The 57,671-nt window shown below is 62.1% G+C and carries 51 protein-coding genes and 2 pseudogenes (1 of these 53 running past the window's edge); 40 read left to right on the top strand and 13 right to left on the bottom strand.

The window, feature by feature from the left end:
• Positions 1-911, bottom strand: the 5' portion of a protein-coding gene (locus tag AWB75_RS23195) for an MFS transporter (RefSeq protein ID WP_061126424.1). The gene continues 745 nt to the left of window position 1, outside the view; the window shows 911 of its 1,656 coding nt (coding positions 1-911); its start codon is at positions 909-911; its stop codon lies off the left edge, out of view.
• A 433-nt stretch (positions 912-1,344) separates the two neighbouring features.
• Here AWB75_RS23195 and AWB75_RS23190 point away from each other — a divergent pair, with 433 nt between their 5' ends.
• From AWB75_RS23190 to AWB75_RS23115, 16 genes are all read left to right on the top strand, one after another.
• Entirely contained in the window at positions 1,345-3,024 is a 1,680-nt protein-coding gene (locus tag AWB75_RS23190) for an FAD-dependent oxidoreductase (RefSeq protein ID WP_061126385.1), read from the top strand.
• Positions 3,021-3,938 carry a fumarylacetoacetate hydrolase family protein gene (locus tag AWB75_RS23185; RefSeq protein WP_061126384.1) on the top strand — a complete coding sequence of 306 codons (918 nt, stop codon included), beginning with the start codon at positions 3,021-3,023 and terminating at the stop codon, positions 3,936-3,938. Before AWB75_RS23190 ends, AWB75_RS23185 begins: the two co-directional genes overlap by 4 nt.
• A gap of 42 nt (positions 3,939-3,980) precedes the next feature.
• A complete protein-coding gene (locus tag AWB75_RS23180; protein ID WP_061126423.1) occupies positions 3,981-4,919 on the top strand; it encodes a cupin domain-containing protein in 939 nt (312 codons plus the stop codon).
• A 26-nt stretch (positions 4,920-4,945) separates the two neighbouring features.
• Positions 4,946-6,088, top strand: a complete 1,143-nt coding sequence (locus AWB75_RS23175; RefSeq protein ID WP_061126383.1) for an acyl-CoA dehydrogenase family protein — start codon at positions 4,946-4,948, stop codon at positions 6,086-6,088.
• Between the two features lie 36 nt (positions 6,089-6,124).
• Positions 6,125-7,624 (top strand): aldehyde dehydrogenase family protein, encoded by a 1,500-nt coding sequence (locus AWB75_RS23170; protein ID WP_061126382.1) that lies wholly within the window; start codon positions 6,125-6,127, stop codon positions 7,622-7,624.
• Between the two features lie 29 nt (positions 7,625-7,653).
• Positions 7,654-8,520, top strand: a complete 867-nt coding sequence (locus AWB75_RS23165) for an enoyl-CoA hydratase-related protein (protein ID WP_061126381.1) — start codon at positions 7,654-7,656, stop codon at positions 8,518-8,520.
• A complete protein-coding gene (locus AWB75_RS23160) occupies positions 8,517-9,680 on the top strand; it encodes a CaiB/BaiF CoA transferase family protein (RefSeq protein ID WP_061126380.1) in 1,164 nt (387 codons plus the stop codon). The genes AWB75_RS23165 and AWB75_RS23160 overlap by 4 nt, the downstream gene beginning before the upstream one ends.
• Positions 9,681-9,702: 22 nt before the next feature.
• Entirely contained in the window at positions 9,703-10,941 is a 1,239-nt protein-coding gene (locus AWB75_RS23155; protein WP_235012208.1) for an NAD(P)/FAD-dependent oxidoreductase, read from the top strand.
• A 22-nt stretch (positions 10,942-10,963) separates the two neighbouring features.
• Positions 10,964-11,275 carry a 2Fe-2S iron-sulfur cluster-binding protein gene (locus tag AWB75_RS23150; RefSeq protein ID WP_061126378.1) on the top strand — a complete coding sequence of 104 codons (312 nt, stop codon included), beginning with the start codon at positions 10,964-10,966 and terminating at the stop codon, positions 11,273-11,275.
• Between the two features lie 11 nt (positions 11,276-11,286).
• Positions 11,287-12,159, top strand: a complete 873-nt coding sequence (locus tag AWB75_RS23145) for an acyl-CoA thioesterase (RefSeq protein ID WP_061126377.1) — start codon at positions 11,287-11,289, stop codon at positions 12,157-12,159.
• Positions 12,160-12,189: 30 nt separating this feature from the next.
• Positions 12,190-13,857, top strand: a complete 1,668-nt coding sequence (locus tag AWB75_RS23140) for an ATP-dependent acyl-CoA ligase (RefSeq protein WP_235012207.1) — start codon at positions 12,190-12,192, stop codon at positions 13,855-13,857.
• Positions 13,858-14,022: 165 nt separating this feature from the next.
• Entirely contained in the window at positions 14,023-14,718 is a 696-nt protein-coding gene (locus tag AWB75_RS23135) for an SDR family NAD(P)-dependent oxidoreductase (RefSeq protein WP_041733573.1), read from the top strand.
• A gap of 87 nt (positions 14,719-14,805) precedes the next feature.
• The gene (locus tag AWB75_RS23130) at positions 14,806-15,981 is read left to right on the top strand and encodes a cytochrome P450 (RefSeq protein ID WP_235012206.1); all 1,176 of its coding nucleotides are present in this window, start codon (positions 14,806-14,808) and stop codon (positions 15,979-15,981) included.
• A 43-nt stretch (positions 15,982-16,024) separates the two neighbouring features.
• Positions 16,025-16,276, top strand: a complete 252-nt coding sequence (locus AWB75_RS23125) for a ferredoxin (RefSeq protein WP_061126374.1) — start codon at positions 16,025-16,027, stop codon at positions 16,274-16,276.
• On the top strand, positions 16,273-17,520 hold the full coding sequence (locus AWB75_RS23120; protein ID WP_061126373.1) for an NAD(P)/FAD-dependent oxidoreductase: 1,248 nt from the start codon (positions 16,273-16,275) through the stop codon (positions 17,518-17,520). Before AWB75_RS23125 ends, AWB75_RS23120 begins: the two co-directional genes overlap by 4 nt.
• Position 17,521: 1 nt before the next feature.
• Positions 17,522-18,694, top strand: coding sequence for a CaiB/BaiF CoA transferase family protein (locus tag AWB75_RS23115; protein ID WP_061126372.1), 1,173 nt, complete (start codon positions 17,522-17,524; stop codon positions 18,692-18,694).
• Positions 18,695-18,699: 5 nt separating this feature from the next.
• Here the strand turns inward: AWB75_RS23115 and AWB75_RS23110 are convergent, their stop codons facing one another.
• From AWB75_RS23110 to AWB75_RS23100, 3 genes are all read right to left on the bottom strand, one after another.
• Positions 18,700-19,659, bottom strand: coding sequence for a LysR substrate-binding domain-containing protein (locus tag AWB75_RS23110; protein WP_061126371.1), 960 nt, complete (start codon positions 19,657-19,659; stop codon positions 18,700-18,702).
• 1 nt (position 19,660) lies between these two features.
• On the bottom strand, positions 19,661-19,789 hold the full coding sequence (locus AWB75_RS39195) for a hypothetical protein (RefSeq protein ID WP_268807858.1): 129 nt from the start codon (positions 19,787-19,789) through the stop codon (positions 19,661-19,663).
• 96 nt (positions 19,790-19,885) lie between these two features.
• A complete protein-coding gene (locus tag AWB75_RS23100; protein WP_061126369.1) occupies positions 19,886-20,683 on the bottom strand; it encodes an SDR family NAD(P)-dependent oxidoreductase in 798 nt (265 codons plus the stop codon).
• Positions 20,684-20,790: 107 nt separating this feature from the next.
• On the opposite strand from AWB75_RS23100, the gene AWB75_RS23095 reads away from it, so the two are divergent.
• The 9 genes from AWB75_RS23095 to AWB75_RS23055 all read left to right on the top strand — a co-directional run bounded on the left by AWB75_RS23095 (position 20,791) and on the right by AWB75_RS23055 (position 29,986).
• On the top strand, positions 20,791-21,711 hold the full coding sequence (locus AWB75_RS23095) for an AraC family transcriptional regulator (RefSeq protein WP_087086765.1): 921 nt from the start codon (positions 20,791-20,793) through the stop codon (positions 21,709-21,711).
• Positions 21,712-21,896: 185 nt separating this feature from the next.
• Positions 21,897-22,904 (top strand): ketopantoate reductase family protein, encoded by a 1,008-nt coding sequence (locus tag AWB75_RS23090; protein ID WP_061126368.1) that lies wholly within the window; start codon positions 21,897-21,899, stop codon positions 22,902-22,904.
• Positions 22,901-24,046: a CaiB/BaiF CoA transferase family protein gene (locus tag AWB75_RS23085; RefSeq protein WP_061126367.1), complete on the top strand. Its 1,146-nt coding sequence runs from the start codon at positions 22,901-22,903 to the stop codon at positions 24,044-24,046. Before AWB75_RS23090 ends, AWB75_RS23085 begins: the two co-directional genes overlap by 4 nt.
• 40 nt (positions 24,047-24,086) lie before the next feature.
• The gene (locus tag AWB75_RS38660) at positions 24,087-24,563 is read left to right on the top strand and encodes a hotdog family protein (protein ID WP_061126421.1); all 477 of its coding nucleotides are present in this window, start codon (positions 24,087-24,089) and stop codon (positions 24,561-24,563) included.
• An 85-nt stretch (positions 24,564-24,648) separates the two neighbouring features.
• Positions 24,649-25,866, top strand: a complete 1,218-nt coding sequence (locus AWB75_RS23075; protein WP_061126366.1) for a porin — start codon at positions 24,649-24,651, stop codon at positions 25,864-25,866.
• A gap of 43 nt (positions 25,867-25,909) precedes the next feature.
• Positions 25,910-27,151 (top strand): cytochrome P450, encoded by a 1,242-nt coding sequence (locus tag AWB75_RS23070; protein ID WP_061126365.1) that lies wholly within the window; start codon positions 25,910-25,912, stop codon positions 27,149-27,151.
• A gap of 108 nt (positions 27,152-27,259) precedes the next feature.
• Entirely contained in the window at positions 27,260-28,018 is a 759-nt protein-coding gene (locus AWB75_RS23065) for a glucose 1-dehydrogenase (protein ID WP_061126364.1), read from the top strand.
• Positions 28,019-28,053: 35 nt separating this feature from the next.
• Positions 28,054-29,295 carry a cytochrome P450 gene (locus AWB75_RS23060; protein WP_061126363.1) on the top strand — a complete coding sequence of 414 codons (1,242 nt, stop codon included), beginning with the start codon at positions 28,054-28,056 and terminating at the stop codon, positions 29,293-29,295.
• Between the two features lie 19 nt (positions 29,296-29,314).
• Positions 29,315-29,986 (top strand): DUF4286 family protein, encoded by a 672-nt coding sequence (locus AWB75_RS23055; protein WP_061126362.1) that lies wholly within the window; start codon positions 29,315-29,317, stop codon positions 29,984-29,986.
• A 384-nt stretch (positions 29,987-30,370) separates the two neighbouring features.
• On the opposite strand, the gene AWB75_RS23050 is transcribed toward AWB75_RS23055, so the two are convergent.
• A complete protein-coding gene (locus tag AWB75_RS23050) occupies positions 30,371-31,666 on the bottom strand; it encodes an MFS transporter (protein WP_235012205.1) in 1,296 nt (431 codons plus the stop codon).
• A gap of 237 nt (positions 31,667-31,903) precedes the next feature.
• Between AWB75_RS23050 and AWB75_RS23045 the strand changes: the two genes are divergently transcribed.
• The 6 genes from AWB75_RS23045 (at position 31,904) to AWB75_RS23020 (ending at position 38,492) form a co-directional block, all read left to right on the top strand.
• Positions 31,904-32,749, top strand: coding sequence for a phytanoyl-CoA dioxygenase family protein (locus AWB75_RS23045; protein ID WP_061126361.1), 846 nt, complete (start codon positions 31,904-31,906; stop codon positions 32,747-32,749).
• 1 nt (position 32,750) lies between these two features.
• Positions 32,751-34,187, top strand: coding sequence for an aldehyde dehydrogenase family protein (locus AWB75_RS23040; protein ID WP_061126360.1), 1,437 nt, complete (start codon positions 32,751-32,753; stop codon positions 34,185-34,187).
• A gap of 85 nt (positions 34,188-34,272) precedes the next feature.
• Positions 34,273-35,217, top strand: a complete 945-nt coding sequence (locus AWB75_RS23035) for a LysR family transcriptional regulator (protein ID WP_061126359.1) — start codon at positions 34,273-34,275, stop codon at positions 35,215-35,217.
• Positions 35,214-36,161 (top strand): D-2-hydroxyacid dehydrogenase, encoded by a 948-nt coding sequence (locus AWB75_RS23030; protein WP_061126358.1) that lies wholly within the window; start codon positions 35,214-35,216, stop codon positions 36,159-36,161. The genes AWB75_RS23035 and AWB75_RS23030 overlap by 4 nt, the downstream gene beginning before the upstream one ends.
• Before the next feature lie 200 nt (positions 36,162-36,361).
• Positions 36,362-37,525 (top strand): CaiB/BaiF CoA transferase family protein, encoded by a 1,164-nt coding sequence (locus AWB75_RS23025; protein ID WP_061126357.1) that lies wholly within the window; start codon positions 36,362-36,364, stop codon positions 37,523-37,525.
• A gap of 34 nt (positions 37,526-37,559) precedes the next feature.
• Positions 37,560-38,492, top strand: coding sequence for an HpcH/HpaI aldolase/citrate lyase family protein (locus tag AWB75_RS23020; protein ID WP_061126356.1), 933 nt, complete (start codon positions 37,560-37,562; stop codon positions 38,490-38,492).
• Positions 38,493-38,612: 120 nt separating this feature from the next.
• Here AWB75_RS23020 and AWB75_RS23015 read toward each other — a convergent pair.
• Positions 38,613-39,197, bottom strand: a pseudogene (locus AWB75_RS23015) (IS6 family transposase).
• A 760-nt stretch (positions 39,198-39,957) separates the two neighbouring features.
• Between AWB75_RS23015 and AWB75_RS23005 the strand changes: the two are divergent.
• Positions 39,958-40,368 (top strand): annotated as a pseudogene (locus AWB75_RS23005) (AMP-binding protein); the annotation flags it as partial.
• Here AWB75_RS23005 and AWB75_RS23000 read toward each other — a convergent pair.
• On the bottom strand, positions 40,349-42,088 hold the full coding sequence (locus tag AWB75_RS23000; RefSeq protein ID WP_087086761.1) for an FAD-binding protein: 1,740 nt from the start codon (positions 42,086-42,088) through the stop codon (positions 40,349-40,351). The pseudogene AWB75_RS23005 and the gene AWB75_RS23000 sit on opposite strands and share 20 nt — an antisense overlap.
• Positions 42,089-42,250: 162 nt before the next feature.
• Positions 42,251-43,324, bottom strand: coding sequence for a LacI family DNA-binding transcriptional regulator (locus AWB75_RS22995; protein WP_061126353.1), 1,074 nt, complete (start codon positions 43,322-43,324; stop codon positions 42,251-42,253).
• A gap of 267 nt (positions 43,325-43,591) precedes the next feature.
• On the opposite strand from AWB75_RS22995, the gene AWB75_RS22990 reads away from it, so the two are divergent.
• From AWB75_RS22990 to AWB75_RS22970, 5 genes are all read left to right on the top strand, one after another.
• A complete protein-coding gene (locus AWB75_RS22990; protein ID WP_061126352.1) occupies positions 43,592-44,920 on the top strand; it encodes an MFS transporter in 1,329 nt (442 codons plus the stop codon).
• Positions 44,921-45,006: 86 nt separating this feature from the next.
• Complete coding sequence (locus tag AWB75_RS22985) at positions 45,007-46,209, top strand: CaiB/BaiF CoA transferase family protein (protein ID WP_061126351.1); 1,203 nt, start codon at positions 45,007-45,009, stop codon at positions 46,207-46,209.
• A 310-nt stretch (positions 46,210-46,519) separates the two neighbouring features.
• Entirely contained in the window at positions 46,520-47,275 is a 756-nt protein-coding gene (locus AWB75_RS22980; protein ID WP_235012204.1) for an enoyl-CoA hydratase-related protein, read from the top strand.
• Between the two features lie 167 nt (positions 47,276-47,442).
• Positions 47,443-48,339, top strand: coding sequence for a helix-turn-helix domain-containing protein (locus tag AWB75_RS22975; RefSeq protein ID WP_061126349.1), 897 nt, complete (start codon positions 47,443-47,445; stop codon positions 48,337-48,339).
• A 112-nt stretch (positions 48,340-48,451) separates the two neighbouring features.
• Positions 48,452-49,672: a glycoside hydrolase family 88 protein gene (locus tag AWB75_RS22970; protein ID WP_061126348.1), complete on the top strand. Its 1,221-nt coding sequence runs from the start codon at positions 48,452-48,454 to the stop codon at positions 49,670-49,672.
• A 397-nt stretch (positions 49,673-50,069) separates the two neighbouring features.
• On the opposite strand, the gene AWB75_RS22965 is transcribed toward AWB75_RS22970, so the two are convergent.
• Genes AWB75_RS22965 through AWB75_RS22945 form a run of 5 tightly spaced genes read right to left on the bottom strand, consistent with a single transcriptional unit; the run spans position 50,070 to position 54,163 of the window.
• A complete protein-coding gene (locus AWB75_RS22965) occupies positions 50,070-50,543 on the bottom strand; it encodes a MaoC family dehydratase (RefSeq protein WP_061126347.1) in 474 nt (157 codons plus the stop codon).
• The gene (locus tag AWB75_RS22960; protein WP_061126346.1) at positions 50,540-51,733 is read right to left on the bottom strand and encodes a CaiB/BaiF CoA transferase family protein; all 1,194 of its coding nucleotides are present in this window, start codon (positions 51,731-51,733) and stop codon (positions 50,540-50,542) included. The genes AWB75_RS22965 and AWB75_RS22960 overlap by 4 nt, the downstream gene beginning before the upstream one ends.
• Positions 51,734-51,760: 27 nt before the next feature.
• Positions 51,761-52,924 carry an acyl-CoA dehydrogenase family protein gene (locus tag AWB75_RS22955; RefSeq protein WP_061126345.1) on the bottom strand — a complete coding sequence of 388 codons (1,164 nt, stop codon included), beginning with the start codon at positions 52,922-52,924 and terminating at the stop codon, positions 51,761-51,763.
• The gene (locus AWB75_RS22950) at positions 52,921-53,733 is read right to left on the bottom strand and encodes an enoyl-CoA hydratase/isomerase family protein (RefSeq protein WP_061126344.1); all 813 of its coding nucleotides are present in this window, start codon (positions 53,731-53,733) and stop codon (positions 52,921-52,923) included. Before AWB75_RS22950 ends, AWB75_RS22955 begins: the two co-directional genes overlap by 4 nt.
• A gap of 4 nt (positions 53,734-53,737) precedes the next feature.
• The gene (locus tag AWB75_RS22945; RefSeq protein WP_235012203.1) at positions 53,738-54,163 is read right to left on the bottom strand and encodes a MaoC family dehydratase; all 426 of its coding nucleotides are present in this window, start codon (positions 54,161-54,163) and stop codon (positions 53,738-53,740) included.
• A 307-nt stretch (positions 54,164-54,470) separates the two neighbouring features.
• Here AWB75_RS22945 and AWB75_RS22940 point away from each other — a divergent pair, with 307 nt between their 5' ends.
• Genes AWB75_RS22940 through AWB75_RS22930 form a run of 3 tightly spaced genes read left to right on the top strand, consistent with a single transcriptional unit; the run spans position 54,471 to position 57,359 of the window.
• Positions 54,471-55,493: a TRAP transporter substrate-binding protein gene (locus AWB75_RS22940; protein ID WP_061126342.1), complete on the top strand. Its 1,023-nt coding sequence runs from the start codon at positions 54,471-54,473 to the stop codon at positions 55,491-55,493.
• 50 nt (positions 55,494-55,543) lie between these two features.
• Positions 55,544-56,077, top strand: coding sequence for a TRAP transporter small permease (locus tag AWB75_RS22935; protein WP_061126418.1), 534 nt, complete (start codon positions 55,544-55,546; stop codon positions 56,075-56,077).
• Positions 56,078-56,087: 10 nt separating this feature from the next.
• A complete protein-coding gene (locus tag AWB75_RS22930; protein WP_061126341.1) occupies positions 56,088-57,359 on the top strand; it encodes a TRAP transporter large permease in 1,272 nt (423 codons plus the stop codon).
• Positions 57,360-57,671: the final 312 nt, after the last annotated feature.

Below are 57,671 nucleotides of genomic sequence, written 5' to 3'. Positions count from 1 at the left end.
ACCGCGATGGCGGTCCACTGCACGAGGTTGCTCGTGATGTCGACACCGCCGACCGTCGCGATCACGGCCTTGCGGCCTGCCGAGAGCACCTGGTTCGTGCCCCACGTCGCCACGATCACGAGCGCGACGGACACGAGCAGATAGACGAAGTTGCGCGCGTACTCGCGGCGCGGCGCGCCCAGCGCCTGCAGCCGCAGCCAGCTCCACGGCGGCACCATCGAGCCGAGATCGCGCAGCGCGCTCGCGAACGGATGCGGGTCCTTCTTCGCGGGCACGGCGTCGAGCCGGCCGCGCATCGGCTCGCGAACCGTCAGCATCACGATGAGCGCGAACAGCATGCCCGGCACGCCGACGCCGATGAAAGAAGCCTGCCAGCCCGTCAGGCCGAGCGGCGCGTTGCCGTGCGCGAAGGCGCGTTCCCATGCCGACACGATCGAGCCGCCGATCGCAAGCGATGCGCCCGCGCCCACATATACGCCGACGGAATAGAGCGCGAGCACCGTGCCGCGCCGCGCGCGCTCGAAGTAGTCGCCGAGCAGCGAGACGGCGGCAGGCGTGGCGCTCGCCTCGCCGATGCCCACGCCGATGCGCGCCGTCCCGAGCTGCACGAAGTTGCGCGACAAGCCGGAGAGCGCCGTCATCAACGACCAGAACGAGAGGCCGAGCGCGAGCGTGCGCACGCGGCTCCAGCCGTCGGCGAGACGCGCGAGTGGAATGCCGAACACGCAATAGAACAGCGCGAAGGACGTGCCGTAGAGCAGGCCGAGCTGCGCGTCGGAGACGCCCAGATCCTTCTTCAGATATGGCGCGAGGATGGTCACGATCTGCCGGTCGACGTAACTGAAGGCGTAGATCAGCGTCAGGATGAACAGCACATACCAGCGATACCAGGGACGTTCATGGGTGGTCATGGTGAACCTTTGGGATGCGGCGCCGCCGCCTTGAAAGGCTCGGCACGGATGCGAATCGACGGCCGTGCGAGCGGGCTCGCCGGTCTGATTGAAGAGCGGTTTGCAAAGCGGCATCAACCGCTGCGGATCGTGGGCATGTCGTCGTGTCTCCTGATCTTGTCTTTTGTCGGCTGCCGGGGCGTCCCGGCTCATCGGCTGCTTCACAGGATAGCCATGCCTATCAGGCCGAAACCAATACGTTTTTCCGATCCATTGAGAGGAAGAAACTTGCGTGCGTATCAGAGGGAAATCCTCTGAATTCCTCTGCAAACAGTATTGGTCGAGGCGCGGGGGTGCTTGCTAGAGTGGCTTCACATCGAGGTGCCGCTGCCGGAAAGCGAGGCGGTGCGACGTAGGTTCTAACGATACGTGGAGCATGATGGAGCATTCAGCTATGGCGCAAATCGAAGCGAGCGGGCAGGCCCCGGTCGTCATTATCGGAGCGGGGCCGATCGGCCTTTCCCTTGCGGGCGATCTCGGCTGGCGAGGCATCCCTTGCGTGCTCGTCGAGCGCGGCGACGGCACGGTATTCCAGCCCAAGATGGACATGGTCGGCATCCGCACGATGGAGTTCTGCCGTCGCTGGGGCATCGTCGACGATGTCGAAAACGCGGGCTACAACCGGGACTATCCGCAGGACTACGCCTGGGTCTCGCAACTGGCGGGCGGCTATGAGTTCGGCCGCGAGCGGTTTCCGAGCGTGCGCGATGAAGCACGCCCCGAGCAGAGCCCGCAAAAGCGCGAGCGCTGCCCGCAGAATTTCTTCGACCCCGTGCTGACGCGCTTCGCGAAGAAGACGGGCAAGGTGCGGATTCGCTACAGCACCGAATACGTGTCGCATGAAGAGCGCGACGACGGGGTTTCGGTCACCGTGCGCGATCTCGCATCGGGCAGGGAAGAGACGATCGCGTGCCAGTATCTCGTCGGCTGCGATGGCGGCGCCAGCCGCGTCAAGGAGAACCTCGGCATCCGCATGACGGGCACGCCCGCGCTGACCTATACGACCAACGCGATCATCGAGTGCAAGGGACTCGAAGCGTTGCACGACAAGCAGCCCGGCTATCGCTATATCTTCATCGGGCCGGAAGGGACGTGGAGCACCGTGGTGGCGATCAACGGGCGCGACTGGTGGCGCTTTTCGATCGTCGGCGACGGCGAGATGCGCACCCTCTCCGAAGGCGACGTGGCCGCGGCGTTCCGGCGCGCCGTGGGCCGCGACGACGTCGAGTTCAGGATCATCTCCGTGATGCCGTGGATTCGCCGCCAGCTCGTCGCCGACGACTACGGCACGGCGCGCGTGAAGATCGCCGGCGACGCCGCGCATCTGACTTCGCCGACCGGCGGCTTCGGCATGAACATGGGCATTCAGGACGCCGTGGACCTCGGCTGGAAGCTGCAGGCGATGGTCGAGGGCTGGGGCGGCGCGCATCTGCTCGACACCTACGAGTTCGAGCGCCGGCCTGTGGCGATCCGGAACGTGAACGAGGCGACCAGCAATCTCAAGCTGATGCTCACGCCGCGCAAGAATCTGAGCCCCGCCGTGTTCGAGCCGGGCGAAGCGGGCGACGAGGCGCGCCGCGTTTTCGGCAACGCCTACACGGCGATGATGAAGCGCGAGTGGTACACGATCGGCATTCATCTGGGCTTTCGATATGAAGGCTCGTCGATCGTCGTTCCCGATGGCACGCCCGAGCCCGAGGACACGGTCAGCACCTACGTGCAGACTTCGCGCCCCGGTCATCGCGCGCCGCATGTGTGGCTCGCGCCGGGCCGCTCCACGCTCGATCTCTTCGGCCGGGACTTCGTGCTGCTGCGCTTCGACCCATCGCTCGACGTGGACACGTTGCGCGATGCGGCGCAACGCGCGGGCGTGCCCTTCGCGGTCGTCGATATCGGCAATGACGCGGCGCGCGCCGCCTACGAGCGCGCGCTCGTGCTCGTGCGTCCCGATGGTCATGTGGCATGGCGCTCCGATGGCGCGCCCGAGGATGCGCAGGCGTTGATCGATGTGATTCGCGGCGTGTATCCCGTCAAGCCCGAGGCCGTGGTCACGGAAGAGGTGCTCACGCGATGAAGCTCGTCACATTCGACCAGGGCCGCATCGGCATCGTGGAGGGCGGGCGCGTCATCGACATCACCGATCTCGCGGGCGCGCAGCCGGGCGCATGGCCGCCCGTCGGCATGGTGCGTCTGATCGCGGACTGGCAGGCGCGCGGCCCCGCGCTGCGCGAACCGCTGACCCAACGCGAAGGCGGGCCGACAAGCAGGCCGCTCGCCGACGTGCGGCTCGAAGCGCCCGTGCAATGGCCGAACAAGATCATCGCGTTTCCGGCGAACTATCACGCGCATATCGACGAGATGAAGCACGGCGCGGGCAGCGGCGTGATCTCGACCTACAAGGCGAGCGGCCAGGGCTTCTTCCTGAAGGCGAATTCGAGCCTGAGCGGCCCCTCGGACGACATCGTTCTGCCGCCGCTCGCGGGCCGCGAGATTCATCACGAATGCGAGCTCGGCATCGTGATCGGCAAGCGAGGACGCGGCGTGACGCGGGCCGATGCGCGCGACTACGTGTTCGGCTTCACGTGTCTGCTCGACATGGTCGTGCGCGGCAAGGAGGAGCGCGTGATGCGCAAGTCCTTCGACACGTTCTGCCCGACCGGCCCGTGGATCACGACCGCCGACGAAATCGCCAGTTTCGACGACATCGAGATGCGTCTCTTCGTGAACGGCGAGGAGCGTCAGTCCGCTTCGACGCGCAATCTGATCGTCGATATTCCCGAGATGATCGCGATGTCCTCGGCGGTGATGACGCTCGAACCGGGCGACATCATCGCGAGCGGGACGCCGGCGGGCGTCGGTCCCGTCGAGGACGGCGACGTGCTGGAGATCGTGATCGACGGCGTCGGCTCGATGACGCTCGACGTGCGTCAGGGCGAACTCGGCGCGCACGCCGTGTGGGACGAGGCGAAAGCCGGTCTCGCCGTGTGACGCGCGCCGCTTCGCATGCAGACAAACGAACAGGAAACAGCGATGTCGCACACCGTCACACAGGCGCCGACCGCGCCCGAAGGTTACTTCGATGACTTGCAGGCCCGCGCGCTGTCGCCGGGCTGGGCGAAGAAAGCGCCGCAGATGTGGCCGGCGCCGCGCCCGCGTTTCGTGCCCGCCGTGTGGCGCTATGCCGATGCCCGCGCCGCGCTCGATGCCGCGTGCGCCTTCGTCTCGCCCGAGCAGGCGGAGCGGCGCAATCTGATCATGGTCGATCCGATCGCCGACAACATCTACCCGACCTGCCGCAATCTGGTGGCCGCGTATCAGCTCGTGCTGCCCGGCGAGACCGCGCGCTCGCACCGGCATTCGCCGAACGCGCTGCGCCTGATTCTCGATGCGGGCGAACGCACCTTCACGATCGTCAACGGCGTGCAGATCGACGTCGCGCCGGGCGATGTCGTGCTCACGCCGTCGTGGCACTGGCACGGCCACAGCAACTTCGGCGACGAGCCCGCGTTCTGGATCGACTTTCTCGACGTGCCGCTCGTGCAGAACCTCGAATGCATGTTCTTCGAGGATCATCCGCGGCGCAACGAACCGGTGACATCGCACGAGCCGGATTCGCCGATGCGTCACAAACGCGCCGAGCTCGAGCGCGGCGCGCGCGAGCACGGCACGTTCGATCTCGCCGCCGAGTGCCTCAAGACCATCGGCGTGCAGTCGATCGGCCTCGCGCACGGCGAACGGCGCGATGAACGCCCGCGCATCGACAACAACCTCTACACGGTGATGAGCGGCCACGTGCGGTTTGTGGTCGAGCCGCTCGGCGCCATCGAACTCACGCGCGGCGATGTGATCGCCATTCCCTGCTGGCATGCGTTCACGATCGAGAGCCTGTCCGACGAGGCGCAACTGATTCGCGTGAGCGACGAGCCCGCGATGCGCGCGCTCGGCTTTCGCGACGTGACGCTGCCCTGACGCGGCGCATACGAGGAGAGAACACGGTGAAATTCAGCGAAGAACAGGAGATGCTGCGCGACATGGTGCGCAGGGTCGCCGACGAACAGGTGCGCCCGCTCGTCGCGGCGATGGAGGAGACGCGCGATTTTCCGGATGTGCTCGTCGAAGTGTTCGGCGATCTCGGTCTGCTGCAAATGTGGGTGCCGGAGGAATACGGCGGACCGGGCGGCGATCTGACGTCGGTGTGCATCGCGAAGGAGGAGATCGGCCGTGTGTCGCTGGCTGCGTCGACGCTGTGCGCGAACAACTCGATCGGCCTCATCCTGCCGCTGCTGCATTTCGGCACGGACGCACAGAAGGCGCGCTATCTGCCGGAAGCCGCGAAGGGCCGCACGATTTCGTCGGTCGCGATCACGGAGCCGGAGGCCGGTTCCGACGTCTCCGCGATCCGCACCACCGCGCGCCGCGACGGCGGGTCGTATGTGATCGACGGACAGAAGAGCTGGATCACGTGGGCCGCGCAAGCGCACACCATGCTGGTTTTCGCGCGCACGTCGGAGGGGCGCGGGCACGAGGGCATCAGCGTGTTTCTCGTCGATACGAAGACGCCCGGCCTCAAGGTCGGCCGCAAGGAAGTGAAGATGGGCCGTCACGGCTCGCCGACCTATCAGGTGTTCTTCGAGGCCATGCGCGTCGATGCCGATTGCCTGCTCGGCGAGGAAGGCCACGGCTTCAAGGCCTGCATGCGGATTCTCGATCTGAACCGTCCTTCGGTCGCGGCGTCGTCGCTCGGGCTCGCGCAGGCCGCGCTCGACGAGTCCGTGCGGTACGCGAAGGACCGCCGCCAGTTCGGCAAGCGCATCGGCGACTTTCAGGCGATCCAGTTCAAACTCGCCGACATGGCGATGAAGATCGAGGCCGCGCGCACGCTGCTCTACTCGAGCACGCAGGAAATCGACGCGGGCGATACGAGCCGCCTCACGCTGCTTTCGTCGATGGCGAAGTGCTATGTCACCGACGTCGCGATGGAAGCCGCGCTCGAAGCCGTGCAGGTGCACGGCTCGTACGGCTACTCGACCGAATATCCCGTCGAGCGCTTCATGCGCGACGCGAAGCTGAACCAGATTCTCGAAGGCACCAACGAGATTCATCGGCTCATCATCGCGCGGCAGTTGCTCGGCAAGTGATTCGGGACCACGACATTGACCACGAAGGACACTGACATGACGACGAGTTTTCATCCGGCGCTGGGAGAGGCGGCCCGCGACTTTCTTTCGCGCGAACATGGACTGCTGATCGACGGCCGCATGATTCCCTCCGATGGCGGCAAGCGCACGGACATCCTCGATCCCGCGACGGGCGATGTGATCGCCACGGTCGCCGAAGCGACGGCCACCGATGTCGATCGCGCCGTCGAAGCCGCGCGCCGCGCGCTGGAAGGGCCGTGGCGCAAGATGACGCCATCGGAGCGCACGCGCATGATGCTGCGCTTCGCCGATCTGATCGAAGCGCGCGGCGACGAACTCGCGCAACTCGAATGCATCAACAGCGGCAAGCCGCTGCCGTTCTGCCGCAACGGCGACGTGCCGGGCATCGTCGAGATGCTGCGCTACATGGCCGGCTGGACGACGAAGATGGGCGGCGAAACGCCGAACGTATCGCTCGCGGGCGAATGGCACGCGTACACGCTGCGCGAACCGGTGGGCGTGGTCGGGCAGATCATCCCGTGGAATTTCCCGCTCAACATGGCGATGTGGAAGATCGCGCCCGCGCTCGCGGCGGGTTGCGTGGTCGTCATGAAGCCTTCGGAGCAGACGCCGCTCACGGCGCTCAGGCTCGGCGAACTCGCGCTGGAAGCCGGCATTCCGCCGGGCGTGCTGAATATCGTGACGGGCTTCGGCAATCCTGTCGGCTCGGCGATCGCCGCGCATCCGGGCATCGACAAGGTCGCGTTCACGGGCTCCGGCGAAACGGGACGGCGCATCCTGCAAGCGGCGAGCGGCAACCTCAAGCGCGTTTCGCTGGAACTGGGCGGCAAGTCGCCCGTGATCGTTTTTCCCGATGCGAACCTCGAAGCCGCGGCGGCGGGCGTGTGCTCGTCGATCTTCTTTCATGCCGGGCAGATTTGCGCGGCGGGCTCGCGTCTCTATGTCCACGAACGCGCGTACGAGCCGATGCTTGAACTCATCGCGAAGCGCGCGAACGGCATGAAGATGGGCCACGGCCTCGACGTCGGCACGGAGATGGGTCCCGTCATCTCGCGCCGCCAGCTCGATCGCGTCGCGGGCTACATCCACAGCGGACAGGAAGAGGGCGCGACGCTCTACGCGGGCGGCGGCGCGTCGGGCGAGCGCGGCTACTTCGTGCAGCCGACCGTGTTGACCGGCGTGAAACCCGGCATGAAAGTCCACGACGAAGAAATCTTCGGGCCGGTGCTGTGCGCGATGTCCTTCGCCGACGACGACCTCGACCGCATCGCCGCGACCGCGAACGCATCCACCTACGGGCTCGCGGCGAGCATCTGGACGAAGGACATCGGCCGCGCGCACAAGATGGCGCGTCGCATGCAGGCGGGCATCGTCAACGTGAACGCGCTGTCGTCGCCCGACGCGACCCTGCCTTACGGCGGCTACAAGCAATCGGGCTGGGGCCGCGAGCGCGGCTTCGAGGCGATCGAGCTCTACACCGAAGTCAAGGCGGTCGCGATCAATCTGAACAACTGACGCGCAGCGCACAGGACAGGAGAACACGCATGACAGGCAGCATCGATTACGTCGCGAAGGACGGCCGGGCTTACATCACGATCAACCGCCCGGAGAAGAAGAACGCGATGACGAGCGCCATGCTCGATCAACTCATGGACGGCTACGACCGCGCCGAAGCCGACGACGACGTGCGCGTGGTCGTGCTGCAAGGCGCGGGCGAAGATTTCACGACCGGCCACGATCTGGCCGAAGTCGGCACGGAATACGGCGAGACCACGCTCGACGACAAGGGCCGTGCGCGCAAGCCGAGCCAGCGCGCGCGGCTGTTGCACGACAAGCGGTATATCGAACGCTTCGAGCGGATCTTCAAGTTCCTCAAGCCGACGCTCTCGCTGGTGAAGGGCTATTGCCTCGGCGGCGGCTTGTATCTGGCGGAAGCGTCGGATCTCGTCATCGCGGCCGACACCGCGAAGATGGGGCATCCGGAGCAGAAGCTCGGGCTGTCCGGCGCGGCTTATTTCGCCGCGTGGGAAATGATGACGCTCGGCCCGCGCAAGGCGCGCGAACTGCTGCTGATGGCCGACGTATGGGATGCCCACACCTGTCTCGCGAACGGGATGGTCAACAAGGTCGTGCCGCGCGCATCGCTCGTCGAAGCGGGCGAGCAATGGGCGGAGCGGATCGTGCGCTTGCCGCGCGACGGCATCGTGATGGGCAAGGCCGCTACAAACCTTGCGATGAACGCGCTCGGCATCGACGCGCAATTCTCCTACGGACACGTTCTGCATGCGCTCGCGACCAACGTGCGCTACGAATCCGACGAGTACAACTTCATGAAGCAGCGCCGCGACAAGGGCGTGCGCGCGTCGAACCACGAGCGCGAAGCGTTCTACACCGAAAAGGACAAGGCATGAAGACGGCGCTCCAAGGACTGAAGGTGCTCGACTTCACGCAGATGATGACCGGCCCGTTCGCGACGATGATGCTCGGCGATTGCGGGGCGGATGTGATCAAGGTCGAGCAGCCGGAAGGCGATCCGTTCCGCCGCTCCGGCGAGACGACGCTCAACGGCGACGGCGCGTTCTTTCTCGGCGTGAATCGCAACAAGCGCGGCATCGTGCTCGATCTGAAAACGGAAGAAGGACAGGCCGCCGCGCGCGCGCTCGCCGCCGGGGCCGATGTGCTCGTCGAAAACTTCAGGCCGGGTTTCACGGAGCGTGTCGGCATCGGCTACGAAGCGCTGCGCGAGCTGAATCCGCGCCTCGTCTATTGCTCGATCTCGGGTTTCGATCGCAACGGACCCGACCGCAACCGCCCGGCGCTCGACATGATCATCCAGGCGATCTCGGGCGTGATGCAGGTCACGGGCACGGAGGAATCCGGGCCGCTCAAGACGGGCTTTCCGTTCTCGGATCTCGTCACGGCGCTGCTGGCGGCGATCGGCATGCTGACCGCGTTGCAGGCGCGCGAGCGCACGGGCGAAGGACAGCGCGTCGATCTGTCGATGCTCGATGCAAGCATCTTCAGCCAGGTGCCGCGCGACGTGTATTTCGATCTGACCGGGAAGACGCCCTTGCGCATGGGCAACCAGCACTGGGACATCGTGCCGAACAACACGTACGCGACGTCCGACGGCCGCGACATCATGATCATCACGATCAACGACAAGTTCTGGCAAGTGCTGTGCGATGCGCTCGATGCGCCCGAACTGAAAATCGACGAGCGTTTCGCGACGAAGGCCGCACGCCTCGCGAATCGTGAACTCGTGAACCAACGGCTGGCTGAGATCTTCGCGACGCGCGATCTCGACGCGTGGGAAGCGCGGCTGTCGGCGGCGGGCGCGATTTACGGCGCGGTGCGTACGTGGCCCGAGGTGTTCAGCGATCCTCACGTGGTCGGTAACCTGTTGAAAACGCTGCCGCATCCGAAAGGCGGCGAATTCAGGATCGTCAACAATCCGCTGAATTTCTCCGCGACGCCGACGCGCATCGACCGGTCGCCGCCGATGCTCGGCGAGCACAACGACGAAGTGCTCGCAAGGCGCGGCAACGCGTGGCCCGCCGTGGGCGCGTGAGTTCGGATCAAAGGAGGACATCGTGGAGCGGACCTGCATCATCGTCGGCGCAAGCCATGCGGCGGCGCAACTCGCGCCGAGCCTTCGGCAGGAAGGCTGGGAAGGCCGCATCGTCGTGATCGGCGACGAGCCGCATCTGCCGTATCACCGGCCGCCGTTGTCGAAAGCCTATCTGCTCGGCGAAAAGAAGAGCGGCGATCTGCTGATCCGAACGGGCGATGCGTACGGGAAGTTCGGCATCGAGTTCCGTCTCGGCGAGCGCGTCGTCGCGATCGATCGCGAGCGCAAGTCGGTGACATTGGGCGACGGCGCATCGCTCGCCTACGACAAGCTAGCGCTGTGCACCGGCACGCGCGTGCGAACCGTCGCGCTGCCTGGCGCGCAACTGGAAGGCGTGCACTATCTGCGCGGCATCGCGGACATCGATCGCATCAGGCGGCATGTGCAGCCGGGCGCGCACGCGGCGATCGTCGGCGGCGGTTACATCGGCCTCGAAACGGCGGCCGTGCTCAATCGGCTCGGCATGCAGGTGAGCGTGCTCGAAATGGCGCCGCGTGTGCTCGCGCGCGTTACGGCGCCGGAGGTGTCGGCGTTCTTCGAACGCGTGCATCGGGAAGAAGGCGTCGATATCCGTACCGGCGTCACTGTGAATCGTTTCGAAGGCGATGCTCGCGTCGAGCGGATCGTGCTCGGCGACGGCACGGCGTTGCCCGCGAGTCTCGTCGTGATCGGCGTGGGCGTGACGCCGAATATCGAAGTGGCGCAAGCGGCCGGGCTCGATGTCGAGAACGGAATCGTCGTCGATGCATGCGCGCGGACCTCGGACGCGGACATCGTCGCGGCGGGCGACTGCACGATGCATCCGTCGCCGTATTACGGGCGCATCCGGCTCGAATCGGTGCCCAATGCGACGGAGCAGGCGAAGGCCGCCGCCGCGGCGCTGTGCGGCAAGGACAAGCCGTATCGCGCGCTGCCGTGGTTCTGGTCCGATCAATACGACATGAAGCTGCAGATCGCGGGCCTCAACGCGGGCTACGACCAGGTCGTCGTGCGCGGCGCGCGCGACGCGGGCCGCAGCTTCTGCGCGTTCTATCTGAAGGACGGCCGGCTCGTCGCGGCGGATTGCGTGAACCGCGCGCAAGAATTCATGCTCAGCAAGCGTCTGATCGCGGAAGGGATCGCGGTCGATGCAGCGCGCTTGTCCGACGAAGCGTTTTCATTGAAGTCGTTGTTCGAAACGGCGCAACAGCAGTCCGATTGATTCAGCCAGAGAGAGGTGTGCAATGCCAGTCGTCAAATATGTGCAGGTAAGCGGCGAGACCACGGAAGTCGACGTGCCGCTCGGCAGTTCCGTGATGCAGGGCGCAGTGGACAACATGATCGCGGGCATCGTCGCCGAATGCGGCGGCGCGTGCAGTTGCGCGACCTGCGAAGTCTATGTCGATGATGCGTGGATGGGCGCGGTCGGCGAAGCGTGCGATATCGAGCGCGAAATGCTCGAAGGTCTTGGCGAGCCGCGCGGCAACAGCCGCCTGAGCTGCCAGATCGAGATCACGCCGGAACTGGATGGCCTCGTCGTCGCGATTCCTGGCTGACGGGAGGACGCATGGCGCTGACGGTCAGCGATCTGCTGTCGGTCCTGCGGGTGCGCGAAGAGAGCCGTCACGTTTTCGCGGGCGATTCGCTCGTCGATGGCGTGCGGCGCATCTACGGCGGGCAGCTGCTCGCGCAGTCGATCATGGCGATGGGACGCACCGTGCGCGAGTCGCACGGCCTGCATTCGATGCAGGGCTACTTCGTGCAGCCCGGCGACGTGTTCAAGCGCATTCGCTTCGACGTGCAGCCCGTGCGCGATGGCCGCAGCTTCAGCACGCGGCGCGTGACGGTCACGCAGGACGAGCGCGTGGTGTTCATCGGCGCGGCCTCGTTTCAGGCGGCGGAGGGCGATCACAAGCGTCTCGCGCCGATGCCCGACGCGCCATCGCCCGAAAGCATGCCCGCCGAAGCGGATTTTTACGCGTGCGAAGCGCATCTGCTCGAACGACGCCGCTCGCACGTGGCGACGATCATGAGGCTCTTCGAGCGGCGCAGCGAGATGTGGCGGCCCTGGCTCGATCCGAGCGTGACGGCGCCCGTCAACGGGCTCTGGTGCCGCTTGCGCGAGCCGTGCGACGACGATCCGCTGCTCTGTCACGCCGTGCTTGCCTATGCGTGCGATCTCGACCTGATGACCACCGCGATGCGTCCGCGCGGCTACGGCACGATGGACCGCCGCACGCGCTCGGCGAGCCTGGATCACGCGATGTGGTTCCATGCGCCCGCGCGCCCCGATGCATGGTTCTACTACGACATGAACGGGCCGTGCGCGACGAACAATCGGGGGCTGGGCGCGGGCGCGCTGTATCAGGACGGACGGCGCATCGGCACGGCGATGCAGGAAGGCCTGATGCGCGCCACCGAGGATGAGAGTCTTGCGTGACGCTGTCGCGCAACCGATGGATGAATCAGGGTGAGCGACACGATGGGTCAGTGGGACGACAAGTTCGAGCGCGCCGAGCGCCGATGGTCCGAATGGACGATGCACGACTATGCGCGGACGGAGCGCGTGATCGGTCACATCATCGAGGACAAGGCGCGGCGACATCCGTATCGCGAAGTGTTCCGGTTTCGCGACCGGACCATCACGTTCGACGAACTGAACGCAGCGTCGAATCGCGCGGCGAACGGCTTTCGCGCGCTCGGCATCGGGGCCGGGGACACCGTCGCGCTGATGCTGTCGAACCGCGTCGAGTTCCTTTTCGCGTGGTTCGGGCTGAACAGGATCGGCGCGGTCTGCGTGCCGATCAACGCCGCGCTGAAAGGCGAAGGGCTCGCGTATCAGATCGATCATGCCGATTGCATCGCGCTCGTTGCCGAGCCGGCGTACGCCGCGACGCTCGGCGCGATCGCCGACCGCCTGCCGAAGCTGAATCACACGATCGTCGTGGATGCGCGCGCGCAGCCGCATCTCACAGGCTGGCCCGGACGCGAAGCCCTGCACTTCGACGAACTGATGTCCCGCGCCGAGACCGCGCCTGGCGTTGCGGTGGACTTCAGGCAGCTATCGACCATCTCGTACACGTCGGGCACGACGGGGCGCTCGAAGGGCGTGCTGATCAGCCATCACTACTGGTATGAAATCTGGTCGCAGGCGGTGAAGTATTCGCGCTACACCGACCAAGACGTGCTCTACACCGGCCTGCCGTTCTTTCACACGAGCGCGCACGGCACGACCGGTCCCGCGATTCTGGCCGATGCGCAGGCGGTGTTCGTCGATCGCTTCTCGGCGAGCCGCATGCTCGACGATTGCCGCCGGTGGAACTGCACGTCGGCGAAGTTCATCGGCGGGATGCTGTCGATCCTGATGAAGCAGACGCCATCGCCACTCGACGCCGACAACCCGCTTCGCCTGATGGTGGGCGCCGCCGCGCCGCCGCATCTCTGGCATGCATTCGAGGCGCGCTTCAACACGCGCCTGCTCGAACTCTACGGCATGACCGAATGCAGCAGCTGCCTCGTGAATCCGTACGACGACCGGCGCGCGGGCGCGTGTGGAAAAGCGGTCACGGGCTACGAGGCGCGCATCGTCGATGATCTGGATAACGAAGTAGCGCGCGGCACGACGGGCGAACTGATCGTGAGGCCGCAACGCCCGTTTCTCGGTACGAGCGGCTACTACAAAGACCCCGACGCGACACTCGACCTGTTCCGCAACCTTTGGATCCACACGGGCGATCTCGCGCGGCAGGACGACGACGGCTATTTTCACTTCGTCGATAGAAAGAAGCAGGCGCTGCGAAGGCGCGGCGAGAACATTTCGTCATTCGAGGTAGAGGCGGTGATCGGCGCGCACCCGGCCGTGCTCGAATCGTGCGTGGTGGGCGTGCCTTCCGATCTGGGCGAAGACGACGTGAAGGCCGTCATCGTGCTCAGAGCGGGCGAAACACTCACGGAAGCCGAGTTGATCCGCTGGTGCGAGCCGCACCTCGCTTACTTCGCCATTCCGCGCTACATCGCGTTTCGCGACAGCCTGCCGAAGACGCCGAGCGAGCGCGTCGAGAAGTATCGGCTGCGCGCCGAAGGCATCACCGCCGACTGCTGGGATCGCGAACGCGCGGGCATCGTCGTTCAGCGCTGATGCGCGCACTCACGAAGCCGCAACGATAGGAATTCGGTCTCACTCCCTCGCAAAACAGTATTGGACCCGCAGCGCCAGCCGGGCGAATCTTGAGCCTGAGCCGCTCGCGCAGAGCGTGCATGAAGATGATCCGGTTCAAGACCATATCGTGAGAAGAGGTGACACATGACCACAAACGTTGCAGTCGTTACGGGCTCGAACGGCCTGACGGGACAAGCCATCTGCAAGAACCTGAGAGAGCGCGGCTATAAGGTCGTCGGGCTCGATGTCGCCGAGTCGGGCAAGGGCGAGTACGCCTACCGCAAGTGCGACGTCACCGATATCGAGCAGATTCGCGCGGCCGTCGAAGCCATCGACGCGGAGCACGGCACGATCCGCGTGCTCATCAACAATGCGGGCGTCTGGCACGGCAAGACGTTCTTCGACATCTCGCCCAACGACTACGACTTCACCTACGGCGTCAACGCGCGCGCGCCGTTCTTTCTGAGCCAGGAAGTGGCGAAGCGTCTCGTGAAGGCGGGCGGCGGCGGCGTGATCGTGAACCTCGCGTCGATCGTGGCGACGGCGGGCAGCGGCGTGACGGACTACGGCGGCTCGAAGGCGGCCGTCATCAATCTGACGAAGAGCCTGGCGAAGCCACTTGGCCCGCACGGCATTCGCGTCGCGGCCGTGTCGCCGGGAACGATCAACACGGCGATGGGCGAGAAGGTGCCCAAGGAGATCCGCGACAAGCTCATCGCGGGCTCGGGCCTGCAGCGCGCCGCGGAACCCGAAGAGATCGCATCGGCCATCGGCTTTCTCGTCAGCGACGACGCGCGCTATGTCACCGGCGCGACGCTCGACGTCAATGGCGGTCTGTAAGCGGCTTCCCGACATGAACTCAAGCATTCATTCGATCTGACGGGAGGCGCGATGTCTGGATGTCCTTTCAGCAAGCCGGCGTTCCCGATGCCTAGGCAATGTCCCTTCGTTCCGCCCGCGGAGTATCGCGATTTTCAGCAGCAACCGGGACCGGTGAAAGTGCAGATGTGGGACGGCAAGGACGCATGGCTCTTCACGCGTTACGACGATGTGCGCGCCGTGCTCGGCGACAACCGCTTCAGCGGCGATCCGCACGTCAGCGGCTTTCCGAGCCTCTCGCCCGCGCGCAATGCCGTGCTCGATCTGGAGCCCGCGTTCATCCGCATGGACCCGCCGCAGCACGGTCACTTTCGGCGCATGCTGACCAAGGAGTTCATGATCAAGCGCGTGAGCGAGATGCGCCCGCGCATCGACGCGATCTTCAACCGGCTCGTCGACGAGCTGCTGGAGAAAGGTCCGCCCGCGAATCTGGTCGAAGACCTTTTTCTTCCGCTGACGTCCGAAGTGATCGCGGGTCTGCTCGACGTGCCCGCGAGCGATCACGGCTTCTTTCAGGAGCAAAGCCGCCTAAAGGTGCTGCTCGATGTCGATCCGTCGATTCCGAAGGCGGCATCCGAGCGCATCCTCTCGTATCTCGACCGGCTCATCACCGAGCGCGCGAAAGACGCCGACACGCGCACGGACCTGCTGAGCCGGCTGATCGTCGAGCAGGTTCGGCCGGGGCATCTGACGCATCGCGAACTGGTCATCATGGCCGAGCTGCTGCTGATGGCCGGCCACGAAACGACCGCGAACCAGATGGCGCTCGGCGTGTTCAGCTTCCTCACCAACCCGGACCAGTTGCACCTGCTGCGCGAGACCCCATCGCTCTTGCGCAACGCGGTCGAGGAAATGCTGCGCTTTCATACCATCGTCCACTACAACGCGTTCCGGGTCGCAACGGAAGACGTCGACGTGGCGGGGCAGACGATCCGCAAGGGCGAAGGCGTGATCGCGCTGATTTCCGGCGCGAATCACGACGCCACGGCGTTCGAGCAGCCGGATCGCTTCGACATCACGCGCAAGGCCGATCATCACGTCGCGTTCAGCTACGGGATTCATCAGTGCCTGGGCCAGCCGCTCGCGCGCGTCGAGTTGCAGGTCGTGTTTGCAACGCTGTTCGAACGCATGCCGGGCTTGCGCTTCGCCGTGCCGCTCGAACAGATCAAGGGCAAGGGCGATCATTTCGTGCAGGGCCTCGAAGCCTTGCCGGTCACCTGGTAATCAACTGGAGCGCGCTCTTCGGAGCGATGAAGGAGAGCAGGGCATGGCAAACGGAAACTTCAAACTGCGCGTCGCGGTGGATCAGGACGTGTGCGTCGGCGCGGGACTGTGCGTGCTGTCGACGGCCGACGTGTTCGATCAGCGCGACGAGGACGGCGTCGTGAAGCTGTTGCAGACGGAACCGGACGAGGCGCTCTATGAAAAGGTGCTCGGCGCGGCGCGCAAGTGCCCGTCGAAGGCGATCAAGGTCGAAAAGCTGACCGGCGACGCCGCCGCGCAGGAGAACGGGCAGTGAACGCGCGGCCCGAATCGGTCGTGATCGTCGGCGCGGGGCAGGCCGGGCTGCAGGTCGCGGCTTCCTTGCGCGACCAAGGCTACGAAGGCGCGATCACGCTCGTCGGCGACGAAGCGGGGCTGCCGTATCAACGGCCGCCGCTGTCGAAAAGCTTCCTGACCGGCGACGTCGCGGCGGACGATCTCAGCCTTGAAGAAGCACACTGGTTCGACGATGCGCGCATCGAGCGGCTGGCCGGCGAGCGCGTCGGCGCGATCGATCGCAAGCGCAAGCGTCTTGCGCTGTTGTCCGGGCGCGTCGTGTCCTACGATCATCTCGTTCTCGCGACGGGGTCGCGCAACCGCTCGCTGCCGTTCGCGACGCAGCCGGCGCACGGCGTCGTGTCGCTGCGCTCGGTGTCCGATGCGCATCGGCTCAAGGCGGCACTCGGCGATGCCAAGCGCGTCGTCGTGATCGGCGCGGGCTTTCTCGGCCTGGAAGTCGCGAGCATCGCGGCCGCACGGGGCTGCGACGTGCATGTCGTCGAATCCGTGGATCGCGTGATGAAGCGTGCGATCTCGGCGGAGATGTCGGCGGCGTACACCGCGCATCATCGGGCGTCGGGCGTGCGCTTTTCCTTCGATGCGCGCGTCGAGCGCATTCTCGGCAGCGGCGATCATGCGTGCGCCGTCGAACTGGCGGACGGCACGCGGCTCGACGCCGATCTCGTGCTCGTGGCCGCCGGCGTCGTGCCGAACGGCGAACTCGCCACGGCGTGCGGTCTGCCGGCGTTCAACGGAATCATCGTGGACGAGCGGCTGCGCACATCGGACCCGGCGATCTCCGCCATCGGCGATTGCGCGGCGTTTCCGTACGCGTTCGACGGCGGCGATCTGCTGCGCCTCGAATCAGTGCAGAACGCGGTCGACCAGGCGCGGCATGTGGCGCGCGCGCTGCTCGGCGACGTGACGCCCTACGATCAGACGCCCGTCTTCTGGAGCGATCAGGGCGGCGCGCGGCTGCAGATAGCGGGCGTCGCACGAAGGCTCGACAGCAGCGTCGTGCGCGGCGATCCCGCATCGGGCGCGTTCTCGGTGTTCCGCTACCGGCATCATCGGCTGACGGGCGTCGAGTCGTGCAACCGGCCGGCCGAGCACATGGCCGCGCGGCGCCTGCTGCAACGGCGCATCAGTCCGACGCGCGAGCAGGCCGCCGATCCTTCGTTCGACCTCAAGCTGCTGCTGACGCTCGAGGAAGCGGTCTGACATGATTGCATCGCCCATTCTCGACGGCATCCGCATCCTCGACATGACGTCGGTGATCTTCGGCCCGTATTGCACGGCGACGCTCGCCGAAATGGGCGCCGATGTCATCAAGATCGAGCCGCTCGCCGGCGACGAGATCAGGCGCGTCGGGCGGCCCGCGAAAACGCGCGGCATGGGACCGGCGCACATGACGCTCAATCGCGGCAAGCGCTCCGTCGTGTGGGATCTGAAGACGCCGCGCGGCAAGGCCTCGCTGCTGCGACTGCTTGCCCGCTGCGATGTGTTCATCCACAACCTGCGGCGCGACGCGATCGAGCGGCTGGGTCTCGGATACGACACGATCCGCGCGCTGCATCCGCGCCTGGCCTACGTGCATTGCACGGGTTTCGGTGAAGGCGGTCCGTATTCGGGCATGCCCGCATACGACGACATCATCCAGGCCGCATCGGGTGCGGCGAGCCTGCTGCCCCGCGCCGACGGCAACCCCGCGCCGCGCTATCTGCCGATGGCGATGGCCGATAAAGTCGCCGGTCTGCATGCGACGTATGCCGTGCTCGGCGCGTTGCTTCATCGCGAGCGCAGCGGGCAGGGACAGGCCGTCGAGGTGCCGATGTTCGAGAGCTTCACGCATTTCCTGTTGCAGGAGCATCTCTACGGCCGCGCGTTCATTCCGCCGACCGATGCGGCCGGTTATCCGCGCCAGCTCGATCCGCTGCGCCAGCCGCTGAAGTGTCTCGACGGCTTTATCGCGGTCGCGCCATATACGGACGAACGCTGGGTGCGCTTCTTCGAGGTGACGGGGCACACGGACTTTCTCGAGCAGGAAAAGCTATGCACGGCGCGCGAACGCTTTCACGCGCTCGACCGGATGCACGCGGAAATGGCCCGCATCGTGGCGAACAAGCCGTTGCGCTACTGGCTCATGCTTTTCGCCGAATGCGATATCCCCGCATCGGAAGCGCGGGATCTGGAAGGCGTGTTCGCGGACCCGCATCTGGCGGCGGTGGGTTTCTTCGAGCACGGGACGCATCCGTCGGAAGGCGGCACGCTGCGCATGCGCCTGCCGGTGCGCTTTCACGGCACGCGGCCGGCCGAAGTGCGCGCGGCGCCTCATCTGGGCGAGCACAGCGAAGAGATCGATGCCTGGCTGGATGCGGGCGACAAACCGCGCTGAGCGCCTCAGGCAGCGGCGGCTTCGACGAGACGCGGCGATGATGTATCGATGAAATATTGCGGATGACGCGCGATCAGTTGCGCCGCGTTCGCGCGCGCGGCCTCGCGCCATGCGTTGAGCAGCGGCGGCACGCGGTCCTTGTGCCAGGCGAGCGACAATGAAACGCCTGCGGTTTCGACGGCAAGCGGCCGGTAGGCGACGCCGTGCGGCTGCATCAGTTGCATGATGGCCGGCACGACCGCGACGCCCACGCCTGCCGCGACGAGACATGCGGACGCGTGCATGTCGTAGGCCTCTTTCGCGACGTTGGGCTCGAGGTTCGCGTCTTCGAAGATGTCGAGGATCTTGTCGCCGTAACCGCGCTCCGTCGCCGTGCCGCGCGCGACCGCGATGAGCGGCCACGTCGCGAGATCGCGCAGCTCGACGGGTCCCGGAACGTCGTACTCGCTTCCGGCAGGCACGGCCACCACGAGCAAGTCGCGATACAGCAGCTCGGTCACGATGTTGTGATCGAAAACATGGCCGCGCACGAGTCCGACTTCGATCAGGCCTTCCTTGAGCCCCGCGATTTGCTGGGAGATCGTCATTTCCTGCAGGCTCACGTCCGAGTTCGGCGCGAGCGTATTGAAGATCCGCAGCGTGTTCGGCAGAAAGCAGTAAATCGCCGTGTAGATCGAACCGACGATCAGATGCGCGCGCGCCCCGCGTCCCGACGCGCGCACCGCCGCGATGGCCGCCGACGCCGTGTTGAGCACGCGCTGCGCGTGCTCGACGAGAATGTCCCCGGCGGGCGTGAGCAATACCTTGCGTTTCTCGCGCGTGAAAAGCAGTGTGCCCAGTTCGTCTTCCAGCGCGATGATCTGCGCGCTCAACGCGGGCTGCGCGATGTTCACGCGTTCCGAGGCGCGCGTGAAGTTGAGCTCGGCGGCCACGGCGAGAAAGTACTGGAGTTGGCGCATGTTCATGTCAGCGTTCCTTCCTTGCGGTTCGCGTCGGGCCGATCGTATCGGCCGGCCCGCGCAGATTCGATTCCGTCTCGCCGACATAGGCGGCAACGAGCCGCTCGTCGGCCATCTGGCGGATCGGGTCGCTCATATACAGCGCGAGAGACAGCATGCGAGCCAGGCGGCATGCCAGAACCGGCTTCGCGCCGCGCCTGTCCGTCGCTCGCATCGCGGCGCCCGCTCGGGTTCAATGAACGCCGCGCCACGCGAGCGTGCCGGCGTCGATACTGAAGATGCTGCCCGTCGAGAACGACGCTTCGTCGGACGCGAGGAAGCACACGAGCTTCGCGACTTCTTCGGGTCGTCCCAGACGTTTGAGCAGATGGGTGCCCCACAGGCGCGCGCGGGCCTTCTCCCGATCCTGCGCGTGCTCGACGCTGTGGCCGAGCATCGGCGTGTCGATCGCGCCCGGCGCGTAGGCGTTGCAGCGGATGCCCGCATCGGCGAGATCGAGCGCGATGGCCTTGGTCAGCATCACCACGCCGCCCTTGCTCGCCGCGTACGCGGGCAAACCCGGGTAGGCGACGCTGCCCGCCACCGACGCGCCATTGACGATGGCGGGACTCTTCGTCGATTTGCGCAGCCACGGCGCGGCAAACTTGCACGCGAGCCACATCGCCTTGAGATTCACGTTCATGACCGTGTCCCAAACCGCTTCGGGCAGGTCTTCGATCGACGGCGCGTGGCCGGTCAGGCCATCGTCGGTGACGCCGGCGTTGTTGACGAGCACGTCGATGCCGCCCGCGTGGCGCGCGGTCTCGTCGATCATGTGGCGGATCGCGTCCGTGTTCGACAGATCCGTGCGGATGAAGCAGCTTTTCGCGCCGGCCGCTTCGACCTCATGGGCGGCCGTCGCGCCGCGGTCCTCCTGCACGTCCGCGAGCGTGACCCATGCGGCGCCCTGGCGCGCTGCCTCGATGGCGATCGCGCGTCCCATGCCCTGCGCCGCGCCCGTGACCACGACGACCCGGTCCTTCAGCTTCATTGCGTGTCTCCGTTCTGTTTTTTTCTGCTTGATGAGAGAGAAGTTAATTCAACGCAATGAGTTAATCTATAAGAGCCTGTCTCTGAAAGTTTATCGATCGTCTCAACATGGACATCCTGACCGACATCATCCGACTCATGCGGCCCCAGGCGATCAGTTGGCGAACGGTCGACGCGCAGGGCCGGTGGGGCATGAGCGTGCCGTGCCGGGACATACCCGTGTTCTGTCTCGTCGTCACGGGGCAATGCTGGTATGTGCCGCGCCACGGCCAGCCGCTCCTGATGCGGCAGGGCGACTACCTGCTGATGCGCGCGACGGCCCGCTACTGCCTCGTGAGCGATCCCGACGCCATCGGCACGCTGCATGCGATGGAAGCGCACGTCGCGAGCGATGAATACGTGCGCTGGGACGAAGGGCTCGGCGGCGACAAGGTGCGTCTCGTCGGCGGCTACTTCGAGATCGGCCCGGAGCATACGGCGCTGTTCTCGGGCATGCTGCCGGACTTTCTGCACATCCGTTCGTCGGATGAGGAAGCGGGACGGCTGTCGCGCCTCATTACGCTGATCGGTGAAGAGTCCGGCTGGGATCTGCCGGGGCATGACCTCGTGATGAGCCGGCTCGTCGAGATCATGCTGGTCGAAGTGTGGCGCCGTCCGCTGACGAAGATCGACGCGCGCGAGGCGGGCTGGTTCAGCGGCATGGCCGATCCGAACATCCACCTCGCGCTGCAGCGGATGCACGCGGACGTGGCGCGTCACTGGACCGTCGACAGTCTCGCGAAGGAAGTCGGCATGTCGCGCGCCGCCTTCGCGCGACGCTTCGCGGAGCGTGTCGGCGTTGCGCCCGCGACGTATCTGTCGAACTGGCGCATCGCGCTCGCCAAGGATGCGCTCATCAACAGCGAGCGTCCGATCATCGATATCGCGCTGTCCATCGGCTACTACTCGGATAGCGCCTTCAGCACGGCATTCAGCCGCAGCGTGGGCGTCGCGCCCGCGGCCTTCAGGCGCGCGAGACGAAGCGAATAGCCGCGCGCTCGCCGGTTTTCGCAGCGGGTTTCCCAGCTATACGCCGATCTGCTTGAATCATCGTTTTTTAGTATTTCCCCTCGCGCGGGGCTCGCCCGTATCTTGTGCTCATCGCAAGCGTCCGCGCTCGCTTCTCTCCGAAGCGAGGCACGGCGCCATTCATCGGATTCGCAAGAGAGCGCACTATGTCGAGGGTATGCATTTTCGGAGGCGGGGCGATCGGCGGCTATCTGGCGGCGCATCTCGCGCGCGCCGGACGCTGCGACGTGAGTGTCGTCGCGCGAGGCAGGACGCTCGACGCCATCCGCCGCCACGGGTTGCGCGTCACGACCGCGAGCGAGACGTTCACGGCGCCCGTGCGCGCCACGTCCGACACACGCGAACTCGGCGTGCAGGACTACGTGTTCATCACGCTCAAGGCGCATCAGGTCGACGAAGCGCTCGAACAGATCGCGCCGCTGATCGGCCCGCGCACCACGGTGCTGCCGCCGACCACAGGCATTCCCTACTATTTCTTCCACGCGTTTCCCGGACCTTTCGACGGGCGGCAACTGCCCTCGCTCGATCGCGGCGGGCGTCAATGGCGCGCGATTCCGCCGCAGCAGGTGCTGGGCTGCGTCTACTGGATCGGTGCGCATGCGAGCGCGCCGGGCGTCATCGTGCAGGACGGCGCGAAGGCAGGCTGTCCGATCGGCGAGCTCGACGGCGGCGACTCGCCTCGCGTGCGCGCGTTGAGCGAATTGCTGAGCGCGAGCGGAATCGAGTCGAAGGTGAACAAAGACATCCGCGCCGCGATCTGGATGAAGTTCGTCAACAGTCTCGCGTTCAATCCCGTGGCGTTGCTGACGCAGGGCACTTTGGGCGAGATGGCGGAGGCGCGCGGCGTGCTCGACATCGTCCGGGCGATGATGACCGAAGCCGATGCCATTGCCGCGCAACTGGGGCTCGCGATCGGGCCGGCGCCCGACAGTCGCATCGCGCTGACCGTCGGTGCATCGAATCACAAGATGTCGATGCTGCAGGATCTGGAGGCGGGCCGTCCGCTCGAACTCGGACCGCTGAGCCGCTCGATTCGCGCGCTGCGCGATCTCGAAGACGTGGGCACCCCGGTTCTCGACGCCGTGCTCGCGATGGCGCAACTGCGCGCCGTCACGGCGGCGCATGCACTCAAAACACAGGAGCAACACGCATGACACACGCATCCACGACCGCCGCGACGCAAGACGACGACTTCCGACGCCCCCTCGCCGGCGTGAAGGTCGTCGAGGCGTGCAGCTATATTTCAGGTCCGTTCTGCGCGCAGATGCTGTCCGATCTCGGCGCCGAAGTCATCAAGGTCGAGCCGCCCACGGGCGATCCCTATCGCAATTTCGGTCATGGCTGGAAGGGTGTGGGTACGGTATGGACCAATGCGAATCGCGGCAAGCGCAGTGTCACGCTCGATCTCAAGTCCGCCGACGATCTCGCGAGATTCAAGACGCTCCTGCGCGACGCGGATCTGTATATCGAGAACTGGCGTCCGCATGTGTCGGCGTCGCTCGGGTTGAGCTTCGAGGCGGTGAGCGCGCTGAATCCGCGCATCGTTCAGCTTTCGATCACGGGGTACGGCGCGGACGGCGAACTCGCCGCCGAACCGGCGTTCGACGCGCTGATTCAGGGCCGCACCGGCCTACTCAGCTACGAAGCCGCGGGCGGCACGCCGCGCGCGACGAACACGTTCGTCGCCGACAAGGTTGCCGCGGTCTTCGCCGCGCAGATGGCGCTCTCGGGACTGATCGCGCGCGATCGTGGCCAGAAGGCGATTCATCTCGAGACCTCGATGCTCGACATGCTGTCCTACTACAACTTTCCGGACATGTTCCACAACCGCGCTTTCGTCGACGACACATCGCCCGGAACGCTCGCGCCGCAGCCGGTGCTTGCGACGAGCGACGGGTATCTCGTGATTTCGCCCGTGTCGGGCAAGCAATTGAGCCGCACGCTCGAAGCGCTCGGGCATCCCGAATGGAAAGACGAGTTGAAGAAGATCACCGACAAGCGCGATATGACTCATGCCTTTTTCGAGCGCATCGCGGCGCCGCTCAAAGAACGGACAACCGCGCATTGGCTCGCGCGGTTTCGCGAGCTCGATGTGCCGGCCGGTCCCGTCAACGTGCCCGATGCGCATCTGCACGATCCGCAGGTGCGGCACAACCAGTTGTATTCGCAACTCGAAACACCCGCGGGCGCGGTCCGGGCAATACGCTACCCGGCGCGCTTCAACGGGCACTTGTTCAAACCTCGCCAGGCCGCGCCCGCGCTCGGCGAAGGCAATGCCGAGTTGTTCGGCTCGTGAAGCAAACCGGCCGCCGCTCGCACCCGATACGGAGAAGCCCGTGCCCATCATCCTGAGTGGCGTCGACGGCATTCGTGCCTGTCTGGGCATTCATCTGGGTCACAGCGACTGGTTCGAGGTCGATCAGGCCGTGCTCGATCGCTTCGACGCGTGGACCGAAGACCGGACGGCGAGCGACAGCGGCGGCGCGAATCAGGCGTTCGTGCCGGGCAGCGTCTTGCTCGCCTTGCTGATTCCGATGCTTCAGCAGATCTACATGCTGGAGGACACGCTGAATGTCGCGCTTCACAAGATCGAGCAATTGCAGTTCGTCGCCCCCGTTCCGACGGGCTCGGGTCTGCGCGTCGGCGCAACGGTCAGGGCGGTTCAGCCGGCGGGCGATCACTGGCACCTGAATCTCGAATGCGCAATGGATTGCGACGTCCTGAGCGGACCGGTCATGCGTGCGAACGTGCTGTACCGGTTCCGCTCGGCGGTTGTTGCAGGCGTGCCAAACCTGTCGTTGTGCGCGCGGTGAACCAGCCACATGACATCAGTGAACTTAGTTTTCTAATGTAGCACTACCAATCAAAGTCTCGAAGATATGAGGCATGGAGACAGCAATGAAATATTGGAGATGGCCGTCGGCCGCCGCGGTTTTGTTCGTATCGGCGCAGGCGTCGGCGCAAAGCAACGTGTTGATTTACGGCATCATCGATTACGGTCTGAACTTCATCAACAATGCGCAGACCGCGACGCCCGGCGGACGCACGGGCAGTCATCAATACGCGATGAGCAGCAGCATCATGCAGGGCAACCGTCTGGGGTTTCGCGGCACCGAAGAACTCGGCGGCGGCTATCAGGCGATCTTCGTGTTGGAGAACGGCTTCGATATCGGCACGGGCGCGCTCGGTCAGGGCGGCAACATATTCGGCCGACAAGCGTATGTCGGTCTCGCGTCGCCATACGGCACCGTGACGATCGGCCGTCAGTACGACTCGGTTGTCGATTACATCGGGCCGATCACCGGCGCGGTGGGCAACGGCACTTACGCGCTGCACGGCAATGACATCAACAACTTCGGCAACACGTACCGGGTGAACAACGCCGTCAAATTCACCAGCAATACCTATGGCGGATTCAAGTTCGGCGGGCTGTACAGTTTCGGCGGTGTGGCGGGCTCGTTCGGCACGAACAGCATCTATTCGGCGGGCGCTTCCTATTCCAATGGCCCATTCACCGGCGCGGTGGCGTATCTGCGCGCCCGCGATCCGAACCGGTCATTCTTCGGCAACAACCCCAATAGTTCGGCCACCGCGAACAACCTCGGCGCGACGAGCGGCGTTCAGACGAACCCGGTGTATGGCGCATTTGCGTCGGCGGCGTATTACCAGGTAATGGGCGCCGCGATTCAATACGCGGTACAGAGTGTCATTGTCGGTTTCGACTATTCGCATATCACGTTCGGCGATTTGAACTCGCCTTCGTCGGGCAATCTCGCGCTGACCAATCCACGGGGTTATACGGGCAACGCCGCGTTCAACAGCTACAACGTGTTCGCGCGTTACGCGCTCACGCCGTTCCTCTGGCTGAACGGTTCGTACGACTATCTCGTGGGCGGTGCGATCGACGGCAAGGACAGCGCGAAGTACCACATGTTCAATGCGTCGGTCGACTACTTTCTCTCGAAACGCACCGACGTCTACTTCATGGCGAACTACCAGGTCGCATCCGGCGTGGATTCGACCGGACAAAGCGCCGTGGCGTCCTATCTGACGATCACGCCATCCAATACGCCGCATCAGGTCGTGCTGCGCGTGGGCGTGCGGCACCGGTTCTAGACCGCGATCGATAACGCGCTCTTCAACACATTGCGAGGAACGAATGAACATGCCCGAGACTACTGCTACATGCCCATTCGCCACGGAGCGCTTTCCGTGGCCGCGAGACAGCGCCGCGCCGCTGGCGCCGCCGAGCCAATACGCGACGTTGCGCGAGCGGGCTCCCGTCGTTCAGGTGAGTCTGTGGGACGGCAGCCTTGCGTGGCTCGTCACCGACATGGAGCATTTTCGCGAAGTCATGACGAGCCCGCACTTCAGCGCCTCGCCGCTGACGCCAGGCTTTCCGTTCATCTCGCCGTCACGGGCCGCGCAGTCGAAGTCGTACCAGACTTTCATCACGATGGACCCGCCCGAGCACGGCCAGTATCGCCGGACACTGACGAAGGAGTTCATGGCGAAGCGCATGCAGGAGTTGCGCCCGCTGGTCCAGCGTTCGCTCGATCGGCTTCTCGACGACATGGAGCGCCACGGCGCACCGGCCGACTTCATCGAGGCTGTCGCGTTACCGCTGCCGTCGCTCGTCATTTCGATCATGCTCGGCGTGCCTTATGAGGATCACGACAAGCTTCAGAAATGGAGCGGCGACCGGATGGATTTGTCGATCGCGCCCGAAGCATTGACGCAGTCGGCGAAGCATATGAATCAATACATCGGCGCGCTCTTGCTGAAGAAGGAGCGCGATCCCGGCGACGGCCTCGACCTGTTGAGCCGGATGGCGATCGAGTGGATCAATCCCGGCAAGGTATCGCACGCGGACGCCGTGCAGATGGCGACGCTTCTCTATCTCGCCGGACACGAGACGACCGCGAATCAGATCGGCCTCGGGCTGCTGAGCCTCTTTCAGCATCCGGAGCAACGCGCTGCATTGATGGCCGACACGTCGCTCGTCAAGGGCGCCGTCGAGGAAATGCTGCGCTTTCATTCGATCACGCACATGAACTCGAACCGGGTTGCGACGGAAGACGTCGTGATCGGCGGTCAGTTGATCCGCAAGGGCGAGGGCGTGCTGGCGCTGCTCCACGGAGCGAATCATGATCCGCTTGCGTTTCCCGAACCCGAAAGCTTCGACATACGCCGCGATACGAAAGACCAATCGCATGTCGCATTCTCGTTCGGCATTCACCAATGCCTCGGTCAGCCGCTTGCAAGGCTCGAACTTCAGGTGGTGTTCGAAACGATCTTCAAACGCTTTCCGCATCTCGAGCTTGCCGTATCCGAGGATGCGCTGCGTTACAAGGACAAGTCCTTCGTCTACGGATTGAAGGCATTGCCTGTCCGATGGTAGAGGGAGACCGCGATGAACAAGCATTCATTCGTGAAGCACCTGCGCGCAACGTTCGACGCGCTGATCGCGCTTCTTGCCACGTTGGCGATGGCGGCATAGGAGAAGTCAATGGATCGTAATCTTGCCGGAAAAGTTGCACTCGTCACGGGCGGCGGGTCGGGCATCGGACGGGCCACGGCGATCGCATTCGCCCGCAACGCTGCGGCCGTCGTCGTGGCGGACGCGGATGCAGCGCGTGGCGTCGAGGTCGTCAAGCTCATCGAAACGCAAGTCGACGCACGAGCGATGTTCATCCAGGTCGATGTCACCGATGCCGAGTCCGTCAAGGCCATGATGCGATCGGCTGTCGAGCGCTTCGGCGCGATCGACATGGCGTTCAACAATGCGGGCGTGCCTGATCGCGCCGCAAGCCTGCATGTCTCCACGCAGGAGAACTGGGACCGCGTGATGTCCGTGAACCTGGAAGGCGTCTGGCATTGCATGAAGGCCGAGCTCGATCACATGCTGATCGCGGGGAAGGGCGCGATCGTCAACAATGCGTCGCGCTCGGGTCTCGTCGGGGTGCCTTCCGATGGCGTCTACGGTGCGGCAAAACACGGTGTCGTGGGGCTGACGAAGGCGGCGGCAATCGAGTTCGCGGCGAGAGGCATTCGCATCAATGCGGTGTGTCCGGGGCTCGTCGACACGGCGCTTACGCGCGAGCGCTTCGGCGACGAACTGCTCGCGCGCGCGCAGACGGCCAATCCGCTCGGCCGCATGGCGCAACCCGAGGAAATCGCGGATGCCGTCGTGTGGCTGTGTTCCGATGCCGCATCGTTCGTCGTCGGCGTGGCGCTGCCCATCGACGGCGGCCAGACGGCGCGCTGAATGATTGCAACGGTTCAGACAAAGGGGCTATTTCGATGGCAAACGATACTTTCGCGCAGTCCTGTCCGATCGACAACGACACCTTCCCGTGGCCCCGTGCCGCGCAGTGCCCGCTGCATCCGCCGCCACGCTACGCGGTCGTTCGCGAGAGCGATCCGATCAAGCGCGTGAAAGCCTGGGACGGCAGCGACGTATGGGTCGTGACGAAGATGAAAGACTTCCGTGACGTACTGACGAGCCCTCATTTCAGCGCGTCGCCGGAGACACACGGATATCCTTCCGTGTCGCCCGCTCGCGCCGCGCAGTCGAGGTCCTATCAGACCTTCATCACGATGGATCCGCCGGAGCATGGTCAGTATCGGCGCACGCTGACGAAGGAATTCATGATGAAGCGCATCGATGAACTGCGGCCGTTCGTGCAAGAGACGCTCGATGCTTTGCTCCAGCAGATGATCGAAAAGGGAGCGCCCGCCGATTTCATTCAGGACGTTGCGCTGCCGCTGCCGTCGATGGTCATCTCCATCATGCTCGGCGTACCTTATCGAGATCACGCGCGGTTGCAGAGGTTGAGCAGCAATCGCATGAATCTCGACATCAGCCCGGAATTGCTCAGGCAGTCCGCTCAGGAGATGGAGCAATACATCGACGATCTCCTGCGCGAGAAGGAGCGCGATCCTGGCGAGGGCAACGATCTGTTGAGCCGTCTCGCGATCGAGTGGATCAATCCGGGGAAGCTGTCGCATGCAGACGCGGTGCAGATGGGCGCTTTGCTCTATCTCGCAGGACACGAAACGACCGCCAATCAGATTGGCCTCGGCCTGTTGAGCTTGCTGGAGGATCCGGTGCAAGTGGAGGCGCTGATCGCGGACCCTTCGCTCGTCAAGGGCGCGGTGGAGGAGATGCTGCGCTTTCACTCGATCACGCATATGAATTCCGCTCGCGTGGCTACCGCGGACGTCATGATCGGCGGCCAACTCATTCGCAAAGGAGAAGGCGTATTCGCGCCAGTGCAGGCGGCAAATCACGATCCCGACGCATTCCCGGAACCCGACCGTTTCGATATCCGCCGCGATAGCAAGAGCGCCTCTCATGTCGCGTTCTCGTTCGGTGTGCACCAGTGCCTGGGGCAACCGCTTGCACGCCTTGAACTGCAGGTCTTGTTCGAAACGTTGTTCAAGCGGCTGCCGACACTGCGTCTCGCGGTGCCGTTCGACGCGCTCGAGTTCAAGCGCAATGGCAATGTCTTCGGACTCGTTTCATTGCCAGTCGAGTGGTAGTTTCGATAGAAGGTAAGAGATGACGCAACCTGACCGAGCCATCCTCTGTGCAACGCTTACCTTGCGCAAATGCGACGAAGAGAACTTCGTCGCGTGGCATACGCGCGAGCATTTGCCCGAGCGCCTTGCGATTCCCGGATTCTTGCGTGGCCGGCGCTTCGAATGCACGGATGCCACGCGGTGCTATCTCATTCTCTATGACGTCGAATCTCTTTCCGTGCTGTCTCGGCCGGATTATCTTGATCGTCTGAACAATCCTACGATCTGGACTCGCGCCATCCTTCCGACCTTCCAGGATGGCCGCCGCGCAGCATACCGGTTGCTAGCGAAAGCCGGGAATGCCGAAGGGGCGTTTGTCATGATGGTCAGCGCGCGGCCCTCCGATGCTTTGGAATTGAAGAAAGAAATCACGCCGGAGTTGCTTGACGGCTGGTGCACACGGCCGGGCATCGCGCGGATTACTTTCGCGGAACCTGATCAGACCGCTTCAATGCATGTGACGGAAGAAAGTCGTCGAAGCGGCAATCGCTTCGCCGAGGAGTGGATTATTTTGGTGGAAGGGATCTCTGAAGAGCATCTTCGAGACTTCGCTCGCAATGAATTCACTGCTTCACGCTGCTACTCTTGGGGCCTGGCCGGACATGAATCTTGGAAGACCTACGGTTTGCAGGTGAGTGTCGCCGAGGTCTGATCAACACTGCGAACCGCAAGCTCGAGTCTGAGAACTGAAGCCTTGCACCAAGTTTGCCCGATTCAAAAATTAACACCATTCAGGAGACGACGGTGGAGAGATCAACATCGCGGGTGCGCCAGGCATCGCGGTGCCCGCCGGTTACCACGAGTCGGGAGCGCCCTTCGGGCTCGTTTTTGTTGTTGACGCGTGCATGTCACATGGATGCCACGCTTGAACATGCACGCACCGGGATTGAGATCCGGTGAACGCCACCGAAGATCGAACTGGCGGCGTCAGCGAAACATGACAGGTCGATGACTGTGAGATCGATTTCCGCCAGTTCGATGTGCGCCCCATGCGCAGCATCGGCCGCCCCGTTCATCTAATGGTGCGAGCCAAGGCCTAACGATTAACCAGCCGCGAGGGAAAGTAAAATACGGTCACGCTTCCGACGAGCATGCTTGCGGCGAGTATATAAAGGCCGATGCTTGTCGTGCCGGTGGCTTGCTTGATCCACCCGAGCATGTAGGGGCTGACGAAGCCGGCGAGGTTGCCGACTGAATTGACAAGCGCGATTCCCGCGGCGGCCGCGATGCCACCTAGCAGCGCCGGAGGCAGATTCCAGAACTGCGATACAACAGCGAGGACGCCCATCGTGCCGATCGTCAATCCGACTACGGCCATGACGGTGCTGTGCGGATACATCGCGGCAAGCGCAAGTCCGACTGCGGCAACTACACCGGGCAAGGCGAGATGCCACCGGCGCTCACGTGTTCGGTCCGAGTGCCGCCCGACAACGAACATCGCAATGACGGTCGCAGTGTAGGGAATGGCCGTGAGCCAGCCGACCCGAAGTGGATCGGAGACGCCCGTGTCCTTGATGATGGTCGGCATCCAGAACAGCACGCCATATTCGCCCATCAGGATAAAGGCGTACATCGCGCACAAGACCCAGGTGCGCAGTTCGGTGAACGCGCCGCGCAGCGAATGGACCTGAGTGTCCGGCGCCTCGCGTTCGAGATTCGTCTCCAGCAGTTGCTTCTCGGATTCAGTCAGCCATTTCGCGGAGCGGACATCGTTGCCCAATACAAAGAATACGGCTATGCCGAGCAGCACTGAGGGAAGAGCTTCGAGCAGAAACATCATCTGCCATCCGGACCATCCGCTGATGTTTGCAGACGCGTGCATGATCCAGCCGGATAGGGGACCGCCGAGCATGCCGGCAAGCGGGATTCCCCCGAGGAAGAGTGCAACGATGCTTCCGCGGCGTGACGGCGGATACCAGTACGTCAGATATAGCAGGATGCCAGGCAGAAAGCCGGCTTCCGCTACCCCTAGAAGGAACCGCATCACGTAAAACGCGGTCGGCGTTTTGACGAATACCATTGCCGCCGAAATGAGGCCCCACGTGATCATGATCCGCGCAATCCAGATCCTGGCGCCGACTTTGTGCATCACGATGTTGCTTGGAACTTCGAAGATCACGTAACCGATAAAGAATATGCCCGCCCCAAGCCCGTAGACCGTCTCACTGAACTTCAGTTGATCGAGCATTTGCAGCTTTGCGAAACCGACGTTCACGCGGTCGAGATATCCGGCCGTATAGCACAAGAGCAGAAAGGGAATGAGTCGCCACGACACCTTCGAATAGACGCGGCGCTCGTCCGGCGCTGCGTCCGCGTAAGGCATGGCGGTCATAGGGTTGATTGACATGTCTCGCTCCATGATAGGTTTTGCGGCCCTCTTCTCAGGCTTCTGTTCGCGCCACCGGACCTGAACGCGTCCGGTCCAGTGCGCACGCGTAGTATGCAAGAGCAGAAGGTGGCCGAGCCATTCTCGACTTGGCAACGCCGTCATCGCGATTGGACAACCAGAGGTGACGTTCGCTCCTTTAAACTGGCTTCGTAGGCTGGTCCAGTCAAACAAGGAGACGAGATGGAACTGACCAAACAACAGATTGCGGACTACCACCGTGACGGATTTATCGTAATTCCCAATTGCTTCAGCACCGAGGAAGTGCATGCGCTAAGGCGGGACACCGAACGTCTCAGCGCCATTCAGGCAGACTCGGTCTTTCGAGAGCGCACGGGCGCGATCCGCTCTATTTTTCGAGTGCACGAAGAAGACGGTCCGGTTGCCTCGCCGCAGTATCGGGCATTGACGCGCACACCGCGTATGCTGCGGCCCGTGATGCAGACCCTCGGCAGCGACGAGGTGTATATCGCCCACACGAAGGTGAACACCAAGTCGGCATTGGAGGGCACGGGCTGGCTCTGGCATCAGGACTTCGGCTACTGGGTACACGATGGTTACCCGGAGAACGACATGCTGACGGCCATGGTGATGCTCAGTGACACGCAGGAAATTCACGGCTCGTTGTACATGATCCCAGGCAGCCACAAGTTGGGTCTGGTGGAGCACTACTACGACGATAGCCAGGCTGCGTATCAGCTGCCTCAACGTGCAGTGCAGCGCGAACACATCAAGAAGATCCTGGAGACGTCCGGTGCGCCGGTGCCGGTCGTCGGCAGAGCTGGCACGCTCGTCCTGTTTCATTGCCTCACCATTCATGGCTCTGGCGTGAACATGTCGGCGGAAAACCGTTGGCAGGCGTACATCACTTACAACCGGGTTGCCAATCGTCCACGCGAGGTCGAAAAGCCTCGCGGCGACTTCGTGCGTTCGACGAACTGGGCTCCGGTTCCCATCGAAAGCGATGATGGAATCCTTAGCGCCGGCAAACGCTGTGAGGAACGCGAGACCTCGGTAGAGGGAAACTAACGTGAGAGCACAACATTTCATCGGCAATCAGTGGGTAGCGCCCGCGAATGACGAGACGATAGCCGTGGTGAACCCGTCTACCGGTCTGGAATTCGCTCGCATTGCGCGCGGCAATGCGGCCGACATCGATGCGGCAGTCAACGCAGCGCGCAAAGCCTTCGACACGGTCTGGCGGCGTATCGGCCCGGTCGAGCGCGGCCGCATTCTCTCGCGACTCGGACAACTCATCCTCGAAAACCACGAGTCGCTCACGCGGATCGAATCACAGGACACAGGCAAGCCACTCAAGCAGGCTGCGGCTGACATCACCGTATGCGCCCGGTACATGGAATTCTATGCTGGCGCCTGCGACAAACTGCATGGGCAGACCATTCCCTTCCTGCAGGGGCACACGGTATTAGCCGTTCGCGAACCGCACGGTGTGACCGGGCATATCATTCCCTGGAATTACCCGGCGGCAATGTTCGGCCGCAGCGTCGCCGCTTCGCTCGCCGCGGGCAACGCATGTGTCGTCAAGCCAGCCGAAGATGCGTGCCTCTCGTATCTCAAGCTGGCTGAACTGGCCGCGGAAGCGGGTTTGCCTGCCGGCGTGCTGAACATCGTGACGGGTTATGGCCGGGAGGCCGGTGCCGCACTTGCCGAACATCCGGGCATTGCGCATATTTCCTTCACGGGCTCGCCGGCCACCGGAACAGCCGTTGCGCAGGCGGCAGCCCGACATCATTGCCCGGTGACCCTCGAGCTTGGCGGCAAATCCCCGCAGATCGTTTTCGACGACGTCGATCTCGACGCGGCATTGCCGGTCATTCGAAATGCGATCGTGCAAAACAGCGGCCAGACGTGTTCGGCCGGCAGCCGACTGCTGGTTCATTCGTCGCGTTATGAGGAGGTCATCGAACGGCTCGCGCGCAGCTTCGAGGCTGTGACAGCCGGCCCTGCCGATGGGGATTACGACTGCGGACCGTTGATCAACGCGACCCAGCTCGACCGGGTGAAGACCTTCCTTGCGAGGGCCGATGCCGATAACATCGGCTTCGCCGCGATGGGCAAACTTGCGCCGGATGCCGCGCAAGGCGGCTACTTTCAGCCGCCTGTCCTGCTGCGCGACGTGCCGCACAAGCATACTTTGGCTCAGGATGAGGTGTTCGGACCCGTACTCGTCGCGATGCCGTTTGCAGACGAAGCAGAGGCCGTTCATCTCGCCAACGATACCGCTTTCGGGCTGGTTGCAGGAATCTGGACGCGTGACGGCGGCCGTCAAATGAGACTGGCTCACGCATTTCACGGAGGCCAGGTTTTCGTCAACTGCTACGGCGCCGGCGGGGGCATCGAGCTGCCATTCGGCGGTGTCAAGCAAAGCGGCTATGGTCGAGAAAAGGGCCTAGAGGGGCTGTTGAGCTTCACCACCCTGAAGACAATCACGCTTAACCACGGCTAGAGCGGCCAGTTGCGTACGCCGCGCTTGGTCATCGAAGTCAAGCCGCGTGCGCAATTGCCGAGACGCCGACGCAATATGGACCTGCATGCGGATCGACCTCGTAACGCTAAAAATTTTCCTGACGGTCATTGAGGAACGCAATTTCGCACGAGCGGCCGAACGTCACTTCATTGCGACGTCCGCCGTCAGTAAGCGGATCAGCGATCTCGAGGACGTTCTCGGCGTGCAGTTGCTCGAACGCCGCAACATGGGAGTTCGACCGACGCCCGCCGGGCTCGAACTCGTCACGCACGCGAAGGACATGATGCTGGTGATGGCCCGAATGCGCGCGCAGATGAGCGAATTCGGCGACGGCTCGAAGGGAGAAGTCCGGGTCTTTGCGAATAGCACTGCGATCGTCGGTTTCCTCGGCCCCACCATTCGTACGTTTCTGGAAGCCTACCCGCAGATCGACGTTCATCTGGAGGAGTGGAGCAGCCCGTTCATCGTTCGTGCGTTACGCGACGGGATCGCCGATCTGGGTGTCTTCTGGTCGGGCGTTTCGACAGCTGGACTGGTCGTGCATCCCTTCAGACGTTCGAACCTGGTTGCCGTGGTGCCGCTGCAGCACGCGCTGGCGGACCGCAGTGAAGTCTCGTTCGCTGAAACGCTGGACTACGATCTGATTGCTTTCCACGAGGGAAGTTTGATCTTCCGAATGATGCAGTCGTACGCGGCAGACCTTCAGCGCAAGCTGCGAATCCGTCTGCAGGTCACAAGCTTTGATGCAATGCGCACCATGGTGCGTTCCGGGATCGGCCTCGCAGTCATGTCGGACGTGACCGTGGGCCCGCCGGATGAGAGCTTCGGCTACAAGGTAGTCCCTATCACCGATGAATGGGCGAAGCTGGAAAGTCTGATCGGCTACCGTGACTTCAACGCGTTGCCGCGCTCCGCACAAAATTTTGTTCGCCATTTGCAACGTCCGTATCCACACCGGGCGCCGGAGGCCGGAGGCGCAATGGAACCGGGGAGATATCCACTTACATGAGCCATATCGTCTTTCTCGACAGCGCAACCTTGCCGGTGCGCGTACCGCGACCGCGCGTCTCCGACCGCTGGACTGAGCGGACAACTACCCGCGAACACGAGCTTATCGACGTTCTTGCCGATGCCGACATCGCGATCACGAACAAGGTGCCATTGCGTGCGGACACGCTGCGCCAACTTCCTCGACTCAAATACATCTGCGTTGCTGCAAGCGGGTACGACAGCGTGGACATAGCCTATTGTCGGGAACACGATGTCCAGGTCTCGAATGTGCCCGCATACGCTGCCTCCAGTGTGGCCGAGCACGTCATTGCCTGCATTTTCATGTTGCGAAGACACATGCTCTCTTACAGCCAGTTGGCTTCGTCGTCCGCGTGGACCGAATCGCCCGTATTCTGTGTTCACGACGCGCCCATCCGCGAGGTCCGTGGCGCCACACTCGGGCTGATCGGTTCAGGCGCGATAGGCAAGGAGGTCATGAGGATTGCGGTGGCGTTGGGCATGCGAGTACTGCTAAGCGAGCACAAAGGCCGCACCGAAATTCGGCCGGGCTATACCGCATTCGAACGCGTGCTTGCAACAAGCGATGTCATTTCCCTGCACTGCCCGTTGTCGCCCGATACGCAGGGCCTGATCGGCGAACGCGAACTTTCAATGATGCGTCGCACGGCGGTGCTGATCAATACCGCGCGAGGCGCGCTCGTCGATGAACGGGCACTCGAAGCAGCGCTGCTCAATCAAGTCATCGCTGGAGCTGCGTTGGACGTGTTGCAGGTCGAGCCTCCGCATCAACAACATCGTTTCGTCACCGGTCGGCCGGAAAACCTCTTGCTGACGCCCCATGTTGCGTGGGCAAGCGCGTCCACGGTCGAGGCGCTCGCGCTCGCTGTATGCGCGAACGTGGCGAGCTTTCTGGAGCAACGCACAGCGAACCGCGTGGCCTGAGACTCGCGACCATCGTATCGGTTCGCCCTCCAGGTGGAACGGTCATGACCACACACGCAAGTCTTCATTTGTGAACGCGGCTTTCGAAACTCGATGGTTCACATACCGCTTCGCCTGCGGGAAACTCTTTCCAGGAGATGGGTGCGGCCAAGCAACGAGCCCGTTAGACCGTAGTCAAACAACTCTGGAAAGCGTCAGAAATGAAACTTCCTCTGGAAAACATCACGGTGGTATCGCTGGAGCAGGCAATCGCTGCTCCGCTTGCAAGTCGGCATCTCGCTGACTGGGGTGCGCGTGTCATCAAGATCGAAAGACCCGATAGCGGCGATTTCGCTCGCGGATACGACAAGGCGATGCACGGTTTGTCGAGTCAATTCGTTTGGGCGAACCGTTCGAAAGAGAGTCTGGCGCTAGACGTGAAATCCGAATTCGGACAAGAGGTGCTGGACGAGTTGTTGCCGCGCGCGGACGTATTCATTCAGAACCTCGCGCCGGGCGCGGCGAAGCGGCTCGGTCTCGATGCGAAAAGCCTCGTCGAACGCTATCCGCGTCTCATAGCCTGTGATATTTCGGGTTATGGATCGACAGGACCGTATGCGCAAAAAAAAGCCTACGATCTTCTGGTTCAATGCGAAACCGGGTTCTTGTCAATCAATGGAACGCCCGGTGAGCAGGCGAAGTGCGGCCTGTCCATTGTCGATATCGCGACCGGCATGTACGCGCTAAACGGGATTCTGCTCGCACTCTATCGCCGTGAGCGCACAGGAAAGGGCACTGCATTCGAGGTCTCATTGTTCGACTCCATGGCCGAATGGATGAGTTACCCGGCCTATTACACGCGCGACAGCGGAAAACCGGTCGAACGCACGGGCGCTCGCCACGCGACGATCGCGCCGTATGGCCCATTTACTGCGGGAGATGGCAAGACCGTTTTCTTCGGTGTACAGAACGAACGGGAGTGGCGTAGCTTCTGTGAAAAGGTGCTGCGAGACCCGAAGGTGGGAACCGATCCGCGCTTCGCGACTAACCCGGCTCGCGTGCGAAATCGGGAAGCACTCGAGGCGTTGATTAACGAGAACTTCTCCAGATGGACGAGCGGCGAAGTGAGCGACCTTCTTGAGCGGGCCGCAATCGCCAATGGACGCATGAATACGGTCGAGGAATTCCTCGCGCATCCGCAATTGCACGAACGCGGAAGAGTGACGTCGATCGACAGTCCGGAAGGCCCGCTGGAGGTATTTCTGCCTCCGTTGATTGTCGACGGACTTTCGCCCGCAATGAAAAGAGTCCCTGACGTCGGAGAGCACACCGAGGACATTCTCGGCGAACTTGGATTGCATCCGTCACGCTTGCGCATTGCTTGATGTACCTCCGAACCGTTCTAAGGACCCATGTTCCATGCGTGTAACCCGAACCTTTCTTGCGATGCCGGCCAATCTCCGTCGCATGGTCGAATCCGCGGCGCGGAGCGCTGCAGATGCAGTCTTTCTTGATCTGGAGGACGCGGTTCCGCAAGATCAAAAGGAGGCCGCGCTCGCCGGCGCCATCCAGGCGATAAACGAACTCGACTGGGGCAAAAAATGGGTGAGTGTTCGCGTCAATGTGCCTGGCAGCGGGACCATTGAGACGGAGATTGCACGGTTGTCGATGTCCGCGCCGCGCCTCGATGCGCTGCTCGTTCCGAAAGTCGAGCGGACTGCGGACATCGACAGTGTCGTCGACACGATCGGCAGATATGGCCAGCATCGATCGACGCCGATCGGTCTCGAAGTCATGATAGAAACCGCTCTCGGACTGGCGAACTGTGAACAGATTGCTGGACATTCGCCGTTGATCGAGTCGCTGCACTTCGGCGTAGGAGATTTTTCGGCATCGATTGGCGCGAAAGGAGTCGACATCGGGCTCTCGCATCCGGCGTATCGATTGACGTCTCGGTCGCCGCAAGGGGATTGCTCGAGCACGGCGCTCGATATGTGGGCTTATCCGATGATGCGCATTTTAGTTGCAGCCCGCGCTCACAACCTCAGAGCGATCGATGGGCCCTGTGGGGCATTCCGCGATGCGACGTTGACTTCCGCATTGGCGATCAAAGCCGCAACGATGGGATATGACGGCAAACAGGTTATTCACCCGTGCCAGATCGAGGCGACGCATAGCGCATTTGTCCCGAGCGACGAGGAACTGCGCAATGCACAACGCGTCATCGCCGCGCTGACCGAGGCCGAGAAGGACGGGCGCGGTGCCGTACAGGTCGACGGCAAGCTGGTCGACTACGCCAATATCCGGATGGCTGAGCGTGTCATTTCGATGGCCCGTATGGGTGACATGTAGACCTTCGATGTCATCGGGGAGTATTTTCGGGTGAAATCGACCGGAGGCCTCGGTTCTTCAAGTGGTTTTGCCGCAGTTCGACTTTGAACATTGATGTCGTCCGGTTCTGAGGCAGCGCTGTCAACTTGCGACATTTTGTCGAAGATGACGCATTAGGCGCTGCGGCTCAGAAGCATTCAACGGAATTTGGGTGACGCTGGTAAATCCGCGCCATGCGGCGAACCGCGCTGCGAGTTGTTTCCGATAGAGTGAAGCGCGCAGCAGATGCCGTTTGAGCGCAAAATGTTGCCGGATTGGACCGAAGCACGATCTTGCGCGGCACCGGACTCGAGCGCAGCACACGCTTGAAGAAGCGTTTGGCGGCGGCCTTGTCGCGCCGCTTTTGCAGCAGGATGTCGAGTCGGCGCCATGCTCGTCCACCGCACGCCACAGCAGGTAAGGTTCGCCACACAGGGTGACGAACATTTCGTCGAGGTGCCAGGTGCTACCTGGCTTGCGTCGCGCGGCTTTCACCCGGTGAGCGAAGCCCTTGCCAAACTTGTCACACCAACATCGGATCGTCTATGTCACGAACACACCACGCTCGAAAAGCGGCTCTTCGATGTCGCGCAAGCTCAACTGGAAGCGGAAGTACCAGCGCACGGCGCAACTGATGACGCCGGCCGGGAAGCGGTGACCGTGATAGAGCGATTTCGATTTCTTCATCGCATCATCTTACGTGAACGACCCAACAACCTGACAACGCCCGCGCTCGTCGCGTAGTTGACTTTATTCGCGACCGTCTTATTATGTTTTTGGTGAACAAAGACCGGACAATCGCTGGAAGTTCTCTGGCTATATAGGGCTGTAGTCCTTGTTGGGGCCTCGGTGGTGGAGATATTGGACGCAAATAGGCTTTTGAAAGACGAATTACGAGCCGATGTTCAACCGCCTCTGTTGCAAGTGCCGAGGGCAGAGGATTTCATTGCTTTGGAATTGTTAGGCATATCGCGATAGACGCGTATCGCTAGTTCAACTCCGATAAGCTTGCCTCACCAAGAGAAGCCTCTCTTGCTCTGTGCGGCTGCAGCCCCGATGACGCGCGCGCAATCAACCCATTAGCGCGCGTTAGTGCGTCACTGAGGCAGGATTGCGAGCGCCTATTCCATCACTTTAGGAAGATCAAAGAGGCCGATCGGCGCGTGCGTCGCTCGCTAATAGATTGGTGGAAGATCGCCAAGGTTAGCGAGTTCCGCTACGACCCGCACTTCGATAGTCTGATGCAGAAGTTTTTGGCGACGCAGCTTAGCGATAAGGCAAACGGGCTAAAGAAAAGCGTAGCGATGCGTCAGGAAGAGGACAAGGTTCTGCAGGCGACGACAAGCCTGAAACGAGTCTGGACGGGTAGGTTAGCGACGACCGCCGCGAAAATTTCCGCGCGCTCGTGATCGTGCGGTGCTCACCGGCATCCTCTTCGTCTTGGCGCGGCAACGAGAGCGCGATCATCTTCGAAGCCGACGACGGCACGGTCACGAACGTCACCTATCAGGATTTGCTCGATCGCGTCCGCCGCCTCGCCAATGCGCTGAAAAAGCGCGGCGTGAAGAAGGGCGATCGCGTCGTGATCGTCGTGTTCGGCGGCTTCTCGTCGAAACTGCCGAATGAACGTCTCGTCGATGTCGGCGCGGTCGCGCTTATCACCGCGGATGAGGAGATGCGCGGCGGCCGCACGCTGCCGTTGAAGCGCATCGCCGACGAAGCGCTCGCGGCGGGCGGCTGCGAGAAGGTTACGCACGTCATCGTGTATCGCCGCACGGGCGGCAAGGTCGCGTGGACCGCAGGCCGCGACGTGTGGCTGCACGAGATCGTCGAGCGAGTCAGCTCCTGGCCGATGCCTCTTGAAGCGTCATATGCAGCAGCTGCGACTCAGCCTGCTTGTCGAGAATGATGCTGGTGTCGAAGCTGCTGTCTCTCGTAGGGAAGTCTTGCCGGAAATGTCCGCCGCGGCTTTCGCGGCGTTCCAGCGCAGCGCGGGCCATCAGATGAGTCACCAAAAGCATATTTTCCAATTCGATGGCGGCAACCTGATCCGCGGGCGACTCAAGTGCTGCATGTCGCAAGCGCTCGCTCAGTGAAGTGCATGTGTCGATAAGCGATTGCAGGCCGTCACCAGTTCTGACAATGAGAAGGTGACGGTTCGCTGCCGCTTGCAGCTCTGCGTGGAGACTTGGAATCGATTCCGACATCAGCCCCTGCCTCGCAAGTCTCTCTTGGAGCTTTTGCACCTCTCCCGTCAGGTCATTGAGCCTGGAAGAAGTGACACGCTGCGATTGAACTGCTGCAGCGGCACCTGCACGACGACCGAAAACTTGACATGTTACCGCCATGTTACCGCCAAGCCTGTCAGCGCCGTGTGGACCCGCGGCAACTTCGCCTGCGGCGAACAGTCCCTTAAGCGAAGACTTGCCGTCGGCGTCGATCAAGATGCCCCCATTGACAGCGTGCGCAGAGCATGTCACTTGAAACTTATCTTTGAACAAATCTACGTTTCGCTCTTTGTACCACTGATAAGTCATAGGCCACATCTTGGTGATGCTGCTCTCCTTATTTGCAAGAATCGCGTCGAAGTTTGTTTCGGCGAAATCCATAAAGACACCACCTTCTTCGGTGCCTCTGCCCTCGTTGATCGCCGTCTGGATAGCGATCTCGACGTATCGTGAGACGTCACTCGCGCTGAACGGAAAATGTTTCGCCTTCTCGCCGATTACTTCGCCCTCTGATAGACCATCTGGCAAATAATCTCTCAGGAAGGGTTTCCCATTTCTGTCTGTGAGACGGGGATGGGCGTCCCACAGGTAGTTCCCAAATAGGTTGATGAACGGCTTCAACGTACTGACGCCTGCCTGCATGAATTCGAGATTTGCGAGTCGTGCACCTGCGCGGAACGCCATAGCGTATCCGTCGCCAGTGATGTCGGAGGGGTAGAGGTTTTTGGCAAAAATCTGACTAGCCCCGCCTGTCGTCAGAATCGTTGACTTGGCTTCTATAACAAGTGGCCTACCTTCGCTATCCAGCGCCAGGACGCCGACGCACTGGCCGTCCCTCACGATGAGATCGACAATGATCGTGCGGTCCAATACCTGAATGCGCCGCCGCGTCGCTTCCTGGCCCAGCGCTTTGACGATCGGTTTGAAGTGTTCCGGGATCACATGCGAGCGTGGGACAGACGAGAAGCAAGCTTTGAAAACCAGGTAGCTATTCGCATCCTTTTCGAATTTGACGCCGAAGTTCTCCAGATACTTCATCGCGTCTTCGGCTTCATTTGCGAGGATGCGCGCGAGCGCAGGATCGGCCATACCTTGAGCGGCACGGAGAATGTCATTGATGAAAATCTCGGGGCTGTCGCCATTCCTTCCAGCGTTATCAGGAACATTGAAGGCACCCACCTCGGCGACGCTATGAAACGTGGCGCCTGACTTTCGGAATTCACCTTTGATCGTGACTAGCACGGAGGCGCCATTGGCCTCAGCCTCGAGGGCGGCGCGCAGTGCAGCGCCGCCGCCTCCGACCACCAGCACGTCTGTGGAACGGGTTTGTGGTTCTTCCAGTTGGTTCATTAACGTTCCTCCGAAGGAAAGCGGCCGCCTTAGTTGGGATCATCGAGTCTGACGTATTCAGCTTTATCTCGACGATTTTCTGAATGCGCTTTCAGAGCATGGTACGCGGCCGGTTCCGGTGCTGCGATGGGTGTTTGTGCGGATGACTGTGCGTGCGATTAATCAGCGAGGCGGCGGCCTCAGCGGTTTTCTCCGGGGCTTAGCGGTAGACCCTCGAATGATCAGTTGATACGGTAAAGCGGTGCTGATGGGGATGGGAATGCCAGCGATGGCGTTGGCAAGACAATCCGCCGCCAAGCGACCGATTTCCCTGGCAGGCGTTCCGATCGTCGTCAGGGAGGGTTCGAGCTGTGCCGCCAGTTCGATGTCGTCGAAGCCGGTGATAGTAAGATCTTGCGGTACCCGCAGCCCCAGGGCGCGGGCGCCCGCTAGCGCGCCTACGGCCAACGTATCGGTCGTGCAGATCACGGACGTAATCGAAGGGTTTGCTGTGACCAGCTCTTTTACCCCGCGTCTCCCTTGCTCGACAGAGTGGGTGCAGTTCACGACGCGGGTGTCCTCAAGAACCAGACCTTCTTCTTCCAAAGCGCGTTTGATTCCAATCAAGCGAGCACGCGTTCGGTCACTGGAAGATTGTGTGTTTGCGATGACGCCAAAGTCGCGGTGTCCAAGCTGCAACAAATAGCGCGTCATATCGTAGGTGGCGCTAGCGTTGTCGATTCCAATGGCAGGTACTGCATTGAGCGATTCGCTTACGTAGGTGGTCAGAAACGGCACCTGCATGCGCCTGATCAACTCGTACGTTTCGTGCAGATGCGACCCCCCCACAAGCACAATGCCGTCGACACCCCGCTCTGTAAGGGTTCGAACCTCCTGCAGTTCGCGTTCAGCATCGTATTGGCAGACGGCAATGAGCAGCGTGTATTCAAGCTCGGAGAGTCGACTCTGCAATGCTTCAATACCTTCTGCAAAAATACTGGTCCCCAGCGTCGGCACAACGACACCCATTGTCCTGCTGCGGCGAGACATCAGTGCACGGGCCGCGTTGTCCGGCGTGTACGAAAGCGCGACGATCGCCTTCGAGACCTTGTCACGCAGTTCCTGCCGAACAATGTCGGGGTGGTTTAACACGCGCGAGACCGTCGCCGGCGACACATTGGCCATGCGCGCGACATCTTCGAGTCGTGGTTTGCCTGCCGTGGCTTTAACGCCTTTCGCTTGAGCGTGGACTGCCATATTTTCCTGTACAGCGACTCCGGATGAAATTCGAAACGCACCTTGCGTGTAGGCCGCCCAAAGCGCGTGGTCCGCGTTAACCCTCTACTTCAATTTCTTGACAACATTCTGAGTTGAGAAGAGTATAACTGAAAGCGCTTTCAGGTCTCCGAGTTTATTTCGAAGAAACACGCGCTATAAAGGCTCGTTGTCAGGCGAAATGGCGGCGACCGACAGACGAGTCAACGCGAGGAATTCGCGACAAACAGGCTGCAACTGGAGACGAGAATGGAAGCAAGACTGTCTGAAGCGGTCGTAGCGCCGGCGGCCGACGAAACTAGACGTACAAGCAAGCGCATTACCTTGGGGTTAGGAGGCGGAGTCCTGCTTGAGTGGTACGACTGGAACGTGTACGGAATCATGGCAGCGTTCCTGTCGCCGCACTTCTTCCCTTCAACTGACCCGGTTACCTCATTGTTGGCCGCTCTAGCGGTCTTCGGTGCAGGCTTTTTTGCCCGCCCGATCGGTGCGGCGATTCTCGGCCCAGTGGCTGATCGAACTAGCCACAAGCGGGTTATGATGATTTCGGTCTCTGCCATGGCGGTATCGTCGCTCGTCATCGCCCTGTTGCCGACATACGAGAAGATTGGTGCGTGGGCCGCTTTCGCACTCTTTGCCATTCGCATAGTTCAGGGACTTGCGACTGGAGCAGAGGCGGGCGTTGCGAACGCTATCGCAATCGAACTTGCTCCTCCAGGTCGTCAGGGGCGATACCTCGGACTGATTGGGGGCACCTTCATCCAGGCAGGAATTTTCGGATCGACCCTGGTGGCGTTCTTTGTCAGTGCGTCTGTGTCCCGGGTGGAACTGACCGAGTGGGCATGGCGAATCCCATTCGCTATTGGTGGGGTGTTGGGTCTGGCCGTGATCTACCTGCGAAGCGCCCTCCCGGAGACGCTGATCAAGACCGCACTTCATCGAGAGGATGAATTCGCGAAAGTGCACGACACGACAGCCGGCGTCTGGAAGACGCTTTGGAAAGTGCGTCTCTCTTTGTTGGCGGTGGTCTTGGTAATCGGCTCAATCCAGATTGCCAACTACGCGTGGAATACCGGCCTGCCGAATATGGCCAACGGTGTGTTCAAAGAAAATAGCACGGCCGTCTTCGGGATCACGACTGCCATGGGGATCGTCTGGATCATTTCCGGACCGATCATTGGCGGCCTCGCCGACAAGGTCAAGCTCTCGAAAGCTTTTACGATCCTTCGTCTGCTGTTGATACCGGCGTTCTTCATCACTCTCTTCTATACGGAACGAAGCGCTCTGCTATTCGCGGCGATCATGATCGGCGGAGGTGCGATCGTCGGTTTCAACATGAGTCTCTACAACTATGTCGCTACGACGCTCATGCCGAAAAGCGTGCGTACAACCGGTGTGGCGATTGGCTATGCCCTTGGAGTGTCGATCTTTGGCGGCCCATCCGCATACCTGCTCGTATGGTTGCAACATCATCATATCGCTTGGTTGTTCCCCGTCTATGGCTCAATTATCACCGCGCTCAGCGTTGCGGTTTATTGGATGGCTAAACGACGTGGAATGGTCTACGTCTCGGAATGAGACCTAGGGGTTGCAGTCGCCTCCTCGTAGGCGATTGCTGCATCGTCTTGCTGAACATGCCCTTTGGGCTGCTTCGAGGGTAAGTTATGAATCACCTAAAGGGGCTGCGCGTCGTCAGCTTCAACCATTTTTTCATGGGTCCCGTCGGGATCCAGTTCCTCGCGGATATCGGCGCTGAAGTCATCGCTATTGAGCCCATAGAGGGTGCCTTCCAAAGAAACTGGGGAGGAGCCAACAAGACGGTCGATGGCCAGACCATGCTTCTACTGTCTGGCAACAGAAACAAGAAGAGCCTTGCCCTTGATCTCAAAGATCCGAACGGCCTTGCCATTGCTCGCGAACTGATCAAGACGGCAGACGTCGTAGCTGAGAATTTCAGGCCAGGAGTCCTGGATAAGCTTGGCTTGGGTTATGACGCCGTCCGCGAGATCAAGCCGGACATTATTTATGCATCCGCGTCAGGATACGGATCCGACGGACCGTATGTGAACCGACCTGGACAGGACCTGTTGATCCAGGCACTTTCGGGCCTGGCGACGATCACGGGAACAAACGATGGTCCTAGGGCAGTTGGCGTCTCCGCGGTCGACCATCATGGCGCGGCACTGTTCGCCGCAGGAATACTTGCCGCATTACTGCGACGAGAGAGGACCGGAGAAGGGGGGCTAGTTGAAGTCAGCTTGCTATCTGCTGCAATCGATCTTCAACTCGAATCATTTACGTGCTTTCTAAACGGCGAGACTCCTGACGACGTCAGGCAACCGAAGCCGCTGTCGGGGTGGTATTTCGGTGCACCTTATGGCATCTACCAGACGAAGGACAGCCACGTCGCCATATCGCTCGGTAAGCTTTCGATATTGTACGACTCCCTTGACGTCGCTTACGATGATCGAATCAGTGATGATGATGCGTACACGCGCCGGGATCAGGCAGCACGCACGATCGCCAATGCGGTGATTCGCTTCACGACATCGGAATGTGAGGCTCGTTTCGCCAAGCACGGAATCTGGCATTCCCGAATCAATGATTATTCCGACGTGGTGGTCGATCCGCAGGTGCGACACAACAAAAGCTTTGTAACGATTCAGGGCGCGACCGGCAGCGACATAACGCTCGTGAGACATCCCATTACGTACGATGGTGCCGTGCCGGAAATCACGCTCGCCCCCCAGCCTCTCGGGGCCCAAACCGAACAGATCATGACAGAGTTGGGTTACGACAAGCAACGAATCCACGAACTCCTTTCGAAGGGAGTGATCCGTGCCTCTGTCGAGTTCTTACAAGAGTAGGGCCATAGGGTCACAGTTGTACTGAAAGAACAAATCCACGTTGGTGAGCCACCTTGCACTATGACGGTCATTTCCCCCAAGTCGCTTTTTTTTAGCGTAGTCGGCTGAACATTAAAACAGAGACCGTGCTCGCTCAGATGGACATATGACTCGAACAGATGGAAGGGCTCGCCAAGCGACGAATCATCAAGCTAGAAGCCGCGACGCCGACAGAGGCCGGCATTGATTGCAATCAGCGCTCGCGGGTCATCAAAACCGACACAACCAAATGCTTCGACACTCTATGCAACGTGAATGGACAACGATTAGCGTGACGAGGCCCACCGGGGGCGTCGCGCTGATCAATTTGAATCGACCTGCCCAACGGAATGCGTTGAGTACGACGCTTCTTCGAGAAGTCGCCGATGTGATGCTGCAGGCGCAGGCGGACCCGGCCGTGAAGGTCGTCGTGCTTACTGGCAAGGAAAAGTTTTTCTCTGCAGGAGCCGACATCAAAGAGATGCACGCTGGCGGATTTGAAGCACTAAACAACCCGTCGCGGCAGACGAGCTGGGACGCCATTGCGGGCTTCCGTAAGCCAATGATAGCGGCAGTGCAAGGCGTGTGCTTTGGCGGAGGACTCGAATTCGCGATGTTGGCCGACGTCATTATTGCAGGTCAAACCGCCAAGTTCGGTCAGCCAGAAATCACGATCGGTATTCTGCCGGGCGATGGGGCGACACAGCGCTTGACTCGCGTCGTCGGAAAGTCGTTGGCGATGCAGATGATACTGAGCGGTGAGCCAATTAGTTCGGAGGTTGCGTTACGCGCGGGCCTCGTGAGTGAAATGATTCCGGACGGCGAAGTCGTAGAAAGAGCCATAAGCTTAGCGACCGTCTTCGCAACACGTGCACCGCTAGCGCTACAACTCGCGAAAGAGGCTGTGTTGGCAGCCTATGAGACGTCACTCTCGGCAGGTCTCGCCGTCGAGCGCCGCGCGATTCGCTACGCGTTTACGACGCAAGATCAGCGTGAGGGTATGGCGGCATTTATCGAAAAGCGCCCGCCTGTGTTCACTGGCTCGTGAATCGCACGCCAATCGCTTCTCGGGACGTGTCAGGTCACTAAAGCTTTTATCGGCGGATTGACGGTTTTTATTCGAGAGCGAAAGGCTGCAGCAGATCTCGCAGGTGTGCGTCGATCATCCACGGGATGCGCTTTCAAACGAGAAGAAGGCAAGGGGGAGGAAGACAGTTGGACACCGTATGTTGCTGTCATGTGCCGGTCATCAGGATCGAGGACTACAAATACGGCGCGCACGTCAAGACGCCGGACTTTCATCTCGCGCCCATCGAGGCGCTCAAATCGACGCTGTTGTATCCGCATCGCCATGACTTCTATCACCTGATGTGGGTCATCGCGGGCAGCGGCTCGCATGTGATCGATTCAGTGCGCTACGAAGTGCGTCCGCATACGCTCTATTTCATGTCGCCGGGACAGGTCCACGATCTGGACCTGTCCGCCGATACGCTGGGCTATTCGATCAGCTTCTCGTCCGAATTCTTCGCGTTCCGGGTGCAGAACCGGCATACCGAAACGGAGGTGCCGGTCTACAACTTCGAGCAGCTTGATCCGTGCCTGCATCTGAACGAGCTTCAGGTGCGCGACCTCACGCGCGTGATGGACGGCATACGCCAGGAGTATCAGGAAGAACTGATCGGCTACACGGATGCAATCTGGGCCTATCTGCATGTGTTTCTGATCAAGGTCGCGCGCATGTGCGACGCCGCGGCCATGCGCCATGCCGCCGCGTCGCGCAGCGTGCTGCTGTCGCGCCGCTTCAAGAGCTTGCTGGAGAAGCACTTCGGCTCGGTCGATCAGGCGGCGGACTACGCGCGCCTGCTTAACGTGACCGAGCGCGCGCTCAACGAGGCGACGCGTCAGGCGCTCGGCAGCACGGCTCCCAAGCTGATCCGCGACCGCGTAATGCTCGAAGCGAAACGCTTGCTGCTGCACTCCGAAGTGAATATCGCCGAGATCGCCTCGATGCTCTCCTTCGACGATCCCGCCTATTTCAGCCGCTGCTTTCGAAAGCACACAGGCCGCTCGCCGATCGACTACCGGCGCAGTCTCGAGAAGCTGCATATCTGAGACATCATCGTTTGCGCGCGGAAATGTCCAACAGTTCACGCGTTTCATCCTAACGCCGTCGCGCGGGCGCTTCTTAGAATCGTCCTGCGTATGACGAACTTCAGGAGACACCGTGTCGAACACGACAAAATCGCTGACCCTTTCCCACGATCAGGCGAATCTCTTTCGCCAGACCCTCGATAAAACCGCCCAAAAGGTAGCCGCCGACGAACTGACCTTCGGCGTGGAATTCCCGCAAGTCACGGGGCCCGATGGTCAATGGGTGCGCCTACCCGCGTCTCTTTCCGCCGGTTACGACGGCGATGCATGGAGCCACGGCAACTGGTTCTGTGGCTTCTGGGTTGGCCTTTTGCTGACCTCGTATCTTCATACCGGCGAGGCGCGCTTTCTCGAGTGGGCACGCGCCCGCATGCTGCTGGTCGAACAGCGGGCGCAGGACCCGAACACGCACGATATCGGCTTCATCTTCGATAGCAGCGCGGTGCCGGGCCATCACATCACCGGCGACGAATGGTTCGCGAACATCGCGCTCCAAGCCGCCGACAAGCTGCGCGCGCGGCTCGTCACCACGCGCAACGGCGCCTATATCGCGTCGTGGGGGCCGATCAGCGATCGACGCGGCCGCAGTGCGTCCGCGATCGATACGATGGCCAACCTCTCGTTGCTCTATTGGGCCGCAGATCACGCCGATGATGGCAGCTACCGGCAAGCCGCCGACGCGCACGCCGAGATGACCGCGCGCGCGTTCGTTCGCGACGACGACTCGACGTATCACGCCGTCGAATACGACGTGGAAAGCGGCGCACGCAAGCGCGGCTACACGTTCCAGGGCGCTTTCGACGAATCGGCGTGGAGCCGCGGTCAGGCGTGGGCGATTTACGGTTACGTGAACTCCGCGCGCGAGACCGGCAAGCGCAAGTATCTTGATCTGGCCGAGCGACTTGCGGACTACTACCTGCGCCGGCTCGACGGCCGTCAGGTGCCGCCGTGGGATTTTGACGCCACCGGCCGTGACGCTGACATCAAGGACACCGCCGCCGCCGCAGTGGTCGCATCGGCGCTGCTCGAAATGGCGCGCCTGCATCCCGATCCTCAGGCTGCGGCGAAGTGGCATCGTCACGGCGTCGCGATGCTAGAGGCCTTGTGCCGCGACGAGTTCACGAAGGGCGGCCAGCACGGCCTGCTGCACAACTCCTGCTATTCGAAGCCGCATAACATCGGCGTCGACGGCGCGACCATGTTCGGCGATTTCTTTTTCGTCGAGGCGCTGTGCCGCGCGGTGCATCCGGGTAAGCTGCGCCCGCTGGACGATGCGCGCATCGCTCTTGCCTGACGCACTCGCTCCTTCAGACCACGCCCGCATCCAGGATGAGGGCGTGGTTTGCGCTCAAGCTCTATATTGATCGGTAGCTTTTAGAGTCAACGCCCGCCTGGTCATGTGCTTCCCCATTGTCACCAGTTCGTGGCGCTGATGGATCGGGTGCATGTCTGCGACGGTGCGCAGCCGCGCCTGGTTCAAATAGTTCTGGACAGGATGTCGGCTAAAAGATAGGTAAGGTTTCGCCGACTGTCTTCCGGAAAATGAGCCATGCGGGAGTCATGGCCACGCAGTGGTCTCTGCGCGAGCCTGTCTAAATGCCCGGCGAAGTTCGGGCGACAGCACGAGTGTAGTAGTGCATGCCCCCGCGACGTTACTGCCATTTACGCCATGCTTGCTGCTTCATGCATTCTCATGCCGCTAGATCGCGTGCCATCAATGCTTTGTTAAAGCGCAGTTCCTTCAACGCGGAAAGTCCGCTTAACACGACGCGTCCATGCTGATTTCGGACGGTCGTATCCATGACGAGGATGTGCTTCGCGGGCTTCTTCTCGACGACGCAAACGTTGATCGTCACCGTATCATCGATATGGACCGGCCCGAGAAAGCGCAATTCTTGTCCGACATACGCGAAGCCCGGCCCGGTCAGTTGCGTATGCGCCGCCGACACCAGCGCCGCGGTGAGGAGCCCGTGCACGACGCGCCGGCCGAACGGCGAGCATCGCGCGAAGGCGTCTTCCATGTGCAGCGGATTCAAGTCGCCGGACAGTTGCCCGAACGCGTTGACTTCGGCTTCGGTTATCGTGTGCACGATAACCTGATTACGGCCGATTTCGACTTCATCGAAGCGCAGGAGCGCCGGCCAGTTGTTCGCTTGTGCGCTCATGCTTGTCTCCTCGAGGTGAGTGCGATGCCGCCCTCGACATAGGCGTCGATCTCTTGCGGCGTATATCCCAGTTCCGCGAGCACTTCGCGGGTATGTTCTCCCTGCTTCGGCGGATGCCGGCGCAAGGGCGGCGCCTCGCCGTCGTAACGCACCGGATGCGCGAGCACACGAACCGATCCCGCCTCCTCATGTTCGAACGACATGATCATCTGGTTGTGCGCGACCTGCGGATCGTTTTCGACCTGTTCGTAGTCGTTGACCGGCGCGAACCAGATGTCGTGTTCCTCGAAAATGCGCATCCATTCCTCGGTGGTGCGCGTCCCGAGGGCGTCGTAGACGAGGCGGTTGATTTCCTCGCGGCGCAGCACGTTGTCCTTCGGATGCGTGAACTCGGCGAGCGCCGGGCACGACAGTGCCCCCGCGAGCTTTTGCGTCGGCGTGAGCGACATCGCGATGTAACCATCGCTTGTCCGATACACGCCATAGGGCGCGGGATGAAAGCGGCTGCCCGTGGGCGGATGCGTGCGCGCCCAGAGCGGCCCCTTGTTCATGTAGTACGTGAACGGTTCGATCTGAAGATCGAGCGCGGCATTGAGCAGATTGCTTTCGATGCGCGTGCCCACGCCCGTGCGTCCGCGCGCCTGCAACGCGGCGACCACGCCGAACGCGGCGAGCACGGCGGCGTGCTGATCAACGATCGCGGAACCGACCGGCGTGGGTGGCGATCCGGCATCGCCGGAAAGCATGGTCATGCCGCTCATCGCCTGCAACAGCAGATCCTGGCCGGGACGTCTCAGATACGGTCCCGACGAACCATAGCCGGTGCACGAGCAATACACGAGACGCGGATTGACCTCGTGTACCCGCGCATAGCCGAAGCCCATTCTGTCGAGCACGCCGGGGCGATAGTTCTCGATGATGACATCGGCCTCGCGGATCAGACGCCACACGATCTCGCGCGCGGCTTCTTCGCGCAGGTCCAGCGATATGCTGCGCTGATTGCGGTTGCCGAGCAGAAAGAACACGCTCACGCCTTCGATGAACGCATCGGCGCCGGTCCAGCTGCGCTCGAAGGCGCCGCCCGGTGGCTCGATCTTGATGACGTCCGCGCCGACATCGGCGAGCATCTGCACGGCGGCGGGGCCTTGCAGAAAATGCGTGAAACTCAGTACCTTGATGCCTTCCAGCATAAATACTCCCCTCCGTTTGACGCGCGTTCACGCAAGCAGCGTTCGCGCGAGGATCATGCGTTGTATTTCCGATGTGCCTTCGACGATTTCGAGCACCTTCGCGTCGCCGAATGCGCGCGCCACCGGGAACTCGGCCATCAAGCCGTAGCCGCCGTGAATCTGCAGCGCCTGATGCGCGGCCTTCATCGCGTGCTCGGTGGCGAAGAGCTTCGCCTTGGACGCTTGCGCGTCGAACGGTGCGCCCGCGTCCCTGAGTGCGGCGGTGTCGTAGAGCATGAGACGCGCGGCGTGCGCGTCGGTCGCCATGTCGGCGATCTTGAATTGCAGCCCCTGAAACTCGGCGATCGCACGCCCGAACGCGCGGCGCTCCTTCATGTACGCAATCGAACGGTCGAGCGAGCCCTGCAGGATGCCGAGCGCCAGCGCGCCGATCAGGATGCGCCCGGTGCTGATCTGCCCGAGCGTCTGACGCAGGCCCGCGCCGCGTTCGCCGAGCAGTTGATCTGCGGGAATCGCGCATTGCTCGAAGAACAGTTCATGCGTGATGGAGGCGCGCCAGCCGATCTTGCGCAGCTTGCGGCCTTTGCTGAAGCCGGGCGTGCCCTGCGGCACGATGAAGTTGGAGATTTCCTTGCGGCCATCGGCACGCGTACCGGTTACCGCTGCTATTACCGTCGGCCCGCCGATCTCCGTGCCCGAATTGCTGATGAACGTCTTCGCGCCGTCGATGATCCAGCGCTCGCCATCGAGGCTCGCGCGTGTGGAGATGTTGGCCGCATCCGAGCCGGCATCGGGTTCCGAGAGGCCGATGGAGCCGATCTGCGTGCCATCGAGGATGGGCCTCAGAAAGCGCTCTTTCTGCTCCACGGTGCCGTAGTTCGTCAGCAGGCTGGCAACCGTCGAATTGGCCATCAACGCATTCGCGACGGCGCAGTCGATGCGCGCGAGCTCCTCCAGCACGATCACGAAGGAGAGCCAGTCGCCGCCGCCGCCGCCGAATTGCTCGGGATAGGGGAGGCCGGTGAAGCCAAGTCCGCAAGCCTGCCGCCAGAGCGTGTAAGGGAAGGCTTCCTTTTCCCAGAGCGTTTCCGATTGCGGTGCGATTTCCTTTTCGGCGAAGCGTCGCACGGCTTCGCGGATCATCGTGTGCTGTTCGCCGAGCCAATGCGGTTGATTGATCGAAGTCGTCATGGCGTGGTCGTTACGGGGTTGGATTGATGGGTGCGTCGCGCCCGCTGGCGATCGATGAATTGCCTGAGGCCGGCGCGTGCGCCTTCGCTTGCGAAATTCACGGTGTATTGCGCAGCCTCGAAATCGAGTCCTGCGGACAAGGGCAATTCGTTCGCGCGGTTCAGCGCGCGCTTGGCCATTTCTATGGCGAACGGGTCATATGAAGCGAGCGTCTGCGCGAGCGCCTGCACGGCATCGAAGAGGGCATCCGGCTGAGCGATTTCGTGGATCAGGCCGAACGCCTCGCATTGCTGTGCGGAAAAGCGTTTGCCGCTCATCACGAAGCGCTTGGCGAGCGCGAGGCCCATCTTGGCGACGGCCATTTGCGTACCGCCCCAGCCTGGCATCGTATTGAGCGTGATCTCGGGGAACGCGAAACTCGCATTCGCCGACGCCACGATGAAGTCGCACGCGAGCGCCAGCTCGAAGCCGCCGCCGAACGCGTAGCCGTTGACCATGGCGATGGTGGGCTTCGCGCAATCGTGCAGCCTGAGCAGTACGCGCTGGCCGCCCACCATGTCGCGATACGCGCTCACGCTGTCGATTGACACGAGCCGTTCGATATCGTTGCCCGCCGCGAACGCCTTGTGCCCGCTGCCGGTGACGGCGATCACCCGCGTGGCGTCGTCGGCGAGCGCATCGTCGATTGCTGCGGCGAGCGCCTCCAGCATCTCGGGCGTGAATGCGTTAAGTTTATCGGCGCGGTTGAGCGTCAGAAGACGCAGCGGGCCGTGTTGAGTGACGAGGACGGGAAGCGTGTTCGTCGGCATGGCGTCACAGCACTTTCAAATAGGTCTTGCCCGATGCCACGACCACGCCGTCCTGGCGGGTTACGTCGGCGGCGAACACGCACACGTTGCGCTCCTCGTCCTTTTCTTCGAGCAAGAGGCGCGCGGTCACGGTATCGCCGATGAACACCGGCGCATTGAAGGTAATGTCATAGCGATACGACACGGCGCCGGGGCTGGGCGCCTTCTGCGCCATATAGCCCATGACGGTGGAGAGAAACCCGACCGACAGGCAGCCCTGCGCGATGCGCTTCTCGAAGCGCGTGCTCTTTGCATACTCCTCGTTCAGATGCACGGCATAGAAATCGCCGACGATGCCGGCAAAGCCGTAGATGTCGTATTCGGAGACGGTCTTGGCGAAATCGGCCGTATCGCCGATTGCATAGCAATCCATATGAGAACGTTTGGCCATGTCGATGAATGTCTTGATTGGTTGGGGTTATTACGGACGATGCCGGAAAGCATGTGCCGTCAGCGTGGAAGTCACTTTAAAGAACGCCACATCAGACCGGTAGGACGGTTCGAGCAATCTTTTGGACTTTTTTGCAGCGCGCCGCACCATGCGCGGGAGCGCCGTTAAAAAGTCCAAGAAATTCGAAGACTGGTCCTAACGCACCAACCACGCGATCACAAATACTTGCCTCAACCCGCCGGCCTGCATCCGTGTTCGTCGATGCAAGGCGCCCGCAGGCGGTGCCAATATCCAGCAAGGAGACAAGATGATTTCGCTTTTCAAGGCGCAGAACATGCTGCGCGTGGCGCTCGCCGCGGTCATCGCCGCGGCATCGTCCAGTGCGATGGCAGACGACAAGATCGTGATGAAGCTCGGCCATACCCTCGCGCCGGACAATCACTATCAGCTCACGGCGCAGGTGTTCGCCAAGGAAGTCGCGACACGCACGCATGGACATGTCGAGATTCAACTGTTCCCGCAATCGCAACTCGGAGGCGAGGTCCAGATGGCGCAAGCCCTGCGCACGGGCACGCAGGATCTGATGATCTCCGCGCAGGCGCCGATCGACAACACCATCAAGCAATGGCAGATCTTCGACATGCCATACCTCTTCTCCAACATGGATGAAGCCAATCGCGTGCTGCAAGGTCCGGTCGGCCGCAAGTATCTCGACATGATGAAGCCCGTCAACATGGTGGGCCTCACGTGGCTTGCGGTGGGCGAGCGCAACCTCTTCACGACCAAGCGTCCTGTCACGACGCTCGCGGACATGAAGGACCTCAAGGTGCGCGTCATGCAGAGCCCCGGCTATATCGCGGGCTACAAGGCGCTCGGCGCGAATCCGACGCCGCTTGCCTATAACCAGTTGTTCCTCGCGCTCTCGCAGGGTCTCGTCGATGGCGCGGACACGTCTCCCGAGCAATTCGTCCAGGACAAGTTCTCCGATGTGGCCAAGCATTTCTACGTGACGCACGTGAACTATCTGCCGGTCGTGCTGGCGATGGGCAAGGCTTCGTGGGACAAGCTTTCTCCTGCGGACCAGAAGGCTTTCCAGGAGTCGGCGAAGATCGCTGCCGACTTCGACCTCAAGGAATACAAGCGCGAATACGACGACGCCATCGCGACGATGAAGTCGAAGGGCATCCAGGTCACGGTGATCGACACCGCGCCGTGGGCGCAGGCTACGAAGGCCGCGCGCGAGGAACTGATCTCGAAGATTCCGGACGGCCAGGCGCTCTATCAGGAAATCAACACGGCCAAGCAGGCTTCGGCGGTCGCATCGAAATGACGGATGCGAACCAAGTCCGTGGCATAACCACGCCAGCGGAGGTGACACGCATGGAAAAGCTCGCGCGCGGCTTGATGTTGGTCGACGACATCGTGCTAAAGATCAATCTGTTCGTCTGCAGTTGTCTGTTGCTCGCAGCGGTGATCGTGGCCGGTCTCGGCGTGATTTTCCGCTTCGTGCTGCACGATTCGCTGTCGTGGTCGGATGAAGCGTCGGCCTATCTGTTCGTGTGGCTCACGTGCCTCGGCGCGGCGGCCGGCGTGAAGCTGCGCGCGCATCCTGAAGTGCGTGTCCTGGCGGATCGCGTGCCGGCTGCGGTCGCCCCGTTGCTCAAGGACTTCACGGACTGCGCAGTGCTTGCGCTCGGCACGGTGTTCGTGCTGTACGGCACCGACATGCTCGCCCTGATGGGCAGTGAAACCGCGACGTCGATTCCGCTCTCGATGGTCTATCCGTATCTCTCGATCCCCTTGTGCGGCGGGCTGCTTGTGTTCCATTCGTTGGTACGCATCGTCGTGTCGCATCTCGCGCCGCAGGCGCAGAGCAACGCCGCGCTGGTCGAGGGCGTATCCGAACACCTCTAGGACAAACATCATGTGGGCAATCGCTTTTGGAGCAGGACTGCTCGCGCTGGGCGTGCCTGTCGCGATCTGTATCGGCATCGCGGCGACGCTCGCGCTGTCGATCAACGGCACGCCGCTGCTGGTGATTCCGCAGCAGCTCTTCTCGAACCTCAACAACGTCGGCCTGCTCGCCATTCCGTTCTTCATGCTAACGGGCGCGATCATGGATTCGGGCGGCGTATCGAAGCGCATCATCGAGTTCTCGCAGGCGCTCGTCGGCTTCATGCGTGGGGGCATCGGCCAGGTGACGATCGTCGCCAGCATGTTCTTCGCCGACCTCTCTGGCTCGGCCACGGCGGATACCGCCGCCATCGGCTCGGTGATGATCCCGGGCATGGTGAAGAAGGGCTACAACCGCGCCTTCGCGGTGGCGCTGCAGTCGGCGGCGGGTTCGCTCGGGCTGCTATCGCCCGTGTCGATGAGCATGCTCGTGTATGCATACACGGCCAACGTGTCGGTCGGCACGATGTTCATCGCCGGCATCGTTCCGATGCTGCTCGTGGTCGCATCGTTCATGATCGTCAACTACGTGACGGCCGTGAAGCACGAGTACAGCGCGGTCGAGCCGTTCGATGCACGCAAGCTGTGGAAGACGTTTCGCGAGGCGTTCTGGGCGCTGCTCACGCCGGTCATCATTCTGGGCGGCATTCTCGGCGGCATCTTCACGCCGGTCGAGGCGGGGGTGGTCGCTGCGGTCTATGTGACGCTCGTGAGCGCGTTCATCTTCCGCACGCTCAAGCTCTCGCATTTCAAGGACATCCTGGTTCGCACCTCGGTGAACACCACCCGCGTGTCCTTTCTGCTCGGGCTTGCGTTCGTGCTGGGCCGCTATCTGATCGAGGCGCAGATTCCGCTGCATGTGGCGAACAGTTTCCTCGCCATCACGACGAGCGCCATCGTGCTGCTGATCCTCATCAATCTGTTTTTGATCGCGGCGCATACCGTGCTCGAAACCATTTCGAGCATCGCGGTGGTGATTCCGGTGTTCCTGCCGCTGGTCGTGCAGATGCACATCGACCCGATTGTGTTCGGCGTTATCGTGCTGATCAACTCGGCCATCGGCATCAACTTACCGCCCATCGGCTTTTGCCTCTTCACGGCGGCTTCGATCGGCGGCGTGTCGGTGGAGAAGGCGACTCGCGCGATCCTGCCGTTCATCTTCGCGCTGGTGATCGATCTTATGCTGATAATCTTCTTCCCTCATATCCCGCAGTTTCTGCCGCATCTGCTGGGTGCAAAGTGACGCGTTGACCTGTTAGCAACGCGCGGGCTAGGCATCGGTTCTCGTCTTGTCGGCACCTGCCCAGCTCGCGAGCCTTGGGGGCGTCTTGAGTTGCCTCCATAACTTTGGACCCTCGTAGACCGTTAAGATGCTGATGCAACGGTTCGACGGAAATTCCGTGGGAGCGGTACTTCAGCCATCGGGCAGCTTTCAGAGTATATGAGCCGCTCGGATGGCGGCTTTTGTGATGTGGACGAGCAGGACAAGCGGCAGCTCGTGGCCGATAACCTGTTCATCGCATTGAAGCCGTACCGCTTCGCGCTTACTCGTCCT

Source organism: Caballeronia catudaia (assembly GCF_001544755.2).
GTDB classification, from domain to species: domain Bacteria; phylum Pseudomonadota; class Gammaproteobacteria; order Burkholderiales; family Burkholderiaceae; genus Caballeronia; species Caballeronia catudaia.
This window is presented reverse-complemented; position numbering and strand designations above follow the sequence as displayed.

Bases quoted from the DNA above. Each gene is read 5' to 3' on its own strand.
- AWB75_RS23185 (WP_061126384.1), top strand. From the start codon at position 3,021: ATGAAGCTCGTCACATTCGACCAGGGCCGCATCGGCATCGTGGAGGGC.
- AWB75_RS23170 (WP_061126382.1), top strand. From the start codon at position 6,125: ATGACGACGAGTTTTCATCCGGCGCTGGGAGAGGCGGCCCGCGACTTT.
- AWB75_RS23130 (WP_235012206.1), top strand. From the start codon at position 14,806: ATGCCTAGGCAATGTCCCTTCGTTCCGCCCGCGGAGTATCGCGATTTT.
- AWB75_RS23150 (WP_061126378.1), top strand. From the start codon at position 10,964: ATGCCAGTCGTCAAATATGTGCAGGTAAGCGGCGAGACCACGGAAGTC.
- AWB75_RS39195 (WP_268807858.1), bottom strand. From the start codon at position 19,789: ATGAGCGACCCGATCCGCCAGATGGCCGACGAGCGGCTCGTTGCCGCC.
- AWB75_RS23075 (WP_061126366.1), top strand. From the start codon at position 24,649: ATGAAATATTGGAGATGGCCGTCGGCCGCCGCGGTTTTGTTCGTATCG.
- AWB75_RS22930 (WP_061126341.1), top strand. From the start codon at position 56,088: ATGTGGGCAATCGCTTTTGGAGCAGGACTGCTCGCGCTGGGCGTGCCT.
- AWB75_RS23110 (WP_061126371.1), bottom strand. From the start codon at position 19,659: ATGAACATGCGCCAACTCCAGTACTTTCTCGCCGTGGCCGCCGAGCTC.
- AWB75_RS22990 (WP_061126352.1), top strand. From the start codon at position 43,592: ATGGAAGCAAGACTGTCTGAAGCGGTCGTAGCGCCGGCGGCCGACGAA.
- AWB75_RS22960 (WP_061126346.1), bottom strand. From the start codon at position 51,733: ATGCTGGAAGGCATCAAGGTACTGAGTTTCACGCATTTTCTGCAAGGC.
- AWB75_RS23190 (WP_061126385.1), top strand. From the start codon at position 1,345: ATGGCGCAAATCGAAGCGAGCGGGCAGGCCCCGGTCGTCATTATCGGA.
- AWB75_RS23090 (WP_061126368.1), top strand. From the start codon at position 21,897: ATGTCGAGGGTATGCATTTTCGGAGGCGGGGCGATCGGCGGCTATCTG.
- AWB75_RS22935 (WP_061126418.1), top strand. From the start codon at position 55,544: ATGGAAAAGCTCGCGCGCGGCTTGATGTTGGTCGACGACATCGTGCTA.
- AWB75_RS22950 (WP_061126344.1), bottom strand. From the start codon at position 53,733: ATGCCGACGAACACGCTTCCCGTCCTCGTCACTCAACACGGCCCGCTG.
- AWB75_RS23135 (WP_041733573.1), top strand. From the start codon at position 14,023: ATGACCACAAACGTTGCAGTCGTTACGGGCTCGAACGGCCTGACGGGA.
- AWB75_RS23065 (WP_061126364.1), top strand. From the start codon at position 27,260: ATGGATCGTAATCTTGCCGGAAAAGTTGCACTCGTCACGGGCGGCGGG.
- AWB75_RS23045 (WP_061126361.1), top strand. From the start codon at position 31,904: ATGGAACTGACCAAACAACAGATTGCGGACTACCACCGTGACGGATTT.
- AWB75_RS23145 (WP_061126377.1), top strand. From the start codon at position 11,287: ATGGCGCTGACGGTCAGCGATCTGCTGTCGGTCCTGCGGGTGCGCGAA.
- AWB75_RS23050 (WP_235012205.1), bottom strand. From the start codon at position 31,666: ATGACCGCCATGCCTTACGCGGACGCAGCGCCGGACGAGCGCCGCGTC.
- AWB75_RS23160 (WP_061126380.1), top strand. From the start codon at position 8,517: ATGAAGACGGCGCTCCAAGGACTGAAGGTGCTCGACTTCACGCAGATG.
- AWB75_RS23115 (WP_061126372.1), top strand. From the start codon at position 17,522: ATGATTGCATCGCCCATTCTCGACGGCATCCGCATCCTCGACATGACG.
- AWB75_RS23070 (WP_061126365.1), top strand. From the start codon at position 25,910: ATGAACATGCCCGAGACTACTGCTACATGCCCATTCGCCACGGAGCGC.
- AWB75_RS23060 (WP_061126363.1), top strand. From the start codon at position 28,054: ATGGCAAACGATACTTTCGCGCAGTCCTGTCCGATCGACAACGACACC.
- AWB75_RS23100 (WP_061126369.1), bottom strand. From the start codon at position 20,683: ATGAAGCTGAAGGACCGGGTCGTCGTGGTCACGGGCGCGGCGCAGGGC.
- AWB75_RS23030 (WP_061126358.1), top strand. From the start codon at position 35,214: ATGAGCCATATCGTCTTTCTCGACAGCGCAACCTTGCCGGTGCGCGTA.
- AWB75_RS23000 (WP_087086761.1), bottom strand. From the start codon at position 42,088: ATGAACCAACTGGAAGAACCACAAACCCGTTCCACAGACGTGCTGGTG.
- AWB75_RS23180 (WP_061126423.1), top strand. From the start codon at position 3,981: ATGTCGCACACCGTCACACAGGCGCCGACCGCGCCCGAAGGTTACTTC.
- AWB75_RS23125 (WP_061126374.1), top strand. From the start codon at position 16,025: ATGGCAAACGGAAACTTCAAACTGCGCGTCGCGGTGGATCAGGACGTG.
- AWB75_RS22965 (WP_061126347.1), bottom strand. From the start codon at position 50,543: ATGAGCGCACAAGCGAACAACTGGCCGGCGCTCCTGCGCTTCGATGAA.
- AWB75_RS22940 (WP_061126342.1), top strand. From the start codon at position 54,471: ATGATTTCGCTTTTCAAGGCGCAGAACATGCTGCGCGTGGCGCTCGCC.
- AWB75_RS23020 (WP_061126356.1), top strand. From the start codon at position 37,560: ATGCGTGTAACCCGAACCTTTCTTGCGATGCCGGCCAATCTCCGTCGC.
- AWB75_RS22985 (WP_061126351.1), top strand. From the start codon at position 45,007: ATGAATCACCTAAAGGGGCTGCGCGTCGTCAGCTTCAACCATTTTTTC.
- AWB75_RS22945 (WP_235012203.1), bottom strand. From the start codon at position 54,163: ATGGCCAAACGTTCTCATATGGATTGCTATGCAATCGGCGATACGGCC.
- AWB75_RS23085 (WP_061126367.1), top strand. From the start codon at position 22,901: ATGACACACGCATCCACGACCGCCGCGACGCAAGACGACGACTTCCGA.
- AWB75_RS23095 (WP_087086765.1), top strand. From the start codon at position 20,791: ATGGACATCCTGACCGACATCATCCGACTCATGCGGCCCCAGGCGATC.
- AWB75_RS22955 (WP_061126345.1), bottom strand. From the start codon at position 52,924: ATGACGACTTCGATCAATCAACCGCATTGGCTCGGCGAACAGCACACG.
- AWB75_RS22995 (WP_061126353.1), bottom strand. From the start codon at position 43,324: ATGGCAGTCCACGCTCAAGCGAAAGGCGTTAAAGCCACGGCAGGCAAA.
- AWB75_RS23055 (WP_061126362.1), top strand. From the start codon at position 29,315: ATGACGCAACCTGACCGAGCCATCCTCTGTGCAACGCTTACCTTGCGC.
- AWB75_RS23035 (WP_061126359.1), top strand. From the start codon at position 34,273: ATGCGGATCGACCTCGTAACGCTAAAAATTTTCCTGACGGTCATTGAG.
- AWB75_RS23025 (WP_061126357.1), top strand. From the start codon at position 36,362: ATGAAACTTCCTCTGGAAAACATCACGGTGGTATCGCTGGAGCAGGCA.
- AWB75_RS23165 (WP_061126381.1), top strand. From the start codon at position 7,654: ATGACAGGCAGCATCGATTACGTCGCGAAGGACGGCCGGGCTTACATC.